Origin of the sequence: Helicobacter sp. 219-2, from assembly GCF_030053225.1 — a bacterium.
Lineage (GTDB): Bacteria > Campylobacterota > Campylobacteria > Campylobacterales > Helicobacteraceae > Helicobacter > Helicobacter pylori_C.
In genome coordinates this window covers 1,497,136-1,554,806 of sequence record NZ_JASGBS010000001.1, presented here as the reverse complement: position 1 = coordinate 1,554,806, position 57,671 = coordinate 1,497,136, and the positions used below count along the sequence as shown (strand labels likewise).

The window sequence follows — 57,671 nt, the reverse complement described above, 5'->3', positions numbered from 1 at the left end:
TTCTAAAAATCTCAAAGCCGAAATCAAAGAATACAAAAATTCTGTAATGTTCTATAAAGAAGGTTTAGGAGAAAAAGCTAAAATCTTACAAAATATCGCTAAACTCAAATCCCTTATCATCAACTATTTTATCGAGCAACACCAAGCAAAAAGACACCTTAAAGAATCGCTCAAGGCTTTTATAAGTGAATACGGCGATGGGATTTTTGATATTAGCACAGCTTTTGGCATGGAAATGCTAAAGATCGCAAGGCACAAGGACAATAACTATAAATTTAATCCTACACTAACAAAAAAGCAACCAAGCCCCATAGGCGTTGAAGCGAACAGACTACTCATTAAAATCAAAGAATGCTATGAAACGCTAGAAAATCTAAAAAATTCCAAAACCCTTGAATGGCGCTTTGAATTCCCTGAAGTGTTGGACGATGAGGGGGATTTTTTAGGCTTTGATTGCATCATTGGGAATCCGCCTTATATCCGCCAAGAACAAATCAAAGACATAAAGCCTTTATTACAAAAGCAATACCCAAATTTCTACAATAGCACCGCTGACATTTACACCTACTTTTTTGCTCTATCTTACCACCTTTTAAAAGACAAGGGGTTTAACGCTTTCATCACTTCCAATAAATACGCGCGAGCCAAATACGGCGCTAAATTAAGAGAATTGCTGCTCAAAAAAACCACCATTGTCAGCTACATGGAATTGAACGCCTTAAAAGTCTTTGAGAGTGCCACCGTGGATACCAGTATTATGAGTTTCATCAAACAAGAGCCTTCTAAAGAGAGTCGTTTTAAGTATTACGAACCCACCTCAGACGATAAAAACGATTTGGAAAGCGCTCGCTCTTTGGACCTGAGGCAAAACGCGCTTTCAACAGAAAGCTTTATTTTTGCCGACGCCACGCTTTTAGACTTAAGGGATAAAATGGAGAGCGTTGGCACCCCGCTCAAAGACTGGGACATTCAAATCAATTACGGGATAAAAACCGGCGCTAACGAAGCCTTTATCATTCCCACTGAAAAAAGAGAAGAGATTTTGAACGCTTGCAAGACGCAAGAAGAAAGAAAGCGCACAGAAGCGCTCATCAAGCCTATTTTAAGAGGGAAAGACATTAAAAGGTATTCTTGAGTGGGCGGATTTGTGGGTTATTAACACCCATAACGGCTACACTTCTAATCTCAAATTTAAAATCCCTCCCATTGATATAGAAAAATACCCCGCAACAAAAGCGCATTTAGACGCTCATTGGGATACTATTGCAACACGATCCGATCAAGGAGACACCCCCTATCACTTAAGGAATTGCGCGTATTTAGAGGATTTTGAAAAAGAGAAAATTGTGTATGGCGAGATCGTGCAAGAGCCACGATTTTATTTAGATAGTGGAGAATGCGAGTTAGGGTATTTTTATGCAGAAGCCACGAGCTTCATTCTCACAGGAGAGCATTTGTGCTATCTTTTAGGAATATTGCATTCTAAATTGATTACTTTTGCTTTCAAAACTTTCTATGCAGGCGGAGGACTAGGCGAGAGTGGCTATCGCTATAAAAAGGCTTTTATAGAACGGCTCCCCATTCCTAAAATCACGCCACAAAACCAAAAATTAGCCCACAAAATCACCGATTGCGCAAAAGCAATCCTAGAAGCAAAAGAAAAAGACCCTAAAGCCAACACCCAAGAATTAGAAAAAGAAATTGACGCCTTAGTCTATCAGCTCTACAACCTCACCGATGCAGAAATTAAAACCATTGAAGAGGGGCAAGAAATAAAAAGCTGATTTTCCACTTAAGGATAACCCCCTAATTTAGGGGGCAACTCTTTTTAAGAATTAGCGTTTAATCACTAGATCAAACTTTAAACCCAAAAAACTGATTTTTAGGTATAATTCTTTCCAAGAGTGTTTACTACGATGATTTTTCATAGTAAGCTCCTAAAAGTGGATTTTACCCCCTAATCTCTAGCAAAAAAAACTAGGGGGTAAGCGTTATTTTATCCTAATCTTACAAAAACGATTTTGATAAAAGTTACAAACCACTCATTTAAAACCGCATTGAAAAACTTTCTTCCAAATTTTTAGTTAAAAGCTTTTTTAAAGATTGAACTAGATACCCTTAATTCTTAAACAAAGACTCTAAAGCTTCTACCCCTACTTTTTGCGTTTCTTTTTCGCTTTCATTTTCTGCGTTTTCTTTGACGCTAGGAATGGTTTCAAACTCTATGTGATAGCCTGTAAGCATGGACGCTAAGCACACATTCACCCCGCCTTTACCGATAGCCTTAGATTTTTCAATGTCTAATAAACGCACTTTAGCCTTTTGCAAATGGTTATTGACAATAAAACGCTCTTGAATGGATTCTTTTTCTTCAGCGCTCAATTCTTCTATAGGGATTTTTTTGATTTCAACGCTTAAAATTTTGGCTGGAGCGAGCGCTAAAGTGATATAAATTTCAGGCACATTAGAATACTCTATGCAATCAATATTTTCTTTATTCAATTCGTTACTGATCGCATTAATGCGCACGCCCTTAACCCCCACAGCCGCTCCTATGGGATCAATCCTAGCGTTATGGGAAAAAAAGCTCACTTTCGCTCTGTTGCCTGGGATTCGCGCGCAATGGATGATTTCAATTTCTTTATCTTTAATTTCAGGGACTTCCAATTCCAACAAGGCTTCAAGCATTTTAGGGGTGGTGCGGCTCAGCTCCAATAGTAAGCCTTTTTTCGTGCGTTTGACTTGTGTTAAAACCGCTTTAATGCTATCGCCTACTTTAAAACTCTCGCCCTTGATGCGATGGCGCATGGAAAGAACGCCTTGAAATTGCTGCTCAATCTCAATAAAAGTGTTTTGATTGTGATCCACTAAAATCACTTGCCCCATTAAAACGCTGTTAAGACGCTTTTGAAACGCTTCAAAGTGGCTGTCTTCTAACGCTTTTTCTAACTGGTATTGCAAATCTTTAAAAAGGCGGTTGATCGCTCCTTGCTTCATGCTCTCCAAACTCAAGCTGTAAGACAATTCGTCTTTAATCTTAACGCTTGGATCCATTTCTTTAGCTTTAGACAAGCTGATGTATTTAGAAGGGTCGTTAACCAATCTTTCATCACCATCTTCTAAAACTTCTACCAACTGGATAAGCTGGAGCTGCTTGTTTTCTTCAATCACCAAGTAGCGTGCTAGGGGGTCTAATTCATTTTGCGCCATTTTTAACAAACAGCCTTGAATCACTTTTGAAATCATCTCTTTAGGCAAATTTTTTTCATACGCAATGCATTCTATGAGATCGCTGATTTTTTCCATTCTTAAGTTCCTTTAAATTTATTTTCTATCATTCTCTATTTGTGGGGGATATGGCGCGTTTAAAAGAAATTTTATTATAGCGAATTTTTAAGCTTTGTTAAGAATTTCTGCTAAGATTAGAGCGATTTTTTCAAAATCTTTTTCATTCAGGCTAAAGACTTCCAAGCACACAAATTCGCATGAAATTCTTGCGATAATGCCTTTTTGAAAGAGCTTTAAATAAAGTTTTTCACCATTTAAAGCACGGGTGTTTTTGGGCTGGATTTTCACGCAAAAGGATTCTAATTCTCTATCGGGCAAATTCCCTATTTTAGAAAAGCTAGAAGCTATGCTCACATTCAATTCTAAAGGCTTTAAAAGGGCGTAGAGTTTGAGGGCTTTTTGCAATAACGCGTCTTTAGTTTGGTTCAATAACGCACAAATTGTGATGTCTTCTTGATGATTTGCCCATGCTTTTAGGCTGTGAAAAAGCAAGGTGAGCGTGATTTTACCCACCCTTAAAGCTCTATAAAGGGGGTGGTTTTTTAACGCTTCAACCCATTCTTTCTGCCCCATAATAATGCCCGCTTGCACGCTGTTAAAGAGTTTATCTGCGCTAAAGCTTAAAAGCGATGGTTTGAGAGCTAAAATTTCTTCTAAAGCCGCTTTATTTAACAAATCCACATCCCCTAAATTGTAATAATCAATGAGTTCATGCTCTTTAGCTAAAGTTTGTAAATCTTTAAAGGGCGTGTCTTTTTTAAAATGGGGATTGTGGGTTTTAAATAGCATTTTGCTGTTTTCATTCAAGGCTAATCGGTAATCCCTTAAATAAGCGCGATTAATGTTCCCCACTAAATGCAGCCTAGCCCCACTGCTTAATAAAATGTCTTTAAGGTTAAAATTCCCCCCCACCAATTCGCCATAAGAAACAATGATTTCTTTTTCTTGCATTAAAGCGTTAGCAATGAGGAAAATCGCACTGGTGTTGTTATTCACAATCAAAATTTCTTCGGTGTTAAAACACGCTTTGAAAAGCTTTTTTAAAGGGGTTAAGCGGTTCTTTTTTTTAGCGGTGTTTAGATCGCATTCTAAATCAATGGGATGGGTTAAAACTTCTTTTAAATAAGGTTCAATTGTTTCATAAAATGGCGCGCTAAAAAACGATCGCCCATGGTTTTCATCAAAAACGCTCGCGCTCGCATTGATGATTTTTTGATAAGGGCTTTTCAAAAGATCCGGGGTTATTGGGAGCGTTTCTTTAGCCATAATAAGTGCGTTTGATTCCTTTTTTGAGAGTTGAAATAAAGCGTTATTTTAAATTAAACTCGCTAAATTTTTGATAAAACTACTTTTTTAAAATCCTTAAGAGCATCTTAATGAGTTTATTGAGAGAGCGGAATTTTTTCCATAGAGTTTGGCGGTTTCTATAGGGCTTTTTCATGCTTGTTTCCATGTTTTAAAATTCAAAAAGAAATCCTAGGATTTCTTTAATTTTAGAACTGATAGGATACCTCAAAACGTGCATTAAATCCAGGGGCAGGGAGCGCCATGCGCTTACCTTTGGGGATCATATCGCTCGCTGGAGCGTCCGCGCTCGCTTGAAACACAGAAGTTTGATCCACATATTGCTTGTTTAAGATGTTGTTAAACACGGCTGAAATCCTTAAACCCTGCCACCTTTTAGAAGGCGGAGTCCAATTGATAAAGACATTATGCACGCCATACCCGGGTTTATGGATTTTGATCAAGCCGTATTGCGGGTAATAGATAGAATAGCCCTCATAATACATGTTAGTTACAAAGCGTGAGAGCCAGGTTAAGGTAAGCCCCCATCTGCGAATATCATAATCGGCTTTTAAAATAAACACATTCCCAGTCGTTGCAGCTAGAGCGTAAGTGTCCGCTAATAAATGCCCCCTAGCCGTTGGCCAAGAGCGAGCCACTGAGAAAGTCCCTAAGAAATTCTTATACCTCACATTCCCTGAAACTTCATAACCATAGATGTTAATGGTTTCGGGTAAATTCCCTGACATGTTTTTTGCGGTCGCATTACCCCCTCCGTTTTTAGAAGTGTCTTGCCCGTAGCTGTTGATGAAGTTGTTGATGACTTGGTAGAACGCTGCCCCGCGCACATTGAAATACTTGCTGTTGTAATCCACATTGAATTCCACATTTTGACCGATCGCAGGGCGCAAATTCCTTTGATAAATCACCGTAGGATCGCGCATCAAAACGCCATCGCCAGGCAAAGCCCCCTTAGTTACATACGCATAACTCACTTTCAAGCCAATGCTTTCAATGGGGTTATAAAGCACGGTTGCAGAAGGCGAGAAACCAGAAGTTACATGCGTGTGGCCGTTTTTGTCCAGCAAGGTGTAAATATCATAACGAGTTCCCGCACCCACGATCACATTGCTTAAAATATTGTAGTTCGCTTGCATAAACCCTCCGATGATATTTCCGATCGCATGCGAATTTTGGGGCATGTTACGATAGAGCGGGTTAGGCGTGTTGAGATTTTGAGGGTATTGAGAGCTTTGATCGGTGTAGTAATGGCGGTAGGGCAAGCCCGGACCGTTAGGGTCATTAGGATCAATGTTGTTTTTATAATAGCCGTTTTTGCCTTTATCCAATCCAGAGAAAACGCTCAGGTTTTGATAAATCATGCCGTATTCAAACACATTCCCATAATCTTCACTAATGGGGTGGGTTACTTTAAAATTAACGCCTGAGTTGATTAAAAAAATCCTTCTGGCTAAAGTCCCCTCAGCATCCGCATTCCCTAAAGTCCAATCGTTTGCGCTAGGGTTTTGAGCGTTAGGGGGGGTCATGTCATAATCAGGATTTTTAGGGACAAGCCCATGATAAACATTCGCGCTTGTAGAAAGCATAGTAGCGTTAAGCTGCCCATACCCCGCTTGTGCCCCCCCACTAGAATCGCTATCCCCTTGCCAATTAATAGAGTTAGGCGTGCCATAGCCTATTTGATACCCTCCATTAGAAGGTCTGATAGCCCCTTGCGTGCATTGGCTGATATTATCTGGGTTGTTACACCACTCTTTCACTTCAGGGATATAATCCGGGTTGGCTGGCTCGTTAGAATTGTAAGCGAAAGGATTTACCACAGGGTTATAATTGCCTCCCCTTACCCCTAAAAAGGCGGTGGATTCAACGCGCGGCTGGTTAAAATTAGGGCCGCCTTCATGCTTGTATTTCAAGCTCAAATTGTGGTTGAAATTGATCGTATGGGCTAATTCTTTCCCAAAGTCAATCACAAAGGGGGCTGGCTGGCTTCCTGGGTCGTTGGCTTTAGAGAGCGCTGAAGTGGTGTTGGGGCGTAAAAGCCTTGTGGAATTGTCTCGTGTGAGGTTGTAGCTCACGCTAATGCTATCGGTTTCGTTGATATAGCCATTGATTTTAGCTAAAACGCTATTGACTTCACTCGGAGTCCCTATGCTCATATCGCTATTGCTTGGATCTTGTAAATCGTAGTTAGGGTGGAAGAGATTCCTAAAAGCGTTGTTCCCATCTCTGTAATAAAAAATATTTTGATGGTTGTAATAAGCGAGTATGTCCCAATTCTTCCCACGATAGGCTGCTGTAGCGTTCATGCGATACCCGAAGTTGGTATAAAAGCCCGCTTCCGCTTTAGCCCCATAAGTTTGATTCTTTCTTAAGAAGTCGTTAGCGTCAATCGTGGTGAAAGACAATTTACCCGCCACCGCGCCAGGGCCTGCTGAAGCGTTCGCCGCTCCCTTGATCACTTCCACTTCTTTAATCATGTTAGGATCAATCACGGTGTTAGCGTCATGGTGGAAAATGTTACCATTTTGGGCGACGCCATCTATTGTTACCCTTAAGAGACGGCTCTCAATCCCCCTAACATAGATCTTTTGCGCCATTAAGCCCCCACTGGCCACATTCACATCCGCTCTAGTCCTAAAAATATCACGGATTTGGTTACTTTGGCGTTGTTGGAGCTCTTTTCTGTCAATATACATTTTATTGTTGTATTCAAAAGTCCTTTCACCCTTAGTGGTTACCTTACCCAAAGTGTGGGTTTTTTCTTGAGCTTGCAAGCTACTAGCGACAATACAAGAGACAAACACGATACGAAATTTATTTCTAAGCATTTCTTTTAGCCTTTTTATTTACTTTTTTCTAAAAATTTAGTCAAGTTTTAAACCTAAAGTTATTATTACATTATTCTATTTAATAATACCTTAAATTTGTTTTAGGATTAAGAAAATACCAAGAAAAATATGATTAAAAAAGTTTTAGCATTTTACTGGGCGGCTGAATCGATCACTATGCGTGAAGAAGCGCTGCTCATTCCTCTTAAAAAAGTTTGAGAAGACACATTGATTTCAGCGTTTTGGCGGAAAATATCGCTTGGCTGGTTGCTTTGGCGTTCTTCTAAGTCATGGCGTTTGATAATAATAGTGTTCCCCCATTGGAAGGGTCTATAAGCGCGCTTTTTTTTAATGACAAAATGAGGTTCTAAATTTAAAAATTGCGCGTAACTTGGGAAATATAACGGCTCTAATAAAGGGTTTATAGGGTTTGCTTTTAAAACAATAAGGAGGAAAAAGAGGCTAAAGATCGTTTTCATAGCAAATTTTCACGCTCGCTCCCACTTGAGAATTTGGAGAAATTTCTAATTTGCTGATTTTTAAATAAAGCTCAGAAATTTCACTATAGCGCGTTTTTAAAGCATGGCTCAAATCTTTCAGGGCGTCTTCAATGAGTAAGTATTGGTTTTCTTGCATCATCTTTTGAATAAGCTCTTGGATTTTTATGTAGTCTAAATAAGCCTTATTGGGTAATTGCGTGTAGAAAAGATCCAAATTCACGCTTATTTTTTGGGGTTTTAAGCGTTCAAATTCTAAAATCCCCAAAATCGTTTCAAACACAAGGTTATGGATATGAACGCCTTGTTGGGTTTTCATAAGATTCTCTTTTCCTTGCCGGCTAATAAATTAAAAATATTGCCCGCATGCTTGATAAGGGTAAAAATAAAAATAAGCACCATAGGCGTTTGCGTGCCGACTTCTTTAAGGATATTGACGCTATCTGGGATATGCATATAAGGCACAAAAAAGATAAGAACAGTCGCTGTGCCTACCCCTAGAATGCTAGCGAGTGAAGAGATTTTAAGCACCTTACCCACAAAAAACCACACCACTAAACCGATCAGGCTTTCAATAGGAATGAGCAACACCACAGAGCCCATGATCGTAGAAACGCCCTTGCCTCCATTGAAATTCAAAAAAGGCGAATAGCAATGCCCTAAAATGCTAGCGATAGCGACCATCCATTGCAAACTATAATCCAACCCAAACCATTTGCTTAAAAACACTGCAAACATGCCTTTGAATAGATCCAAGATTAAGACTAATAGCGCCATTTGTTTAGCGTTACTCACGCCCTTACTTTGCAAAGCGCGCAAGACATTCGTTGCGCCAATGCCGCCTGATCCGATTTTAGTAATATCCATGCCGTAAAAGATTTTCATTAACGCATAGCCAAAAGGAATCCCCCCGATAAAATAACCCAAAAGGGTGAAAATCACATTGATATTGGTTAGGAAATTTAAAACGCTTTCCATAAATACCCTTTCAAATAAAATAGCGATCATTATAACATGTTGCTTTTTAAGTGAAAGCGTTAAGTTGTTAGGGTATAGTGGCTTAAAAATTTTAGGATATTGAGAATGCTTGAATCTTCTAGCCATTTTTTAAAATCGTTTCGCTTGAAGCGTTATATAGGGTTTTTATTGATTTCTTTAGCGCTGTTAATCACGCCCTTCATTCGCATTGATGGGGCGCATTTGTTTTTGATCTCCTTTGAGCATAAGCAACTGCATTTTTTAGGCAAGATCTTTAGCGCTGAAGAATTGCAAGTCATGCCTTTTATGGTGATTTTGCTTTTTATAGGGATTTTTTTTATCACCACTAGCCTTGGGCGTGTGTGGTGCGGATGGGCTTGCCCGCAAACCTTTTTAAGGGTGCTTTATAGAGATGTGATTGAAACCAAGATTTTCAAACTCCATAAAAAGATCAGCAACAAGCAAGAAAGCCCTAAAAACACCCCAAGCTATAAGGCGCGTAAAGTATTGAGCGTTTTATTGTTCGCTCCTGTTGTGGCGGGGCTAATGATGTTATTTTTCTTTTATTTCATCGCCCCTGAAGACTTTTTTGTGTATCTTAAAAACCCTAGCGATCACCCTATTGCTATGGGTTTTTGGCTTTTTAGCACGGCTGTGGTGCTGTTTGATATAGTGGTGGTTGCGGAGCGTTTTTGCATTTATTTATGCCCTTATGCTAGGGTGCAATCGGTGTTGTATGACAATGACACTTTAAACCCCATTTATGATGAAAAGCGCGGCGGAGCGCTTTATGATAATCAGGGCCATCTCTTCCCCTTGCCCCCCAAAAAACGCAACCCAGAAAACGAATGCGTGAATTGTTTGCATTGCGTGCAGGTTTGCCCCACACATATTGATATTAGGAAAGGCTTGCAATTAGAATGCATCAATTGCTTAGAATGCGTGGATGCATGCACCATTACCATGGCTAAATTCAACCGCCCTTCACTCATCCAATGGTCTTCAACCAACGCCATTAACACGCGCCAAAAAGTGCGCCTGGTGCGTTTAAAAACGATCGCTTACATGGGGGTTATCGCTGTTGTGATCGCTCTTTTAGCCATCACTTCGTTTAAAAAAGAACGCATGCTCTTAGACATTAACCGCAACAGCGATCTGTATGAATTGCGCTCTAGTGGGTATGTGGATAACGATTACGTGTTTTTATTCCACAACACGGACAATAAAGACCATGAGTTTTATTTCAAAATTTTAGGGCAAAAAGACTTCCAAATCAAAAAGCCTTTAAATCCTATCGCCATTAAAGCCGGACAAAAGATTAAAGCGGTAGTGATTTTAAGAAAACCCCTAAAAAGTAACGCCACAGAATACAAGAGCGCTAGAGACGCTTTAATCCCTATTACCATACAAGCTTATAGCGCAGACGATAAGAATATTACGATAGAAAGGGAATCGGTGTTTATCGCACCTAGTGAAGATTGAAGCCTAAAACTAGCGCTCAATCACTTCATAAGGCAAGCCTTGCCTAACCAATTCTTCCATAAAGGGATCGGTGTTTAATTCTTCTATGTTAAACACCCCAGCCCTAAAATGATCCGTGCTCCAAGTGTCATTGCAAATCATTTTAGCCGCGCACATCGCTGGCACGCCGGTGGTGTAGCTTATGGCTTGCGAACCCACTTCTTCATAGCATTTCTTGTGATCGCACACATTGTAAATGTAGAGCGTTTTGTCTTGGTTGTTTTTAATGCCGGTCATATAGCACCCAATGTTGGTTTTACCGGTGGTGTCTTTGGCTAGAGTTGCCGGATCCGGAAGCAAGGTTTTTAAAAATTGTATCGGCACGATTTTTACGCCTTGATGCTCTATTTCTTTAATGCCTAGCATGCCGACATTTTCTAAGCATTTCATGTGGGTTAAATAATTTTGAGAGAAAGTCATAAAAAACCTCGCTCTCCTCAAGCCTTTAATGTTTTTGACTAACGATTCCAGTTCTTCATGGTATAAAAGATACGAATCCATTTCGCCAATCTGCGGGTAAGCCCACACTTGCTTGATTTCTAAAGGCTTGGTTTCAATCCATTTGCCATTTTCATAATAACGCCCTTTAGAGCTGACTTCCCTCAAATTGATTTCAGGGTTAAAATTCGTCGCAAAAGGGCGTTTGTGATCCCCAGCGTTACAATCTAAAATATCTAAAGTGTGGATAGTGTCAAAATGGTGTTTTTGAGCGTGAGCGACATAAGCGTTAGTTACGCCCGGATCAAACCCAGCCCCTAAAACCCCTAAAATCCCCACTTCTTTATAGGCCCTATCAAACGCCCATTGCTCTTTGTATTCAAACTTCGCTAAATCCGGGTGTTCGTAATTGGCGGTGTCAATGTAATGCGTTTTGGTTTCTAAACATGCTTGCATGATCGTTAAATCTTGATAGGGTAAAGCCACATTAATAACGACTTTAGGCTTGTATTTTTGGATTAAAGCGACTAAGGCTTGCGTATCATTAGCATCCACTTGCTCAACGCCAATTTCCCCCAAACCCTTTTTGAGCATGCTCTCTTTAATCGTATAGCATTTGTCCAAGCTCCTGCTCGCTAAAATGATATTTTTAAACACATCTCTGTTTATGCCCATTTTGTGAGCCACCACACTGCCTACGCCACCAGCTCCAATTTGTAATACTGTATGCAAGGAACACCTACTTTCTAACTAATCTCGTTCTTTTAGGGGGGTATTATATTATAATAAGATAAATTTGATTAATAAGGATGCAAGCTTGCAAGAAATTAAGTTGGATATTTATGCCACTTTGGTGTGCATGGTTTTAGTGCTGCTTTTGGGGCGTTATGTGATTTCTAAAGTCAAGTTTTTGCGCGATTATGATATTCCAGAGCCTGTTGTGGGCGGGGTTTTAGTCGCTTTTGCTATCATGTTAGCGCGTCAGTTTTATAATTTTGGCTTGCAATTTGATTCTTCTTTAAAAGATCCTTTAATGCTGACTTTTTTTATCACCATTGGTTTGAGCGCGGATTTCAAATCTTTGCAAAAAGGCGGGAAAATGCTTGCGGTTTTTTTGCTGGCTGTGGCGGGGTTTGTGGTGTGTCAAAATGCAGTGGGGGTTTCTATCGCTAGCCTTTTAGGGGTCAATCCTTTAATGGGGCTTTTAGGGGGGTCTATCGCTTTAGTGGGAGGGCATGGCACTAGCGCGGCATGGGCTAATTTTTTCACCCAACCACCTTATAATTTTAGCTCCAGCTTAGAAGTGGGCATGGCGTGTGCGACTTTTGGCTTGGTGAGTGGGGGGATTATTGGGGGACCTGTCGCTAAATATTTGATCTCAAAATACAAACTAGAACCTAAAGACACTAAAGAAAAAGATACTTTAGAGGGCGTGGTGTCTAAAGGCTTTGAAACCCCTAAAGAGCAGCGCCTAATCACCGCATCCAGTTTTGTAGAAACTTTAGCTTTAATTGCGATCGCTTTATTGGTGGGGACTTTTTTATCGCATTTGATGCCTAAAAGCTTCACCTTGCCGACTTTTGTGTGGTGCTTGTTTGTAGGGGTTATTTTAAGAAACACTTTGTCGTTTTTTAAAATCCATAGCGTGTTTGACAGAGAGGTTTCAGTTATAGGGAATGTGAGTTTGAGCCTGTTTTTAGCCTACGCTTTAATGAGCGTGAATTTATTGGAATTGTTAAAACTCGCTGTGCCTCTAGCGGTTATTTTGAGCGTTCAAGTGGCGGTTATGATCCTTTATGTGGTGCTTGTAACCTTTAGGGTATGCGGGAAGGATTACGATGCGGCGGTGTTGTGCGCGGGGCATTGCGGTTTTGGGCTTGGAGCGACCCCAACGGCTATGGTGAATATGCAAACCATCACCAACCACTATGGGCCATCGCGTGTAGCGTTTATCGTCGTGCCTTTAGTGGGAGCGTTTTTTGTTGATATTATTAACGCTTTAGCGATTAAAGGCTTTTTGCTCTTGCCTTTTTTCCCGTCATGAAACTTTATGAGAGTTTATTAGAAATTTGCTTGAATAAGGCATGGGAGCATCAAACCCTAGCCCTAGAAAACCCGAGCGTGGCTTGCATGGTGCTAGATAAAAACCATGAAATCTTGAGTTTAGAAACCCACAAAAAAGCCAAAACCCCGCATGCAGAAGTTTTAGCCACCCAATCAGCGCTAAAGATTTTACGCCCCAGTTTGAAAAACGATTTAGAAAAATTAGAAGACCCTAAAATTTTAAGCGATTTTTTAAAAACGCACCACGATAACGCTTTTACAGACTGCGTTTTTTTAATCACCCTAGAGCCATGCAATTCTTATGGCAAAACCCCGGCGTGCAGCGGGTTGTTAGAAATTTTAAAGCCTAAAAGAGTGGTCATTGCCGCAGAAGAAAACGAAGCTAAAAAAGGGGGTTTAGCAAGGCTACAAAAGGCTCGTATTGAAACAATAATTTGCCACAATTTAGAAAACAAGGCTAAAGACTTGCTCCTGCCTTTTAGGATAATGGAACAAAAGGGGCGTTTTAATTTGTTCAAACTCGCTTTAAGAATGAATGGGGATTATCATCATGGCAAGATCACCGGGCAAAAAAGCGTTATTTTCACGCACAACCAGCGAGCAATATGCGACACTCTCATCATTTCTGGGAAAACCATAAGAACGGATAACCCCTTATTAGACGCTCGCTTTTGCGATAGTTTTTATCAAAATAAAAACCCCAATATCGCTATTTTATCCAAGCGTTCAATTGACCCCAATTCAAAGGTTTTTTCTGCACCTAATCGTTTAGTTAATGCTTTCTATGACCCTAAAGATTTACCCCTAGAGAAAGGGTTTAATTTCATTGAAGGGGGGTGGGAATTGTTTGAGAGCTTGAGGGATAAAATAGACGCGTTGCTTTTGCATTCGCATGCGTCTATGATTAGCGAAGCGTTTAATGCATTCGCTCTAAAAACCCCTTTTAAAGGGCGGTTGTTGCATGCGCAAATCTTAGAAAATGAAACCCTTTTATGGATAGAAAACTCTTAAGATTATACCAGCCCTTAAACGCTTATTCTTACAATAGCGATTCGCTTTTTTTATACGATTTTTCACGCCCTTTTATCAAAAATAGCGGCGCGATTTTAGACATAGGCTCAGGGTGTGGGGTTTTAGGCTTACTCTGCGCTAGAGATAACCCACTAGCGAGCGTTCATTTAGTGGAAAAGGACAGCAAAATGGCGTTTTGCTCCCAAAAAAATGCCCTTAAATTCCCCAACGCTCAAGTGTTTGAAAGCGATTTTTTAGATTTCAACCCCCCGATTTTGTATGATGCGATTGTGTGCAACCCTCCTTTTTACGCTTTAGGCTCTATCAAATCTAAAAATAAAGGGCATGCGAGGCATCAGAGTGAATTAGACTTCGCTTCTTTGGTGGCTAAAGTGAAAAAATGCCTAAAACCTAAAGGGTATTTTATTTTTTGCTATGAAGCCTTGTCGCTTTGCTTGGTCATAGAGAGTTTAAAAAGCGCTAAACTCACGCTAGAAACTTTAAGGTTTGTCCAAAGTTTTAAAGACAAAAACGCCCATTTGATGCTTGGATTGGCTAGGAATAATTCCAAAAGCACTCTAAAAGTTTTACCCCCTTTAATCACGCATCATTCCAAAAACCAAAGCGACAACACCAAAGAAGTTCTAAGCATCTATCAAATTTGTAACACTTATTCTATCAAAGCGCTTTTAAACTAGCGCCTCATCAATTAAGGATTAAGAAATGAAATGTTCGCATTGCCAGTTGGAGTTTAAAGAAAGTGAGCTTTTTAAAGAGGTGATCAATCATAAAGAATTGTATTTTTGCTGCACGGGGTGCGCTAGGGTGTATGCGTTATTGTTAGATTTGAATTTAGAGAGCTTTTATGACAAATTAAACGATTCCACTTTAGCCCCCGTAACGCCCCAAGATTCAATGAGCGCTTTAGAATTAGAACAAGCCCTTGAAGAAAACAATAAGGGCGATTTTATCCTTAATCTTTTGTTAGAAAAAACGCATTGTAACGCTTGCTTGTGGCTCAATCAAAAGGTTTTAGAGCGCTTAAAGGGGGTTAAAAAAGTGAGCGTGAATTTCACCACCCACCATTTACAAATCGTGTTTGACAAGTCTTTAAACCCTAAAGAGATCGTTCAAAAAATTGAGAGTTTGGGCTATGGGGCTAAAATTTATAACGCAAAAAATTACGCCCTAAAAGCCCAAAAAGAGCAACGCTCTTATTTGCTCACTTTAAGCGTGGGGTTTTTTGCCACCATGAATTTGATGTTTATTGCGATTGCCAAGTATGCGAGTTATGGCGGTGCGAGTTATGGCGGTGCGAGTTATGGTAGCGCAAGTTATGGCGCTGGCATGGATAAGCTCATGCAAAGGAATTTGGATCTCGTATCGCTTTTTTTAAGCTTGTTGGTGCTAGTGGTTGTGGGGCGTTTTTTCATTAAGGGGGCGTTTTATGGGCTGAAAAATGGCGTTTTGGGCATGGATTTGAGCGTGTCTTTTGGCGCGTTATCGGCGTTTGTTTATTCTATTTATGCCATGTTGGTGTCCCAAGAGACTTATTTTGAAGCGAGCAGCACGATTTTAACGCTTGTTTTTGGCTCTAAGTTTTTGGAATTAAAGGCCAGGCTGTTTGCGAATGAAAAATGTCTGGCCCTAGAATCGCATGAAATCCATAGCGTGATCGTTGTAGAAAATGGCAAGCAGATAGAAAAACACCCTAAAGATGTGGCGGTAGGCTCTGTTGTTTGGGTGCCAAGCGGGGCTAAAATCGCTTTAGATGGCGTGCTTTTAAATAGCGCGAGCGTGGATGCGTCTTTGATCAGTGGGGAGTTTAAGCCTTTGGAATTGGGGGTTAATGATCAAATTTTAGGGGGTTATGTGAATGTGGGCGTGCCTTTTAGCTATCAAGTGAGCGCAAATTTTCAAAACTCACGCCTTTCTAGTTTGTTAGAAACTTTAAAAAAGAGTTTTTTAGAAAAGCCCTTAATTGAGAGCAGCGCGAATAAAATTGCGGATATTTTTTCTAAAGCGGTGTTGTTTTTAGCCTTTGTGAGCTTTTTATTATGGCAATTTGGTTTGGGGGGTGATTTTGAAAAAGCCTTAATGGTGTGTATTAGCGTGTTAGTCATCAGCTGCCCTTGCGCATTCGCTTTAGCTACGCCCATTGCGTTAGTGATAGGGGTGTTTAAAAATCCTTTGATCGTGTTTAAAGAAGCGTTGTTTTTAGAAACCCTGGCTAAAGTGGAAAAAATCTTTATAGACAAAACCGGCACGCTCACGCAAAAAGAAGTCCTTTTAAAAGAAAAAATCATTTACGAAGAATTTGATGAAAGGCTTTTGAAGAGCCTTTTAAAAGTGAGAGAGCATTTAGCCCATAGCGCGATTCTTAAAACATTAGATGGCGATGAGGTTAATTTAGAACAGATAGAGTTTTTCGCTCATGGCTTAAAAGCGAATTATCAAAACGAAACTTTGCTAGTGGGGAGTTTGAAATTTTTAAACGCTATGGGGGTTGGTATAAAGACTAAAGAGAGCGCTAATATCATGGTAGGCTTTGCGAAAAATAAGACCTTATGCACATTATTCATTTTAGAAGAGCGTTTGAAAGCTAACGCTAAAGAAGTTATTCAGGCTTTACAAAATCAAGGCTTAGAATTAGAAATTTTAAGCGGGGATAATGAAAGCTCGGTTAAGGAGTGCGCGAAAAGATTAGGGATTTCTAAGTATCATGCCCATTTGACCCCTGAAGATAAGGCTCAAATCATCAGTTCTTATAAGGGCGTGTGCGCGATGGTAGGCGATGGCAATAATGACGCGCTAGCCTTGAAACAAGCGAGTGTTTCTTTAGGGTTTGAAAAAAGCGCTTTGAGTAAAAGCGCATGTGATATTTTGCTTTTAGAAGAGGATTTGAGTTTGTTAAAAAAAGCGTTTGATAACGCTCAAAAAGTCTATCAAGTGGTGTTGCAAAACATTGTTTTGAGCTTGATTTATAACGCTATTTTAATCCCGGTCGCTATGCTAGGATACATTAACCCTTTAATAGCGAGTTTGAGCATGAGTGGTAGTTCGCTCTTAGTGGTCTTAAATTCTTTGAGGTTGAAACGCTCTTAAACAAACCACATCGTTTTGGCTAAAATGGCAATTAAAAAACCAAAAGTTAGAGCGATAGGGTGGATATATTTACCAATAGGGTTTTTCTTACCCAAAAACTTACACGATAAAGAAAAAAGCACCAAAAGAAAAATGCTTAACGCTAAGATCACTTTAAACATGAGTATCTTTTGAAAAGGGGTTTCACACCAGCCTTTATCGCCCCCCATGTATTGGCTAAGCATCATGCCTCCTGTTAAGACAAGCCCTAAAACGCATAGGGGCATGATTTTAAGCGCTCTTTGAGTGATTCCTGTATTCGCTTTATTGGCAAACTCTTCGCCAAACATTTTCTTCACATTAGGGAAAATTACCCCATCAAAAAACAAGTAGCCAATAAAAATGATGGCGCACAATAAATGAACAACCAACACATAAGGATAAATCGCATCCATTTAAAATCCTTTATTCATGGGAAAATTAAAGAGTTTTTAATCTACTATAAAAGGGTTTTATTGTCAAGTATCCCACTATTATGGGAATTTTAGGGGTGGTTTTTGTTTGACTTTTAAGATTGCAATTAGCTATAATAAAATAATTAAAAAAGTAACACTTAAGCGGAGTACCCTAGAGAGTGGTGTTCAATTTTATGACAAAGAAGAAAAATAGAATGCAAGATTGCAAAATGGTTGGTAAAAATTTTAATCGTAAGGAATCTGTTTTGATAGCTCAATCTTTAGATATTTCTAAAAAAGGCTCGGTAATTTTAGGCGCTCTTTTGAGTTCGTTATGGCTGACAAACCCCTTAAATGCCCATGAAAAGAATGGCGCGTTTGTGGGGATTAGCTTGGAAGTGGGTAGGGCTGATCAAAAGACAAACGCTTATAAAAACGGCGAGTTGTTTCAAGTGCCTTTTGGAGATGTTTCGGCTAATGATAATGGCAAAGTTCCTGACGGGCAGACCGGTGGCTGTCAGCCAGCTTCAGGGACGCCAGGAACGCCAGGCTATACTAAAGCTAACTGTGTGGTCAATTGGACTTCTCGCACCATGCTTAGCACCAATAAAAACATTCCTGGCCGTAACCAGCCGATGTATGGGCTAGGCATGATGACAGGCTATAAGCATTTTATCGGTAAAAAAAGGTGGTTTGGGTTGCGCTATTATGGCTTTTTTGATTATGGGCATACCAATTTCTCTAACTCCAGGGCCGCTAACGCTATATCGCCTTTCTATTTGAGCGATCAAAAAGCAGACATGTATACTTATGGTTTTGGCACAGACATGCTTTTTAACATTATAGATAAGCCTAAAGCCACAGCCGGGTTTTTTGTGGGCGTGAATTTTGCGGGTAACACTTGGACTAATAATCGTGTGGGGTATTTTAAGGACGGGTATGTTTATGGCGTCAATACCGACGCTGACGCTTACATGACTAACGCTGATGGCACGATCACATGCGGGGACACGACGCCGGCGAGTTGTAATGTGGGGATTAACCCTAATAGCGTCTATACCACAGGAAAATTAAACGCTAAAGTGAATAACACGATTTTCCAATTTTTAGTGAATGTGGGCATTAGGACTAATATTTTTGAACACCATGGCATTGAGTTTGGCATCAAAATCCCCACGCTCCCTAATCACTTTTTCAAAGGCTCTACCACTATTAAAGAGCAAAGTCAAGGTCCGCTAAAAGACGGCAAACCGACCACTATCACCGGAGCAGAGACCAATTTCAGCTTAACCCAAACCTTACGCCGTCAGTATTCTATGTATTTGCGTTATGTTTATACTTTTTAAGTTTGGTAGGGTTTTTAGATAAGGCTTAGGTATGAAAGCTTGATGCTTTAAGCTTTCAAATTGTCATTGATCTGTAGCCATTCTGCACTATTTTCTACTTTTTTGATAAAATCATTAATAGCATAACAGCATATATCAATCTTGTGTTTGAATTGGGCAAATTCCGCATATTCTTTGGCATCATCATGGATATTTGGAGCTACAAAAACACTAAATTTTTTTCTAATATCAGTGCTATTTTTAATCAATTCTTTTAAATGTCTGGCAATAGGTATCATTTCCAAGGTGCTTTGACTTCTATCTCTAATCAAGCTCACTTCTATATAACTTTGGACTTTTGTGTCCATAGCTACAACATCAGGTTTATTACCACTTGCTGTGTATACGGGCAAGCCTTCATCATCGCTTTTATAATTGGGTATCACGCTTAAATTTTCAAAATGTTGTTTCAAGAAAATAGCACTTAAAAATTCCAAGCGTAAAGGTTTATCAATGAGTCTTAAAAAACTATCTTTTGATTCTTGCTTGTTACAAGTAATGAGTAATTCTTGCTTGATAAAATCTTTAGTATAAGTGGTTGCTAGTTCATTCAATTTGCTTGATTTAACGCTCTCATCAGCACTGATTGGAGTAACACTAACAAGAAAGCTATCTACGATCGCCATGTAGTTAAAAAAGGCGAGTTTGTTAGCTTGAGTGTCGTTTAAATAATCCCCTTTAAAAGCCTTATGAGTTTGTAAAATGTAATCTATTTTATTATTTTCATTAGTATTAATATCAATAAACCTACCATTACCACGCAATGAAATAAGTCCTGTAATACGCATTTTTCTAATGTGTTCATCAACGGCTTCGTTGATTTGGCTCATTTTAAATCGTATTTTATTGGTGCTTTCTAAAAGTTTTAGGCATTTTTCATAGATAAATTCATCTGAGTAACTGAATTCTGTCTTATTGATAGTAACAATTTCTTGTCTTAAATGAATAATGTAGTCATAAAGCCCATTGGCGTTATCATCTTTCCAACAAAGTAAAATAGGGATTTCTTTGACAGATAGGGGAGTTAGATTGGCATTTTTGAGTCGTTTTAAAAGCGAGAGTAATAGTTTGAAGGGGTTGTTATGGTTTAAGTTCTTTTTATAAGGGTTTCCTACTTCATATTTAGACAGAGCGTTTAAAAATATAGCCCCAACTACGCTTTCATCAACGCTTTCTTTAAAGGTATCGTTTTCTTTATCACAATAAGCAAGAATAAGCATCTTAGCGCTATTGCTGATGAGTATTTTCTCATATTTTGTATAGTAGTAAAAACCAAACTCACACATAAGTTTATACCAAGTGTCAAACCGACTTTCCCATCCATGCTCAAAGCCCATTTCTTTATGTTGTTGTGGGGATATTTCTATAATGCGTTCTAATTCTTCATCGCTAAAGATATATTCATTGGAGTCAAATTTTTCTTTCAATTCTTTATTTTGATTTAGAGAAGTAGGTCTATAAAGTCTATGAGCCAAAACGGACTTGATAATTTGCATGATTGTTGAAGATTTAAGAATTTGATTTTCAAACTTTCCTAAAACAGCTAAAAATTGTCCTATTCTTTTAGGGTTTCGCATAGTGGTTGAAAAGCTTAAAATTTTTCGTGCCGGTTTTTTAGTCATAATTAATCACCTATAATTAGTTACAAAGATTTCTTGACTATCTTCTTTAATAGTATTGTCATTATAACTGATATAATTACTTTTGATATTAAAAATATAATATTTTTTAGCCCATTCTTTTAAAATAAAATTAGTTTCTCCCTTGTGATAAACAAGATTGGTTATACCAAATAAAACCCCCTTTTTGTCTAGGCTATCTAAAACACCATATAAGGCTATCTCATTATCGCTATCCCATAACTTGTTGTATTCACTATTTGAGATTAAATAAGGAGGGTCAAAATAAACATAATCATCTTTTAAATAAGTGGTGTGGTTAAGGAAATCAATATAATCATCATTATGAAAAATAATGGTGTTTTGCTGCATAAAATCTATGTAGTTTTTTAGGGCATTATAAACATTTTCATTAAAATCTACATTACCTACAGGTAAATTAAAAAGCCCTTTAGAATTAAATCTAATTCATGTGATTAAACCCATAAATTAAAAGTAAATACAAATAGAGCATGTTGTTTTGATTGGAGTTAAAATCAGCCCTTAGTTTTTCATAAGCTATTTTATTGTATTTGGCGTAGTAAGTTTTTATATATTGTTTTTTTAATTCATCAGGGGCCGTAATCCCCTTAAAAGAGAAAGACAAGCCATAATGAATGATGATTTTAGACAATTCATCAAAAAGCTCACAAGTATTGAACTTGCTTAAAGTTTTATGTAAATTGATAATGTTAGTATCTATGTCGTTAGCTCTAAGTATCTTTTAGCCTTAGTGTTTAAAAATACGCTACCCCCACCCACAAAAGGCTCAATAAATTGATTAATGTTATTTGGGAATAGCTTATTGAGTTGTGGCATAAGTTTATATTTATCCCCTACATAGAAAAAGGGAGAACGAATACCTTTTTTCAAGGTTTCACTTCCACTATAAATAAAAATTCTTTATGCTCTTTAAAATCAGTTTTTCCTGAATTAAAAAAGCTATGAGCCTTTTCTTTAACACTTAACTTTCCTTTTTGACTCAAAATTTCCACTAAGTCTTTAAAATCTATTTTATTTTGCGAAGAGCTAGACTTAGAATTATAGGTATTATTATAAGTTAAAGCAATCCTTTTGCAATCTAGTTTTTCAATTAAATCGCTCAATTCTTTCTTGGCATTAGAGCGGCAATATTCGCTCATGTTCTCGCATAATGGCTTTAAAGCTGTTCCATAGAGTTTGGGTTTTTTCCACTGCACTAGGTTTTCATAGAGATGATAAAACCGGCTGTATTGCCTTGAATTGTATGGAGGGTCAATAAAGACTAAGTCTATTTTTAAGGTTTTAGCCAATTCGTTAGCGTTTTTTCTCTCTATCATGATGTTTTTATCATGCTTTATAGGGCTAATAAGCTCAAAAATAAATCTATCTTGCAAAATCTCTTTTTTCCTATAAGCTTCATAATGCCCCACCGTGTTAGCTATCTTATCCATTGAATAAATCAAGCTTGTTAATAAAATATCTTTATTTAATTTATCTAAATTCAAGCTTTCTATATGTTCTCTAATGCTACCGATTTTGACACAATCTTTATAGCTGAAAAATTTGTCGCTAAAATGTTGGCTAAAATAATTTTCTTCTAACTTTAAAGCTTGAGCATAATATTCTTTCAGCTCTTCAAGCACCTTAAAATCAGCGTCTTGCCCCATAAAAAAAGCATGATAAATGATTTCATTAGAAAATAAAATATCATTTATAATAATGTTTTTAATGTTAGGAATAGTGGTAAATTGACCAGCTACTACCCCACTTCCGGCAAAAATATCGCACACGCTTTTGATATTATTTAATCTTAAATTCTCAAATACCCATTCTATAAGCTTGGTTTTTGAGCCGATATACCGGCGGTTTTTTAGATTAAATTTTTCCACTAGCCACCTTTAAATTAAGAGAATAAAACCACTTATTAACATATAAGATTTAAAAATCACAATCTCTTATTAAGCTTTTTAAAATACCAAAGACTAAGAGCTAAGAATAAAAAAAAGGGCGATAGCACGCCTATTTCAGGAACGAGTATCCCTGAAATGCTGAACTTCCCTAAAGCAAAGAATAGCCCCCAAACAACGAGCGTGATAATGATAAACTTTAGCCCTAAAAGAGCTAGGTTTTCATAGCGGGCGAGACTGGGCGAAAAATAAGCGATTAAAACGCTTAAAAACGGCACAAAAAAGGGCAAAATCGCAAACACATACAAAAACGAGCGCACTTTTTTCGTGTCTGCGTTTTGGCGCACTAAAGCATGCAAAGATAAAAGAGCGTCTGTGATAGAAACCGCGGGCTTGTTTTGATAAATGGTGTCTAAAACTTTAGGGCGGAAATTTTTGAGCGTTTTAAAGGTTTTTAAATGCGTGGTGTTTAAAGCGTTGTTGCCCAGTTCAAAACTTAAGGGCATCTCATAGATAATAGTGTCATGCAAGATCCAATACTTGTCTTCAAAAAAAGCTTCTTTAGCTTCAGCGTAAGATCCTAAAGTCTTATCTTTTAGGCGAAAAACCTTGATATTTTGGGCTTTTTGCAATAAGGGATTAATCTTATCAAAATACACATAATCATCGTTATACTTCACTAACAAATGCTCTGAGACGCTCAAAGAATTGTCTTTATAAATCAAATTTTGCGTTTTTTCCTCCATATACACAAAAGGAGTTGCATTCAACCCCACATAAACGGCCGTGAAAAACAAGCTAATCAAAAAAATAGGGCTTAAAATCTGGCATTTGGAAAAGCCAATGGAGAGCAGGGCGGTGTATTGGTTGGATTTAATGAATGCGATATAAAATAAAACCATCGCCAAAAGCAAGGAAATGGGCAAGGTGTAATTGAGAGCAAATAGGATGTCATAGGTGAAAAATAAAATAATCATGTTCGCAGAATCGGGCATTTTATCGGCGTATTTTAGGCTGTCAATGCCTACAAAAAACAATTCTAAAGCTAAAAGCACGATTAAAAAGTATTTGAAATAATACCACCCCACAAATCTAAACAAACGCACTTTAAGCCCTTATTCAAACCACGATAAAAACTTGAAATTTTTGATAGAGCGCATTTAACTTTCTATTGTTAAAGGTTTTTTAAGCGTGAAACGATTTTGCGTAGCGTTAAAATCATGGCTTTCTATAAAAAATTTTAAGGCGTTTTTGGCATGTTCAAACACAGCGTTTTTTAAAGGCTCTTCGTTTTTGTGGAATTTTGAAAGCACATGCTCAATCACGCCAATCCCTTTAGAAATCCCCACTCTCAAGCGATAATAAGAATTAGAACACAATAAATCAACGGATTTTAGGCCGTTATGCCCTCCATTCCCCCCTCCATTTTTAAACCTCACAACACCCAAAGGTAAATCCAAGTCGTCATGGACAATTAAAAGCTCTTTGGTTTTGTAAAAATTTTTAGCGCTTAAAACGCTCTCGCCGCTCAAATTCATGTAAGTTTGGGGCTTTAGGAAGATAAAATCCTTATAAACGCATAAACAAGCGTTGTGTTTGGAAGAAAAAGTGAAAGAAAGATCCAATTCGCTAATGAGCGAATCTAAAATATCAAAACCAGCGTTGTGTCTGGTATGAGCGTAACGCAAAGTAGGGTTGCCTAAACCTACTAAAAGCGTCATAACCTAAAATCACTTCGCCTTAATCACACCGATCACAGCGATAGAATCATGATCTAAAATCTTAACATTCTCGTGTTTTTCTAAATCGCGCACCAAAATAGACTCATTCACATCTAAAGGGGCTACATCCACTAAATAGTGATCGGGCAAATGCTCTGGAGCGCATTCCACGCTGATACGCTTTTTAGAGAGCATTAAAATCCCTTTATTTTTCAAGCCCACTGGAGTGCCTTGGTGTTTAACAGGGACTTTAAACTTAGACTTCACGCCCTTAGTAACAGCGAGTAAATCCACATGGATAAGCTCGTTAGTAACAGGGTTTTTTTGGTATTCTTGAACCACGACTTCAAAAGTCTTATCCCCTAATTTCACCGGAAAAATCAAATGCTTTTTTTCCTTAAGGTATTTAATGAAAGGGTTTAATTTGAACGCGCCATTCACATTTTCAACGCCCTTCCCATAAATATTTGCGATTAGATAGCCATCTTTTTTTAAAGCTTTAGCGTTAGCTTTAGTAATACTCTCTCTAATAACGCCTTCTAACATGTCAATCCTTTAAAATAAAATAAGGGCTTATTCTATCCAAAAAACCCTTAAAAATCAAAAACTGCTTAAAAGCTTTTCAAAGGATTGCTTGAACGCTATCAAGCCTTCTTTAAGGAGTTTTTGAGCGGTGTTTTCTAAATCAATATTGTGCGCTTTTAGTTCTTTTTTAAACGCTTCAATTTCTGTAATCTTTAAAGGGGTTTGATACTCGGTGTTTGGGTCAAGCAAATAAGCGTTTAAAGCCTCTAGGGGGGCTGTATTGATAGAGTTTTTAAAACACAGCGCTTTAATGTAATAATCTTTAGCTAAAGAATGAGATTTAATGCCTGTGGAGGCAAAAAGGGCGCTTGTTAGCTTATTAGCATGCTGATTGATTTGGTAATAGCACTCGGTAGCGTTGATGATTCCGCTTTTAGCTTGCAAATTTTTTGGCACTAAAGGGTCTATTTCTTTGTCAAATCGCGAGACAAACACGCTAATGACCGCTCTTTTTTGCGCTTCTTTGGCTAAGATTTGAGCGGTTTTGCTAGCGATTTTAGGCGAAAAGACTAAAGTTACATTAACAGGAATAGAGGCTTGAGTTAAAGCGCTAATCACTTCAAGTCCGCTTTCACTCGCTGGGACTTTAATCATCACATTAGGGCGGTTTAATGTTTTGAATAAGCGCTTGGCTTCATCAATGCTTTTAGGGGCATCATCTTCTAAAAAAGGGTCAATTTCTAGGCTAATGTAGCCATTATTGGGATCTTTTTCATATAAAGGCATCAACGCGCTAGAGGCTTGTAAAATATCCTTTAGCGCCAGAGTTTCATAAATTTCTTTAGCTTTTTTGCCTTTGAGTTTAGCGATTTCATCTTTATAAAATGCGCTTTTTGTGATCGCTTCACAAAACAAACTAGGGTTACTCGTCGCCCCGCAAATAGCCCCCTTATTAATGAGCTTTAAAAAGCCGTTTTCTAAAAAATCCCTTTCTATAAAATCGCACCACAAACTGAATTCTTGCATGTTTTATCCTTGTTTTAAATGTTGGTAATAGTTTTTAACGACTTCCTGGTCGCTAAAAAAAATCGTTTTGTCTTTAAAGATTTGAGTGTTTTCATCGCCCTTGCCTAAAATCAATAACACCTCATCGTTTTTTAAATTTTCTAAAGCGTTTAAAATGGCTTTTTTTCGGTCTTTTTCTATAACCACTTTAGAAGAATCGCTGATACCTTTTAAAATATCTTTAATAATGTCTTCTTCGTTTTCGCTTCTGGGGTTGTCTGAAGTTAAGATAATTTTATGAGCGTAATAGCTCGCTACCTCTCCCATTTTAGGGCGCTTGGTCTTGTCCCTATCGCCTCCTGCTCCAAAAAGAGCGGTGATTTTTTGGTTTTTAAAGCTTTCAAAGACTTGTTGCATGCCGTCTATGGTGTGGGCAAAATCCACAATCACTAAAGGTTTAGAATGCAAAATTTCCAAACGCCCCTTAACCCCATAAAAGTTTTCTAATAACGGCGTAATCGCTTCTAGCGATAATTGGGTGAGTAATTTGACCCCTAAAACGCCCGCTAAGATATTATAAAGGTTGTAACGCCCTAAAAGGGGGGAATGCATAAGGGCGATTTCTTTGAGATTAGGATTTCTTAAATCTTGTTGGTAGCATAAAGACGCGCTAATGGAGGGGGTGAGCGAAAAGGCTTGAACGTTTAAATGCGCTTTTTTATCCAGCGCGTAAGTGTGCGCGTTAATGGGGTTAAAAAGGGCGTTTGTTTCATCTCTGTTGATCACTTTCAAGCCCTCATCTTTAAAAAAGCTGTTTTTGGCGTTTTTGTAATTTTCTATGCTTTTGTGGAAATCTAAATGATCGCTTGTGATATTAGTGAGGATTTTAAGGGCAAAATCAAGCCCGGCAATGCGCTTTTGGACAATCGCATGGGAGCTCACTTCCATAATAAAGTATTCGCATTTTAAACGCATCGCTTCTTCTAAATCGCTATAAAGCTCTAAAAGAGTGGGCGTGGTCAAACCCTTTTCTTTAATGCGTTTGTCGTTGATAAAAAACCCTCTTGTGCCTAAAAGAGCGGTCTTTTTATTCAAATCTAAGAGTAAGGAATACATCAAACTCGCTGTGGTCGTTTTGCCATTAGTGCCAGTAATCCCTACAATTTTCATTTTAAAATCAAAATAGTTTTTAAGCTCGTTAAAATCTAAAATAGCCAGGTTTTTTTCTGCAATGAAAGGAGAGTATTTTTCATTTAAAGGCGTTTTGACAAAAAGGATTTCTTTAGGGTTTTCTAAAACTTCATGCGTGTTATCGCTTAAAAAAGAATAGGTGTGGTTTTGGTAAGTCAGGGTTTTTTTAAGCTTCATTCTTTAAGCCTTATTGGATTTGAGAGCGTCTTCTAAAAGAGAGCGCAAAAATTTATCGTAAATAAAAGAATCCTCATGCATGTTTTCAATGTAATTTATCGCTAATTCATAATAGCCATAATGGTTCAATTCCTTCAAAAATTCATAAAAATCCTCTTTATTGTCAAAAATCACCCTAGAGCTAAACATCAAATCTTCAAACGCTTCCTTAAAGCCGCGCTCCAGGCTCAAGCGTTTGAAATCCGCATACAAAATGCCATTCAATTCTTCGCTTTTTTGAGAAATTTGCGCATCAATCTTTTCAGCCATTTGGTTTAGCCCCTCATCAAAAGAAGCGATCAAATTGATGATTTGCTCTTCAGCTTGGTGTTTTAAACTTCGTTTTTGCATAGCGATCAGGCTTTGATACAATTCATAAAAGCTATGGGCTTCTTTAGGGAAATCTTTAGCTATATCGCTTAATAACGCCCCTATTTTGGCTTTTTGGTTGTCTTTATCCAAAAACAACACTTCAGAAAAAAGGCGTAACGCTTCAGCGTAATGGGCTTGTTTGAACGCTAAAAATCCCTCTTTAATCAATGCGCGCTTTTTAAATTCATAATCAAACTTTTGCATGCCTATAATCCTTAAAGCTCGTGAAACTCCTTAGCGTTTTCTAAGCACACCACTTCTAAATTGGGGTGAATATCCATTTTGAGCTGCCTTTCAATGACATTTTTTAAAGTGATCTTACTGCTAGAGCAAGTTTTACACGCTCCCTCTAAAGCCACATAAATTTTCATGCTTTTCACTCCTAACACTTCAATATTACCGCCATCTTTGAGCAAGTAGGGGCGGATTTTTTCTATCACAATACGCACCGGTTTTTGTAAATCTTCATCGCTAAATTCTATCATTTTTAAAAACCTTATTTTTAAAATTTTACTTTAAGATACCATATAATGAGCCATTTTTATCAAACAATGCTTTTTAAGAGTGGCTCAAGGGCTAATTGGATAGAATAAAACCACTACTAGAACAAGGTTTTTATGACGATATGGAAATTAAAAACATCAAGGAGTTTGAAAAAGCTTCTAAAAAACTCCAAAAAGACACTTTAAAGATCGCTCTGGCTCTTTTGTTTCTCATTGGCGCTGCTTTGCTCGCTCTTGTTTTTGGGCAGGCTAATTCTAAGGGATTGTTGCTCATCTTTGCGGCTGTGATTGGGGGGTATATGGCGATGAATATTGGTGCGAATGATGTGTCTAATAATGTCGGCCCTGCCGTAGGCTCTAAAGCCATTAGCATGGGCGGGGCGATTTTGATTGCCGGGATTTGTGAAATGCTTGGAGCGATCATTGCTGGGGGGGAAGTGGTTTCTACGATTAAGGGCCGTATCGTTTCGCCTGAATCCATTAATGATGCGCATGTTTTCATCAATGTCATGCTGGCTAGCCTTTTGAGTGGGGCGTTGTGGTTGCATGTAGCGACTTTAATTGGCGCTCCTGTTTCCACTTCACACTCTGTGGTGGGGGGGATTATGGGGGCTGGAATGGCAGCAGCTGGAATGTCTGCTGTCAATTGGCATTTTTTATCAGGTATTGTGGCCAGTTGGGTGGTTTCGCCTTTAATGGGGGCTTTGATAGCCATGTTTTTTTTAATGCTCATTAAAAAGACTATCGCTTATAAAGAAGATAAAAAGAGCGCGGCTTTAAAGGTCGTGCCTTATTTGGTGGCGTTGATGAGCTTAACATTTAGCTGGTATTTGATCGTTAAGGTTTTAAAACGCCTCTATGCATTGAATTTTGAAATCCAGCTGGCTTGCGGCTGTATCCTTGCGCTTTTAATCTTTATCCTTTTTAAAAGGTTTGTGCTAAAGAAAGCCCCGCAATTAGAAAACAGCCATGAAAGCATTAATGAACTTTTCAATATCCCTTTGATTTTTGCCGCTGCGCTTTTAAGCTTTGCGCATGGGGCTAATGATGTGGCTAACGCGATTGGCCCCTTAGCGGCCATCAGTCAAACTTTAGAAGATGCAAATAGCCCTATGGGGAATACTTTAAGCTCTGTGCCGTTGTGGATTATGGTAGTAGGGGCAGCTGGGATTGCTTTAGGCTTGAGTTTGTATGGGCCAAAGCTCATTAAAACGGTGGGGTCTGAAATCACAGAATTAGACAAAATGCAAGCTTTTTGCATCGCGCTTTCTGCAGTCATTACCGTGCTTTTAGCCTCTCAATTAGGCTTGCCCGTAAGCTCTACGCATATCGTGGTGGGCGCGGTGTTTGGGGTGGGCTTTTTAAGGGAACGCTTAAGAGAGCAATCAAGAAGGCGTTTTGCTAGGATCAGAGACAACATTGTAGCGGCGCACTTTGGGGAAGATTTAGAAGAAATTGAAGGCTTTTTAGAGCGCTTTGATAAAGCCAATTTGAAAGAAAAATCGCTCATGCTAGAGAGCTTGAAAAAAAGCAAGAACACCGCCATCGCTTTGGAATTGAAAAAGAAAGAAAAAAAGTCGCTTAAAAAAGTGTATAAAGAAGAAGTGATCAAACGCTCCATTTTAAAAAAGATTGTTACCGCTTGGCTTGTAACCGTGCCGGTTTCTGCGCTTTTAGGGGCGCTTCTTTTTGCGGCTCTTGGTTTTATAGAAAAGTATTTCTAGGGTTTTTAAAGGCTTGATTTTTAAAGTTAGGCTTAATCTTTTATGTTAAAATTCTAAGATTTTATATTTATTTTATATTTATCGTTAGGTTTAAAGTCATGGGGAGGAATCAAGGAGCTTATTTGGATCCGTCTGAATCAATTCTGATGTTGATGGTTGCTTTTTTATTGGTGCTGTTGAACGCCTTTTTTGTGCTTTCAGAGTTTGCCCTTGTGAAAGTGCGTAAAACCCGCTTAGAAGAGCTGGTTAAAATCGGTAATTCCAACGCCAAACTCGCTTTAAAGATGAGTCAAAGACTAGACACTTATTTGAGCGCAACGCAGTTAGGCATCACCCTTTCTTCATTAGCTTTAGGCTGGGTGGGTGAGCCCGCTATCGCAAAATTGTTAGCCGCGCTGTTTGAGTCTATGGATTTGAGAGAAAATCCTATTTTTATCCATTCAATGAGCGTGGTTATAGCGTTTTTAAGCATCACTTTTTTGCATGTCGTGTTGGGCGAGATCGTGCCTAAATCTTTAGCGATCGCTAAATCTGAAAAAGCCGCTCTTTTTGCCGCACGCCCTTTGCATGTGTTTTGGGTCGTGTTTTACCCGGTGGTGCGCTTATTTGATGTGATCGCTCATTTCTTTTTAAAAAAAGTGGGCATCAATCCTAAAGAGCATGACGGCACGCATTCTGAAGAAGAGTTAAAAATCATTGTGGGCGAGAGTTTAAGAGAGGGCATTATTGATTCAGTGGAGGGCGAAATCATTAAAAATGCGGTGGATTTTTCTGACACGAGCGCTAAAGAAATCATGACCCCACGAAAAGACATGGTGTGTTTGGACGAAGAAAACAGCTATGAAGAAAATATAGACATTGTTTTAAAAAGCCGCTTCACGCGCTACCCTTATTGTAAGGGGTCTAAGGATAACATTATCGGTATGGTGCATATCAGAGACTTGCTCTCTCGCTCTATTTTCACCCCTGAAATGCATGATTTCAAGCAAATCGTTAGGAAAATGATCATCGTCCCCGAAAGTGCTTCCATTTCTCAAATCCTTATTAAAATGAAAAAAGAGCAAATCCATACCGCTTTGGTGATTGATGAATACGGCGGCACGGCCGGGTTGCTCACTATGGAAGACATTATTGAAGAGATCATGGGCGAGATTAGCGATGAATACGACTTGAAACAAGAGGGCGTGAACAAGCTTGAAGAGGGCGTGTTTGAACTAGAGGGCATGCTGGATTTAGAGAGCGTAGAAGAAGTGCTTCACATTGAATTTGACAAAGAATGCGAGCAGGTAACGCTTGGGGGCTATGTTTTTAGCTTGTTAGAACGCATGCCTATGGAGGGGGATATAATCATTTCGCATGGGTATTTGTTTGAGGTCTTAAGCGTGGATGGGGCTAGGATAAAACGCTTAAAAGCGAGTAAAAAAGATCAAGGAGAAAACAAAGCATGAAAAAAACAACCCTCTTTGTATTGAGCTTGTTATTCAATGGCTCTTTAAACGCTGTTGATGGAGTTTCTAAAACCGATCTTTCTTCTTTGAACATGGCTGAAGACAGCGCGCCTTTGAATCATCCTAACGCTCAAAAACTCTCTTTAAAAAACGCATGGACTAGGGTATTGTCTAACCATGAAGGCTTGCATGCGCAAGAATACGCCATTAAGCGAGCGAGTAAAATGAAATTAGCGGCCAAGCTTTCTTTCTTGCCTCAAATTGATTTGAGCGCTTTTTATGTGTATCTCTCTAACCCTATTAAAATGGATTTTGCCAGCCAAAAACAACCGGGCGTGCAAAAAGCCACCAACCAGATCCATCAAGGCTTGCAAAACATTCAGCAAAATATCCCCCCTCAAGTATTAACCCCTCAAATCCAAGCGGGCATGCAAGGGGTGATGCAAGGTTTTGGGGCTTTGAGCAGCACTTTAGAATCCCCCTTATTGTTTTCTAAGCAAAATGTGGTGATTGGGGCTTTGAGCATTATTTATCCTCTTTATATGGGCGGGGCAAGATTCACGATGGTGCGCATTGCGGATTTGATGCAAAAAGACGCTAACGAAGTGTATCGTTTGAAAAAGCTTTCCACTTTTCAAGAGCTTGTGAGCGTGTATTATGGCATGGTGTTAAACGCAGAAGTGGCTGAAACTTTAGAAGAAGTGGAAAAAGGCCATTATAAGCATTTCCAAAACGCTTTGAAAATGCAAAAAGTAGGGCAAATCGCTAGGGTAGAAACCTTAGGCGCTCAAGTGGCTTATGATAAGGCCCATATCGCTAGCGTTAAGGCTAAAGATGTGTTAGAAGTTTCGCAGCTCTCGTTCAATTCTATTTTGTCTAGCAAAGACGATCTAGCGCCTTCAAGCAAATTAGAGATCCACACGGAGAAAAATCTGCCCGATTTGAGCTTTTTTGTTGCTTCCACGATCAATTCTTACCCGGCTTTAAAGACTTTAGAAAATCAGGTTCAAATTTCTAAAGAAAACACAAAACTTCAGATCGCTAAATTCTTGCCCCAAGTGAGTTTTTTTGGCTCTTACCTTATGAAACAAAACAATTCGGTGTTTGAAGACATGATCCCTAGTTGGTTTGTGGGCGTGGCCGGGCGCATGCCCATACTCTCCCCCACAGGGCGTATCCAAAAATACCAAGCGAGCAAATTGGCGGAGTTGCAAGCTAGTAGCGAACAAATCCAAGCTAAAAAGAACATGGAATTGTTAGTGAATAAGACTTATAAAGAAACGCTTTCTTATTTGAAAGAATACAAAAGCTTGCTTTCTAGCGTGGAATTAGCCAAGGAAAATTTAAAACTCCAAGAGCAGGCTTTTTTACAAGGCTTAAGCACGAACGCCCAAGTCATTGATGCGAGGAACACGCTTTCTTCTATCATCGTGGAACAAAAAAGCGTGGCTTATAAATACATTGTTTCATTAGCGAATTTAATGGCGTTAAGCGATCATATTGATTTATTTTATGAATTTGTTTATTAAAGGAAAAAATCATGTCAAATAGCATGTTGGATAAAAATAAAGCGATTCTTACAGGGGGTGGGGCTTTATTATTAGGGCTAATCGTGCTTTTTTATTTAGCCTATCGCCCTAAGGCTGAAGTGCTGCAAGGGTTTTTGGAAGCCAGAGAATACAGCGTGAGCTCCAAAGTCCCTGGCCGCATTGAAAAGGTGTTTGTCAAAAAAGGCGATCATATTAAAAAAGGCGATTTGGTTTTTAGCATTTCTAGCCCTGAATTAGAAGCCAAGCTCGCTCAAGCTGAAGCCGGGCATAAAGCCGCTAAAGCGCTTAGTGATGAAGTCAAAAGAGGCTCAAGAGATGAAACGATCAATTCTGCAAGAGACATTTGGCAAGCGGCAAAATCTCAAGCGACTTTAGCCAAAGAGACTTATAGGCGCGTTCAAGATTTGTATGATAATGGCGTGGCGAGTTTGCAAAAGCGCGATGAAGCCTATGCGGCTTATGAAAGCACTAAATACAACGAGAGCGCGGCTTACCAAAAGTATAAAATGGCTTTAGGGGGGGCGAGCTCTGAGAGTAAGATTGCCGCTAAGGCTAAAGAGAGTGAGGCTTTAGGGCAAGTGAATGAGGTGGAATCCTATTTAAAAGATGTCAAAGCTACAGCCCCAATTGATGGGGAAGTGAGTAATGTGCTTTTAAGCGGTGGCGAGCTTAGCCCTAAGGGTTTTCCTGTGGTTTTAATGATAGATTTAAAGGATAGTTGGTTAAAAATCAGCGTGCCTGAAAAGTATTTGAACGAGTTTAAGGTGGGCAAGGAATTTGAAGGCTATATCCCGGCGTTGAAAAAAAGTGCGAAATTCAGGGTCAAATATTTGAGCGTGATGGGGGATTTTGCGACTTGGAAAGCGACGAATAATTCCAACACTTACGACATGAAAAGCTATGAAGTGGAGGCCATACCCTTAGAAGAGTTGGAAAATTTTAGGGTAGGGATGAGCGTGTTAGTTACCATTAAACCTTAGAAAGGATTGTTTTGTTCAGATTGATAAGCGCATGGGTTTTACAAGACAAGTTCTTGTTTATCGTGTGTTTTATATTGCCTTTTTGTTTAGGGGTTTTAGGCACGCAAATCTTTAAACAAGAAATCCCAAGACAGCTCCCTATCGTGGTGGTGGATTGGGATAAGACCACTACAAGCCATCAGGTAGCGTTTGAATTAGGCGCAACGAGCGCGCTTGAAATCAAATACCAAGTGGCTAGCCTTTTAGAAGCCAAACGCTTTTTAAACTCTGCTGAAGTGTATGGGGCGTTAGTTTTGCCTAAAGATTTAGAGAAAAAAATCAAAATGGGGCGAAAGGTGGATTTACCCTTTTATTATAATGCGGAATATGTTTTAGTGGGGAAAACGCTCAAAAACGCTTTTTTACAAACCGCTTTGACTTTAGACGCTAAAACTTTAGCCACCAAAGCTTTAGTGCGAGATTCCAATTTGATTTCTGCTAAAGCCCAAGCGGTGCCTATTGTTTTGCAATTGCATGCGCTATACAATGAAGAAAACAATTACACGCAATACCTTTTAAGCGTGATGCTGCCTTGCATGTGGCTTATTTTGATTGCGATTGGCATGCTCAATTTCATTCAAAAAACCTCTAACATGCGCGAGCTTTTAATCAGTATTTTAGCGAATGTGTGTGTGTTTAGCTTTTGGGGGATGGGCATGGCGTTTTATTTTAACCTCATTGGCATGGAGGGGCATTATGCGCATTTATCATTGGTCTTTTTGGTGGTAGTTTTAATGGCGCTCATCATGAGCGGGTTTGTGGTGTTGGTTTATGGCGTTTCAAAAAGCGTTGTTGAAACCGCTGGTGCGATTGGGGTCTATACCGCTCCAAGCTTTGCGTTTGCTGGGGTTACTTACCCGCAAAACAACATGGAAATTTTTGGGGATTTTTGGAGCCATTGCTTGCCTATTAGCCATTTTATGAAGTTCTTTTTACAAGAGGCCTATTATAAGACGGATTTTACAGAATCTTTAAATTCTCTGATGCCGCTTGTGTTCTTTTTAATCTTTTTAGTCTTAGGGCTTTTGATTTTTTATTTTTCTTTTAAAAAAGGCAAGGCTAGCGCATGAATTTTTTTAAAATCCTTTTAATGGAATTAAGGGCGATTGTTTCTCATAAGGGCGTTTTGTTAATCCTTATAGGTGCTCCTTTAATCTATGGTTTATTATACCCTTTGCCTTATTTAAAAGACATCGTAACGCAGCAAAAAATCGCCCTTGTAGATGAAGACAATTCCTTTCTTTCCAGGCAATTAGCCTTCATGGCGCAAAGCTCCAACGAGTTAGAAATCGCTTTTTTTAGCCCCTCTATGTTGGAAGCTAAAAAGCTTTTAAAAGAAGAAAAAGTTTATGGGATCTTGCATATCCCTTCGCATTTTGAAGCCAATATCCATAAGCAAGTGCCTGTAACGATAGATTTTTATGCGAATTCCAATTACTTTTTGATTTATGGCGCATTAGCGAATGCGGTGGTGGAGAGCATCAACGCTTTAAATGATGAAATAAGGTTCAAGTGCAACGCCCAAATAGAAGAAGCCGAATTAGGGACAGATGGGATTAAGATTAGGCCTATCGCTTTGTATAACCCTAGTGAGGGGTATTTGAATTACGCGCTCTCTAGCGTGTTTATTTTCATTCTACACCAGGTGATGCTCATTGCAAGCAGCATGTTTGTCAGCTCCAGGCGTTTGGAATTAGCCTTTTTAGACAAAAAGCAAATCGCTTTAAGGCAATTTGCAAGGCTTTTGATCTTTATGGGAGCGTTTAGTGTTTTTGTTTTGTTGTATTTTGGGGTGTTATTTTCTTTTTATGGGATCGAACGGCATGCGAGCGCTTTAATGGTGTTTTTGAATAGCTCCATCTTCATGCTTGCAACCTTGAGTTTGGGGTCGTTTTTGGGCGCATGGATCAAAAATGAAGCCCACACCACTCAAATCGTTTTAATTTCTTCTTTGCCCTTGATTTTTATGATGGGTTTTGTGTGGCCTTTTGAATCCTTGCCCTCTTATTTACAGGCTTTCGTCCAAATAGTGCCTGCTTATCATGCGATTAGTTTGTTAGGGCGATTGAATCAAATGCATGCGGAATTTATAGATGTTTCCATCCATTTTTATGCGCTTATTGCGATTTTTATTGCGAGTTTTATAGGGAGTGTATTCAAACTCAGCTCTTTAAAGAAAGCTTGTGAAAACGCTTAAAAACCTCATCGCTTCCAAGCACCAGACTAAAGCGTCTCGCTTTTTGGGGTATCTTATGCCTTTTGATGATTTTGAAAAAACCCTTTTACAATTGAAAAAAGAGCATTTTAAAGCCGCACATTTTGTAACGGCGTTTCGCTATTGTTTAGAGGGCAAAATCACGGAGGGTTTTAGCGATGATGGCGAGCCTAAAGGGAGTTCAGGCATGCCTATGCTTAGCGTTTTGAGGCGAGAGGATTTGATCAATATAGGATTAGTGAGCGTGCGTTATTTTGGAGGCACGCTTTTAGGGGTGGGGGGCTTGATGAAAGCTTATGCCACTAGCGCGTTATTGTGCGTAGAAAACGCTAAAAGAGAAAACGCTTTTAAGGATTTTGTGGAGTTAGAAACTTTAAGCGCTCATTATTCTTACAAAGAATTAGACGCTCTTCAGCGTGAAATTAAGAAATTTAGCTTACAATTAAGCAAAAAGAATTTTTCAAACCAAAGCGTGGAAGTGGAAATCAGCGGCGCGAGAGAAAATTTGCAAGCGTTTTTACAACAAAATAAGATGAATTAGGGAGAGTGGTATGGAATTTTTGAGCGGGTATTTTTTATGGGTTAAGGCTTTCCATGTGATAGCGGTCATTTCGTGGATGGCGGCGTTATTTTATTTGCCGCGCCTTTTTGTCTATCATGCCGAAAACGCGCATAAAAAGGAGTTTGTAGGCGTGGTTCAAATCCAAGAAAAAAAGCTTTATTCTTTTATCGCTTCACCGGCTATGGGTTTCACGCTTATTACAGGGATTTTAATGCTGTTGATAGAGCCCACGCTCTTTAAAAGCGGGGGTTGGTTGCATGCTAAATTGGCTTTAGTGGTTTTGCTTTTAGCCTATCATTTTTATTGCAAAAAATGCATGCACGAGCTAGAAAAAGACCCTACAAGAAGAAACGCAAGGTTTTATCGTGTGTTTAATGAGGCACCAACGATTTTAATGATCCTCATTGTGATTTTAGTGGTTGTCAAGCCTTTTTAAAGACAAGCCACGAAGAAAGAAAAGTCATGAAGAAAGAAAAGTCATGAAAAAAGAAAAGCACCTCAAGCAAGAAAAAATCATCAACATGTTTGATGGTATAGCCAGCTCTTACGATCAAGCCAACCGCTTGATGAGTTTTGGCTTAGATGTTAAATGGCGAGAAAGGGCTTGCGAGCATGCGTTTTTGTTTTTGGAAAACAAGAAAGCGTTAAGGCTTGTGGATGTGGCATGCGGGACGGGGGACATGCTTATTGCTTGGCAAAAAAGCGCTTTAAATTGCACTATAGAGTTTAAGGAATGTTTGGGGATTGATCCCTCTAACAACATGCTTGAATTAGCCATTAAAAAATTTGAGAAGCTTGAAAACAAAGCTTCTTTCATTCAGGCTCAAGCCAAAGATTTAAAAGGCGTTGAAAATAACAGCGTGGATATTCTCTCTATTGCGTATGGCTTGCGTAATATCGTGGAAAGACAAGAGGCCTTAAAAGAGTTTTTTAGGGTGTTAAAACCTAGGGGCGTTTTAGTGATTTTAGAATTTTTAAAAAAGGACAACCCCACATGGTTGGATAAAATATCAGGGTTTTACACGAATAAGGTTTTGCCTTTAGTGGGAGGGGCTATCAGTAAGAATTATGGCGCTTATTCTTATTTACCGCAATCCATTGAGGGGTTTTTGAGTTTGGAGGGTTTGAAGCATGAATTAAAAAACGCAGGGTTTGAGATTTTAAGAACTGAAGATTCTATCGCTCAAATTTCAACGACCATGCTTGTTAGAAAAAGCTAAAGGAATGCCATGCAAGATGAATTATTTGAAACCGAAAAAGCCCCCCAAAAAAATACTAAAAACACTAAAAACGCTAAAAACGCCCCTAAAAAAAGCTTTGAAGAGCATGTCCATTCCCTAGAGCAAGCCATAGATCGCTTGAATGATTCGAATTTGTCCTTAAAAGACGGGATGGATTTGTATAAAACGGCCATGCAAGAGTTGTTTTTGGCTCAAAAGCTTTTAGAAAACGCTTATTTAGAGTATGAAAAACTCCAAACGCCCGACAAAAAGGCTTAAAGGATGCGGGTGTTTGCTTTACAGCTAGAGTCTTTTAAAGAAACTCTCATGCAATCCTTGTTCAACTCCATACCCAAGCGAAGCGTGATCGTGTTGCCTGAATACGTGATCAACCCCTTTTTCCACCATAACATGGGATTGGATTTGAATGAAATCAGCGCGCAGTCTGCGCGAGCGGTTGAATTTTTATCGCAAAAATGCGAAGAACTAGACTTAATCGTCTCAGCCCCAGTGCTTTTAGAAGAACATTCTAAAATCTATAAAAAAATCGCCCTTATTTCTAAAGAAAGCGTGAAATATTACACGCAACAACGCTTAATTCCCTATCCTCACTGGGATGAAGAGAGCTTTTTTGACAATGAAAAAAGCACTTTTAAAGAATTGCTCGTCTTTGAAAGAGACGGCTTAAGGATCGCCCCTTTGTTTGGCTTTGAAGCGCATTTTGATGAAATATGGGTTCAGGCTAAAAATCAGGGCGTGGATGTGGTGCTTTTAAGCAGCGTGGCCACCTTTGAATCCAATGAAAGGTGGCGGCTTTTGTGCCAGATGCGCGCTTTTTGCGCTTCTTGCGTGGTGGTTAGGGCTAATAGAATCGGAGCGTACCGCCAAATCATTGTAGAAGAAAATCAAAAAAACGAATTTTTGTGGAAATTTTATGGGGATAGTTTTGTGGCTTTGCCTAATGGCACTATTGAAGATTCTTTAGAGGGCAAAATGGGGGCTTTGAGCGCTCAAATGGATAAAAACGATATAGATGAATGGGCTAAATTGTGGCATTTTAGAACGATTAAAGAGGGTTGAATGATTGATAAAAAACTTTTATTGCAAGATTTTGAGATGGTGGCTCTTTCTTTAAAAAAGCGTAATAATGCGATGGATGATGAATTGGAGTGCTTGCGCGAAGTTATCACGCATTATAAAAAGCAACTCATTGAATTAGAAAGCTTGCAAGCCTTTCAAAACAGGGTTTCTAAAGAATTTGGTATCAAAATGGCTCAAAAAGTGGATACAAGCGATCTCAAAAAAGAGCTAGAAAACAATAAAATCAAACTGAATGAGCTTTCCAAAAGCGTGGGCGAATTGGAACAACAAATAGATTTAAAGCTTTCAATAATCCCTAATCTGGTGGATGAAAAAACCCCTTTAGGCGCAAGCGAAGAAGATAATATAGAAATTAAAAAAATCTTAACCCCTAGAAATTTCACTTTCAAACCCAAAGAGCATTTTGAACTCGCTCAACAAAATGGTTGGATTGATTTTGAAAGCGGCGTGAAACTCGCCAAAAGCCGTTTTTCTGTCATTAGGGGTTTTGGGGCTAAAATTTATCGCGCGCTCATTCATTTAATGTTGGATTTTAATGAAAAAAATGGCTTTGAAATCATCTACACGCCGGCGTTAGTGAATGAAAAAATGCTTTTTGGGACCGGGCAATTGCCCAAATTCAAAGAAGATGTTTTCAAAATAGAAAATGAAAATTTGTATCTGATCCCCACCGCTGAAGTAACGCTCACTAATCTATACAACGACACGATTGTTAGCGTTGAAAAACTCCCTATTAAAATGACCGCGCACACGCCTTGTTTTAGGAGCGAAGCAGGGAGTGCGGGCAAGGACACAAGAGGGATGATAAGACAGCACCAGTTTGATAAAGTAGAGCTAGTGGCTATCACGCACCCTAAAGAAAGCGATGTTATGCAAGAGCATATGCTAGAGAGCGCGAGCGAAATTTTAAAGGCTTTGGAATTGCCGCACCGGTTTGTGCAATTGTGCAGCGCGGATTTAGGCTTTAGCGCGAGCAACACGATAGATATTGAAGTGTGGCTGCCCGGGCAAAATTGCTACCGAGAAATCAGCTCGGTGTCTAACACGAGGGATTTTCAAGCTAGGCGAGCCAAAATCCGCTTCAAAGAAAATCAAAAAAACCAATTAGTGCACACCTTAAACGGCTCTTCTTTAGCAGTAGGCAGGACGATGGTCGCTTTAATGGAAAACCACCAGCAAGCGGATGGGAGCATCCACATTCCTAAGGCGTTAGAAAAATACCTTTAAGGCTAGTTTGTGCTGAATGAAGAGCAAAATTCTAAAGGATTAGAAGAAAAAGGGGGCGAAAACAGAAACGAAAAAGAAGCCCCTTTAAAGGGCATTCATTCTAAAATCCCCTCTTTTAAGCAGGCTTTAGAGCAAACACTCAATAAGATCAAAAGCTCTAAAGAGTTTTTTAAACAATTCTTACACCATAAAAAAAAGCTTTATACCGCGCTTGGGGCATTGCTTTTGCTCATTGCGCTCATTGTGGCTTTGAGTTTGTTGCTGGGGCATAAAAAAGAAAGCCAGTCCGCTTCTTTACAAACTAATAGCGCTACCACTAATAGCGAAACGCCTAACGAAACCAACAACGCCAACAACACAGAAGCCGAGGGGCAAATAGAGAATTTAGACTTACCCGATTTAATCGGCAAAGACTCCCTCAAACGAAGCGATGAAAATCAAGTGGATGCGATGATGAAAAAAGCGAGCCTTTTGTATGAGCAAGGGCAAAAAGATGAAGCCTTACACTTGTTTGACAAAGCCGCTTCTTTTTCGCAAGGGATTGCGAGCCATAATTTAGGAGTGATTAAGTTTAAGGAAAAGGACTTTAATGGGGCGTTGGATTTGTTTGATTCTAGCATCGCTTCTAAAGAAAATGCGAGCGTGAGCGCGATTGATGCGTTGGTGAGCGCTTATCATTTGCAAGATGCGGATTTGTATTATCATTATCTAAAAATTGCGAGAGACACTTTGTATAAAGACTATAAAAAGTCTTTTTATTCCTACGCTTACGCGCTCAAATCCTATTACGCCGGGGAGTATTTTGAAGCCCTTTCGCCCTTAATGCACCCTAATTCCAACGCTTTTTTAAAACCTAACGCGCGCCTAGCGTCTAAATTGTTTTTGATGTTTAAAGATGAAACGAACGCTTATAAACAATTACAAAAAAGCGCAAATGCTCAAGATGGGCTTGCTTTAGGGCTTTTGCAGGCGCGTTTGGGCCATTACAAGCAGGCTTTGGAGCATTTGCAGCATTATTTGCACAACTACCCTAAAGATTTAAACGCTTTAATGGCTTTGGAATTAGTGAGCTTGAAAAAAGGCGACACCCTTAAAGCGAGTGAAGCCTTAAAATTAGCCAGCCACACCAAAGAAGACACGCTATTAGCTAACTCTTTTTACCCCATCAAGCCCACTATAAACCCTGTTTTTTTGGATAAAGAAAGGGCCAAAGAGCGTTTTTGGAACACGCAATATTTTGAAGGCAAGAGGGATTTTATCTACCGCTTGCTCTTTTATTACGCTCCTTTTAAGGTTTTAGACTCTAAAGAAACCTTAGGCGTGATTGAAGAGGGGCTGTTTCTTTTAGACTCTGATGCACAAAAGGATTTAGAGGGGGCAAGCCTTGCTTTTAAAAGGGGGCGTTTGATGGCGATAGCGGATAAAAACGCGCTCAAAGGGTTGAAAGCGTTAGAAAACAAGCGCTTGAAAAAAGCCCTTTCTTTTTTTGATTTGTCTTTAAAAAACAGCCCCAATAACGCGCTCTTGCATTATAATACGGGCTTGATTTATGCGCAATTAGAAAATTACCACAAAGCCTATTTCCATTTTTTAAGGGCTTTTCATTTGAATTCTGCGGATTATTTGAGCGCGATTTTTGCGATTTTAGCCTCACATTTCACCCACGAAGACACCACGGAGTTTTTAAGAGAAATCACAGAGAATTTTTATAGTCAGGATTTTTCTAGCCCCACGCAAAAAGCTTTACTCTCTTCGCTCATCGCTTATTTGAATTACCGCACCAATTGGGATATGGACTGGCTTAAAAACGCCCCTAAAAAGATCCCTTTTTATTATGTGCTAGAAGCGGTGTTCGCTAAAGAGAGCAAGGATAAAAAATTGATGGTGCAATCTTTTGGGAATTTGAAAAAAATGCTCCCTAAAGATCTCATCTCTAATATCTTTTATGAAATCGTCTCGTATTATGATGCGAGCATCCGGCATACTTTAAGCATTTACACCCTTTTAGATTCGCATAAAATCAGTTGGGATCAAACCATGCAAGGGCCTATTTTGGGGCGTCATTTCTACACTTACATGGGATTTATGGTCAATGATTTAGATCATCAAGAAAAATTATTAGAGCAAAAAATCGCCAGTTTAGAAGAGAGAGAAGCCCCTAACGATTGGTTAGAAAATTTAGCGCTAGTGAGTTTGTTTCAAGGCCAGTATGAAAAAGCGAGCGCGTTGTATCAAAACTTAATTAGCGATCTTAAGGACAATGAAACACGCTTAAAAATCCTAGCGGGTTTAACCTATATCGCGCAAAATAATTACAATAACGCCGCTTTATGGCTAGAGCTTGGGAAACTAGACGATCCTAATAATGAAAATATCCGTTACGCTTTAGGGTTGTTGTATCAAAGAAAAGGGGATCTCAAATCAGCGCTAAACCATTTTTTAGCCATTAAAACCTCTGATTTTTCTTCGCCTTATTTTGATTTTGAAATTGACACCGACCTTGTAAAAGAGCGTTTGAACCAAGAAAAAAAGGGCGAGTTTTTAGAATAATGGATTTTGAAAAAAGCATTTTAGACAATTTGAACGAAGCGCAAAAAATCGCTGCAAGCCACATTCAAGGGCCTTTGCTGATTTTAGCGGGAGCTGGGAGCGGTAAGACTAAGACTTTAACGAGCCGTTTAGCGTATTTGATTGGCGCTTGTGGCGTGCCTAGCGAGAACACTTTAACGCTCACTTTCACCAATAAAGCGAGCAAAGAAATGCAAGAAAGGGCTTTGAAATTGTTGAAAAACCAAACCCTTATCCCCCCCTTGCTTTGCACTTTCCATCGTTTTGGTTTGCTGTTTTTAAGGCAACACATGAGCCTTTTAAAAAGAGCATGCGATTTTTCGGTGTTAGATAGCGATGAAGTAAAAACGCTGTGCAAACAGCTCAAAATTTCAAGCTTTAGAGCCAGTATTTTTCAAATCAAAAACGGCATGATTGATTTGAGCATGCAAGATAGCGAATGTTATAAAGCGTATGAGCTTTATCAAAACGCGCTTAAAAAAGACAATTTAGTGGATTTTGACGATTTGCTTTTTTTAAGCCTTAAGATTTTACAAGATAATGAAACCATCGCCAAAGAAACTAGCGAGCGCTATTATTACATTATGGTAGATGAGTATCAAGACACGAACGCCTTGCAATTAGAACTTTTAAAAAAATTGAGTTTCACGCACCATAATTTGTGCGTGGTGGGCGATGACGATCAGAGCATTTATGGTTTTAGGGGGGCTGATATTTCTAACATTTTAAATTTTTCCAAGCATTTTAAAGGGGCTAAGGTGGTAAAATTAGAAACCAACTACCGCTCCAGCGCTGAAATTTTAGCGTGCGCTAACTCCCTGATTAGCCATAACCAACACCGCCACAAAAAAACGCTTCAAAGTTTTAAAGGATCGCATAAAAGCGTGGTTTGTAAAGAATACTTGACGCAAAAAGAAGAGAGCTTAGATGTGGCTTATCAAATCAAAGCCCTTTTAAAGAAGGGCGAAAATTTAGAAAATATCGCTATTTTGTATCGCTTAAACGGGCTTAGCCGCAGCATTGAAGAGAGCTTGAACGCTTTGAATATCCCCTATAGGCTTATTGGAGCGGTAAGTTTCTATGAAAGAGCAGAGGTTAAAGACGCTTTGGCGTTCATGCATTTAGCGGCTAAAAAAGACGATCGCTTTTTTATTAAGCGCGTTTTAAACAAGCCATCAAGAGGCCTTGGCAAGATCACTCAAGAATGGATTTTTTCTCTTTTAGATGGTGAGGGTTTGAATTTAGAAGAAGCCCTAAAACTTGGGGTGTTTAAAGGCAAATTAAACCCTAAAAACGAACACGCTTTGAAACAATTTATCGCTATGATAGGGCGTTTGAGAGAGGCTTTTGAAATTTCAGTAGAGGAGTTTTGCGCTCGGTTTTTAGAAGAAACCAACCTCTTAAAAAGCTATGAAAAAGAAGACAATTACGAAGAAAGAGAGGGCTTTGTTAAAGAGCTTTTAAGCTTAGTGAAAGAGCATTTTAAAACTAACCCCACGCATTCTTTATTGGATTTTTTGAATGAAAGCGTTCTAGATACCCATAATACAGAAAACGTGCAAAAAGTGAGTTGCATGAGCGTGCATATGAGTAAGGGATTGGAGTTTAAGCATGTGTTTGTGATCGGGTTAGAAGAAGGGTTTTTCCCGCATAGGGGGTTCAATCAAGAAAGCGATTTAGAAGAAGAAAGGCGCTTGGCTTACGTAGCGATCACTAGGGCTAAAGAAGGATTGCAGCTCTCTTATGTTCAAGAGCGTTCGTATTTTGGGAGGAAAATTTCTTGCTCGCCCTCTGTGTTTTTAGAAGAGGCCAAGTTGCTCAAGCAAGACAACCCCCCTAAACAGGATCACAAAAAAGACACGCCCATTAAAGTGGGGGATTTGATCAGGCATAAACTTTTTGGCACCGGTAGGGTTTTAGGCGTAGAAAAAGGCTTGAGCGGTTTGTGCTTGAAAATCAATTGCGGAGGGAATGTCTATGATAAAATCTCAGCAAAATTTGTAGAAAAAGTGGATAACGGGTTTTGAAAATTTTAATCCTTTTTTTGATCGGTTTAAACGCGCTATTTGCTCTAGATTCAAACGCACTTAAAACAGGGATTAAAGAAGCTTACCTTAAAGAATACAAAGACTTAAAATTAGAAATTGAAACCATTAACTTAGAAATCCCAGAGCGCTTTTCTAACGCTCCAATTTTAAGCTATGAATTAAACACTTCCAACAAGCTTAAAAAAGATGGGGTCGTGTTTTTAAGGTTGGAAAATGAGCCTAATTTACGCCTACCGGTGCGTTATAGCGTGATAGGCAGCATGCAGGCTTTTAAAAGCATAGGGGCGATTAAAAAAGATGAAAGCATCACCGCTAACAACACAAAAAAAGAGCGCATTTTGTTTGGCGCGCTTTCTAATCCCTTATTAGAGGGCGCGATTAATAAAGTGAGTGCGAAAAATTTTATCCCCCCTAACACGCTTTTAAGCGCGGATAAAACCCAAGCCTTAATCATCGTGCGTAAAAACGACATTATCACCGGGGTGTATGAAGAGGGGCAAATCAGCATAGAAATAAGCCTAAAAGCCCTAGAAAATGGCACGCTCAATCAAATCATTCAAGCGAAAAATTTAGAAAGCAATAAAATACTGAAAGCAAAAGTGTTGAGCAGCTCTAAAGCGCAAATCTTATAAAGGACATTCATGAAATTGGTTTTAGGCATCAGTGGGGCGAGCGGGATACCCCTAGCCTTGCGGTTTTTAGAAAAATTACCCAAAGAAATTGAAGTTTTTGTCGTGGCGTCTAAAAACGCGCATGTCGTGGCGTTAGAAGAATCTAACATCAACCTTAAAAACACCATGAAAGATTTACGGCCTAGTGGTACTTTTTTTAACGAGCAAGACATCCATGCGAGCATCGCTTCAGGGAGTTATGGTATCCATAAAATGGCGATCATTCCAGCGAGCATGGACATGGTGGCTAAAATCGCGCATGGCTTTGGGGGGGATTTGATTTCTAGGAGCGCATCTGTGATGCTTAAAGAAAAGCGCCCCTTACTCATTGCCCCCAGAGAAATGCCTTTAAGCGCTATCATGCTAGAAAATTTGCTCAAACTCGCCCACTCTAATGCAATCATTGCACCGCCGATGATGACTTATTACACCCAGAGCAAGACCTTAGAAGCGATGCAAGATTTTTTAGTGGGGAAGTGGTTTGACAGCTTAGGGATAGAAAATGATTTATACCCACGATGGGGAATGAACTGATGCGAAAAATCGGCATTTACCCGGGCACTTTTGATCCGGTCACTAACGGGCATATAGACATCATCCACCGATCCAGTGAATTGTTTGAAAAGCTCATTGTCGCTGTGGCGCATTCAAGCGCTAAAAACCCCATGTTTAGTTTAAAAGAGCGCTTAGAAATGATACAGCTTGCCACTAAAAGTTTTAAAAATGTAGAATGCGTGGCGTTTGAAGGGCTATTAGCCAATCTGGCTAAAGAATATCATTGTAAGGTGTTAGTTAGGGGCTTAAGGGTGGTGAGCGATTTTGAATACGAATTGCAAATGGGCTATGCGAACAAATCCTTAAACCACGAATTAGAAACCTTGTATTTCATGCCCACTTTGCAAAACGCTTTCATAAGCTCTTCTATCGTGCGATCCATTATCGCGCATAAGGGCGATGCGAGCCATTTAGTGCCTAAAGAAATCCACCCTTTTATTTCAAAGGTTTAAAATGTATGTGGCGTTAGAAGGCGTTGATGGCGCGGGCAAAAGCACTCAAGTAGGATTATTAAAAGACCGGTTTAAAAACGCCCTTTTTACCAAAGAGCCAGGGGGGACGAGAATGGGCGAGAGTTTAAGGCATATCGCTTTAAATGAAAACATCAGTGAATTGGCTAGAGCGTTTTTATTCTTAAGCGATAGGGCTGAGCATATAGAAAGCGTGATAAAACCGGCATTGAAAGAAAAAAAGCTCATCATTAGCGACAGGAGTTTGATTTCTGGCATGGCTTATAGCCAATTTTCAAGCCTGGAATTAAACCTGCTTGCCACTCAAAGCGTCTTGCCTGAAAAAATCATTCTGTTAGTGATAGACAAAGAGGGTTTAAAACAGCGCTTAAGCCTTAAAAGTTTAGACAAAATAGAAAACCAAGGCACAGAAAAATTACTCACAATCCAGCAAAAGCTCAAAACTCACGCTTACGCGTTAAAAGAAAAATTCGGGTGCGAAGTTTTGGAATTAGACGCTCAAAAAAGCGTTGGGGATCTGCACCGCCAGATTGCAGCCTTTATTGAATGCGTTGTTTGACTTGTTTGAAGCTTTCTTTTAAGCCCCTTTGCCCAAACTGCTTGAACGATTTGCCCTTAAGCTTAAAAGTAAGGGTTTTAGAGGGCGTGAGCGTGTATAGTTTTTACGCTTATAGCGAAATAGAAGAGCTCATTAAAAGCAAATACGCGCTGATTGGCTCTCGCATTTTGCCCTTGCTTTCCCAAAAAGCCGGTGCAGAGTTTGTGAAAATCCTACAAGAAAAAGGCTTGAATACCCCCCTTTATGGCATCGCCATTGATGATAAAATCAAATCCTTTTACTCGCATTCAGCCACGCTTTTAAAAGGCTTTTGTCAAGGCAATTTAAAACCCACTTACGGGCGTTTAAGGGCTACTAATGCTGTTTCGTATGCCGGAAAAAGCCTAGAATTTCGCGCCAATAACCCACGGAATTTCACCTTCAAAGGCGATAAAGATTTAGATTATTTCTTGCTAGATGATATTATCACCACCGGCACCACCCTAAAAGAAGCCCTAAAATACCTCAAAACCCTAAACATCAAAGCGCACTTTGCAATCGCGCTTTGCAGCGCAGATGAATGAGTTATAATTTTAATTTTTAAAAGGATAAAACCATGCAAACTTTTCGGTTAGAAGATGATGTTGATGACTATGTTAAAAAAGAATTGACAAAATTAGGGCTTATGAAAAATAAGGATTTTAATGTTAAAAGTCAAATGAGTCCTAGCCTTAAAAACGCCCTTTTGAATGCGAGTAAAACTAAAGATAAAACTTCTTATGGCGAGCCAGATTTCAGTTTAGAAAAATACACGCACCCTAAAAATAAAGAGAGCGTTATCCCTATAATCATAGAAAACAAACTCTACGCTAAAAATTTAAAAAAGCTCAAAAACGACGCGTTGCAAAACGATGATCATTCCATTTCAAAGTTCGCCGTGAATGGGGCTTTACACTACGCTCAAAATATCCTAAGAAACAAAGAAAAATATAAAGAATGTATCGCCATAGGCATAGCCGGCGATGATGAAGAAAGCCTTTTGATAGAAGTGTATTATGTCTTTGCAAGCGGGATCAATTCGCACAAACTCACTAACGCTAAAAACCTGCATTTTTTAGAAAATCAAGAATCGTTTAACGCTTTTTATAAAGATTGCACGCTCACTGAAGAAGAAAAGCATTTTATCTTAATCAAAACCAAAGCCGATCTAAACGAAACCGCTAAAAAACTCAACCGCCTTATGCATAACCACAACATCACAGCGCCTCAGCGCGTGCTATACGTGAGCGGCATGCTTTTATCCATGCAAGAAATTAAAGGCAAAAAAGAGGGCTTAAAACCAAGCGATTTAAAAGGCGAATTGACCGATACTAGCCGTGATGGTGTTTTAGTGTTTAACCAAATTAGCGAATTTTTGAAAACCAAAAACTTGAGCGAAGAAAAACGAGATCTAATGCTTGCCAGTTTTAAAGAAATCAGTAAAGACCCGCAGCGCGATAAAAAACGAGCCTTGATAAAGCCATAAGCACGCTTTTAAAAAAAGATTCAAGTATCACTAAGCAAATTTTTACCTTTCTTTATGAATTTGTCCATAAGCCCATTAATGAAAGCGACAATACCGGTCATTTAGACATCATGGGCGAACTTTATAGCGAATTTTTAAAATACGCTTTAGGGGATGGTAAGGAATTGGGCATTGTTTTAACCCCGCCTTATGTAACTAAAATGATGAGCGAACTTTTAGGGGTTAATGCGAAATCTTTTGTGATGGATTTAGCCACAGGGAGCGCTGGCTTTTTAATTTCTTCTATGGTGCTAATGATTGAAGACATTGAAAAAACCTATGGCAAAAACACCACTAAAGCGAACGAAAAAATAAAAAACGCAAAAACCACGCAACTTTTAGGCGTGGAGCTTAACGCTGAAATGTTTTCGCTAGCCACCACTAACATGATTTTAAGAGGCGATGGTTCAAGCTTGATCATCAAAGGCAACACTTTTGAAACCAATAAAAAGATTTATGAAGATTTTAAACCCAATATTCTTTTATTAAACCCTCCTTTTAGCTATGAAGAAAACGGCATGCCTTTTATTAGGTTTGGATTAGAGTATATGCAAAAAGGCGCTTTAGGAGCGATCATTATCCAAGATAGTGCAGGGAGTGGGCAAGCTTTAAAATCCAATATTGAAATTTTAAAAAAACATTCGCTTTTAGCGAGCATTAAAATGCCCACCGATTTATTCATGCCTCAAGCCGGGGTGCAAACAAGCGTTTATATTTTTAAAGCTCATGAGCCACACGATTATGAAAAGCCTGTTAAATTCATAGACTTTAGAAACGACGGCTTCAAACGCACCAAAAGAGGCTTGAATGAAACCTCTAACCCCACCAAACGCTACGAAGAAATCATTAAAATTTACAAAGCCGGCTTAAACGCTAAAGTTTCTAAAGAGCTGTGGGGCGATTTAAAAACCATCTATATTGAAGATTTTATCGCTAAGCCGTGCGAAAACAAGCATGCTAAAGACTTTAATTTTGAAGCCCATCAAAAGAATGAGACTAAACCCGAATTAGAGGATTTTAAAAGAACGATAGCCGATTACCTTTCTTATGAAGTGGGCTTGATTTTAAAAAACCAAACGCCCCCAAAGTGATTGGCCCCCTTAGTAGCCAACTCAACGCTATTAAGTGGGGCGAGTTCAAATTAGGGGATTTGTTTGAAGTGCTTTCAAGTAAGAAAATTTATCATGCCAACACGATAAAAATCCATGATGCGCAAATAGAAAACAGCTACCCTTATGTCGTGCGCGCTGCAACCAACAATGGTATAAAAGGCTTTATTATAGATGACCCTACATTTGCTAATGAAAAAAATACCCTTTCGTTCGCGCAAGACACTTTCACCGTGTTCTATCAAAAACAACCTTATTTTACAGGCAATAAGGTTAAAATTTTAAAACCAAAATTTGCTTTCAAAAGTCCTAAAATTTTATATTTTATAAGTGCGATTTTACAATTTATTTTAAAACCCTTAACTTGGGGGCTAGGCTCTACAACAGAAAGCATTGCGGAGTTTAAATTTTCTCTACCCCTAAAACCCACCGCTAACACTCAAACCCTTAAGGATATTGATTTTCATTTCATGGAAAAATTCATAGCCGAACTTGAGCAGTGTCGGCTCGCCGAACTTGAGGCTTATTTAAAAGCTACAGGGCTATCAAACACCACCCTTTCTAGTGATGAAGAAAACGCCCTTAACCTTTTTGATGGCAAAAATTCTGGGGGGGGGGGGGTAATACCCCATGCGGCTTAACATGGCAAAGCTTCAAATTAGGGGATTTGTTTGAAATTTACACAGGGCGAGATATAATTATAGGGCAAACACAACAAGGTGATATTCCTTTAGTTAGTCATCAGCACGAAAACAATGGGATAACAAAAACAATAAAAGAAATATACAATAGAACCATATTTAACTATAAACAAACCATTGCTCTAGCAGATAGGGGCGTATTTTTAGCGACAACACAGAATAAAGATTTCCACATAGGAACACGAGTAAAAGCATTAGTATTCAAAAATGGCGAACAAGATAAAAAAACTAGATTATTTTTTACAACTTGTATTAATAAAAATCAGATTATGTTTTTAGATTATTCTTCAAACGCAACAAATAAACTTCCAAATTTAACGATTTCACTCCCCACCACAAAAAATGGCAAAATTGATTTTCATTTCATGCGCACCTTTATAAACGCTCTAATGAAGCAAACCATTCAAGGCGTGGTTCAATACAGCAGCGCTAAAATACAGGCTACAAAAGAAGCCATCAGCCAAGAAGCGCCAACCCAAAAAGACTCGTTGTTTTGAAACAGATGAGGTCAAGCTTGTGTTACAATAAACTTAAAATTTGCTTGATTGAAGAGGGTTGATGCATGGAAGAGCCAGTCATTAAAGAGGGGACTTTAGCGTTAATTGATACTTTTGCGTATTTGTTTAGAAGCTATTACATGAGTGCTAAAAATAAGCCTTTAACCAATGATAAGGGCTTTCCTACAGGGCTTTTAACGGGGCTTGTGGGCATGGTTAAAAAATTTTATAAAGATAAAAAAAACATGCCTTTTATCGTGTTTGCTCTAGAAAGCCAGACTAAAACTAAAAGGGCTGAAAAATTAGGCGAATACAAACAAAATCGTAAAGACGCCCCTAAAGAGATGCTTTTACAAATCCCTATCGCATTAGAATGGTTGCAAAAAATGGGTTTTACTTGCGTGGAAGTGAGCGGGTTTGAAGCTGATGATGTTATCGCAAGCCTGGCCACGATAAGCCCTTATAAAACCCGCATTTATTCTAAAGATAAGGATTTTAACCAGCTTTTGAGCGATAAAATCGCGCTTTTTGATGGCAAAACGGAATTTTTGGCGAAAGATTGCGTGGAAAAATACGGGATTTTGCCGAGTCAATTCACGGATTATCAGGGCATTGTGGGGGATAGCAGCGATAATTACAAGGGGGTTAAAGGCATTGGGAGCAAGAACGCTAAGGAATTGTTGCAGCGGTTAGGGAGTTTGGAAAAAATCTATGAAAATTTAGACTTGGCGAAAAATTTACTCAGCCCCAAAATGTATCAAGCCCTTATACAAGACAAAGAGAGCGCGTTTTTAAGCAAAGAATTAGCCACTTTAGAAAGAGGATGCATTAAAGAATTTGATTTTTCAAGTTGCGCTTTTCCTAGCGAAAACCCCTTATTGAAAATCAAAGATGAATTGAAAGAGTATGGTTTTATTTCTACTTTAAGGGATTTAGAAAATTCCCCTACGCCTTTAATTTTAGACAACGCGCCCTTATTAGACAACACGCCCGCATTAGACAACACGCCCTTATTAGATAACACCCCTAAAAAATCACGCTTGATCGTTTTAGAAAACACCGCGCCTTTGAGCGCGTTTTTAGAAAAATTAAAAAAAACTAATGCAAGGATTTTTATGCGTTTGGCGCTAGATAAAGAAAAAAAAGTTCTAGCCCTAGCGTTTTTATTGGAAGATCAAGGCTATTTTTTACCTTTAGAAGAGGCGTTATTTTCGCCCTTTTCTTTAGAGTTTTTGCAAAACGCTTTTTTTAAAATGTTACAGCATGCGCAAATCATTGGGCATGATTTAAAACCCTTACTGAGCTTTTTGAAAGCCAAATACCAAGTGTCTTTAGAAGACATTCGCATCCAAGACACTCAAATTTTAGCGTTTTTGAAAAATCCGGAAAAAGTGGGGTTTGATGAAGTTTTAAAGGAATATTTAAAAGAAGAATGGATCCCGCATGAAAAAATCAAAGATTTTAAGACAAAAAGTAAGGCGGAAAAATTAGAGCAATTGGATATGGAATTAAACGCTTTAAAGCGTTTGTGCGAATATTTTGAAAAAGGGGGGTTAGAAGAGGGTTTGCTTGCTTTGGCTAGAGAAGTTGAAACGCCGTTTATGAAAGTTTTAATGGGTATGGAATTTCAAGGCTTTAAGATTGATGCGCCTTATTTCAAGCACTTAGAGCAGGAGTTTAAGAATGAATTGCATGTTTTAGAGCGCCAAATTTTGGATCTAATTGGCGTGGATTTTAATCTCAACTCCCCCAAACAACTCAGCGAGATTTTGTATGAAAAATTAGAGCTTCCTCAAAATAAAAGCCATTCTACTGATGAAAAAAGCTTGTTAAAAATCCTAGACAAGCACCCAAGCATCGCTTTGATTTTAGAATACAGAGAACTGAATAAGCTTTTTAACACTTATACCACCCCCTTATTGCGCCTAAAAGACAAAGACGATAAGATCCATACCACTTTCATCCAAACCGGCACAGCTACCGGGCGTTTAAGCTCGCATTCGCCTAATTTGCAAAATATCCCGGTGCGATCGCCTAAAGGCTTACTCATTCGTAAGGGCTTTATCGCTAGCTCTAAAGAATATTGTTTGCTAGGGGTGGATTATTCGCAGATTGAATTGCGCTTGTTAGCCCATTTTAGCCAGGATAAGGATTTAATGGATGCGTTTTTAAAGGGGCGAGACATCCATTTAGAAACCTCTAAGGCGTTGTTTGGAGAAGATTTGGCCAAAGAAAAACGATCCATCGCTAAAAGCATTAATTTTGGGCTGGTGTATGGCATGGGGAGTAAGAAATTGAGCGAAACTTTAAACATTCCTTTAAGTGAGGCTAAAAGCTACATAGAAGCGTATTTCAAACGATTCCCTAGCATCAAAGATTATTTAAACCGCATGAAAGAAGAGATTTTAAAAACTTCTAAAGCCTTTACTTTGCTTGGGCGTTATCGGGTGTTTGATTTTACCGGCGCGAATGATTATATTAAGGGCAATTATTTGCGAGAGGGCGTGAATGCGATTTTTCAAGGGAGTGCGAGCGATTTGTTGAAATTAGGCATGCTCAAAGTGAGCGAGCGTTTCAAAAATAACCCTTCGGTGCGGCTGCTTTTGCAAGTGCATGACGAATTGATTTTTGAGATTGAAGAAAAAAACGCTCTAGAGTTGCAGCAAGAAATCCAACGCATTCTCAATGATGAAGTTTATCCTTTGAGGGTGCCGTTAGAAACGAGTGCGTTTATGGCTAAGCGTTGGAATGAATTAAAAGGGTAGTTTTTTAATTGAGTTTAAGAAAAAATATATTATTATTTCTTTATAAGTAATACTTAGCCATTTTAAGCTAATATAATATAAAGTGATTATCAAAAAATAAAGGGAAAAGACTGAATGTTGAAAAGAATTATATTCTTAGGGGCTTTGGGTGTTGGAGCGAGCGCTGAAGAGAGCGCGGCTTTTGTGGGAGTCAATTACCAGGTGAGCATGATACAAAATCAGACTAAAATGGTGAATGACAACGGCTTGCAAAAGCCTTTGATAAAGTTCCCGCCTTATGCAGGAGCGGGTTTTGAAGTGGGCTACAAGCAATTTTTTGGTAAGAAAAAATGGTTTGGCATGCGTTATTATGGGTTTTTTGACTATACGCACGATCGCTTTGGCGTGATGAAAAAGGGTATTCCGGTGGGCGAGAGCGGGTTTATTTACAATAGTTTTAGTTTTGGAGGGACGACCTTAACAGAAAGGGATTCCTATCAGGGGCAATACTATGTCAATTTATTCACTTATGGTGTAGGGTTGGATACGCTGTGGAATTTTGTGAATAAAGAAAACATGGTTTTTGGTTTTGTGGTGGGGATCCAATTGGCTGGGGATAGTTGGGCAACGAGCATCAGTAAAGAGATCGCTAATTATGCAAAACACCACAGCAATTCTAGTTATAGCCCGGCTAATTTCCAGTTTTTATGGAAGTTTGGGGTCCGCACCCATATCGCTAAACACAATAGCCTAGAATTAGGGATTAAAGTGCCTACGATCACGCACCAGCTTTTCTCTCTTACCAACGAAAAGGGATACACCTTACAGGCTGATGTGCGCAGGGTCTATGCGTTTCAAATCAGTTACTTGAGGGATTTTTAACCCCTTTTTAGATACAATCACGCCTGAAACTATCCATTTAAAGGTGTGAAATGGCAAATTTAGAAAATTTAGACTGGAAAAATTTAGGCTTTAGCTACATTAAAACGGATTTTCGCTTCATCGCCACTTATAAAAACGGCTCGTGGTCGCAAGGTGAATTGGTGAGCGAAAATGTGTTACAGCTCAGCGAAGGCTCGCCGGTCTTGCACTACGGGCAGACTTGTTTTGAAGGCTTGAAGGCTTACCGCTCTCAAAAGGGGAAAGCTCTACTTTTTCGCCCTTTAGAAAACGCCAAACGCTTGCAAACTTCATGCGAAAGATTGCTCATGCCCAAAGTGAGCGAAGAGCTGTTTTTAAGGGCATGCGCTGAAGTAGTGAAAGCGAATCAAAAATGGCTCGCTCCTTATAAAAGCGGGGCGAGTTTGTATTTGCGCCCTTTTGTCATAGGCGTAGGGGATAATTTGGGGGTGAAGCCGGCCAGTGAATACCTTTTTATCGTGTTTTGCGCGCCTGTGGGGGCGTATTTTAAGGGGGGTATAGAAAAAGGAGGGGCTAGGTTTATCACTACGGCGTTTGATAGGGCCGCGCCTAAAGGCACCGGTGGGGTGAAAGTGGGGGGGAATTACGCTGCAAGCCTGTTAGCCCACAAAATAGCCACAGAGCAAGGCTATGATGATTGCATTTATTTAGACCCTGCCACGCACACTAAAATTGAAGAAGTGGGGGCGGCGAATTTTTTTGGCATCACGCATGATAACGCCTTTATCACCCCGCATTCGCCAAGCATTCTGCCAAGCATTACAAAAAAAAGCTTGATGGTTTTAGCTAAAGAATGTTTGAACCTCAAAGTAGAAGAGAGGGAAATCCTAATGGATGAGTTGGGTGCGTTTAGAGAAGCTGGAGCGTGTGGGACAGCTGCGATCATTACGCCCATTAAAGAAATCGCGCACAATAACAAGTCTTATTTTTTTGAAGCACCGGGCCATACCACTAAGCAACTCTATGATTTGCTTTTATCCATCCAACAAGGCGAACAAGAAGCCCCCAAAGATTGGATTTTTGAAGTTTGCTAAAAGGTTAAAATTTATAGCTGTATGCCGCATAAAATAAGGGCGAAGTCTCAAAGCGTCTGGAGCTAGAAAGCAGTCTGGCGGTGGGTAAGATTTTAAACCCTAATTCAATGCGGTGCCTTAAAAAAAGCGTGAGCATGACCCCCCCATTAATCGCTAAGCCCCCTGAAACCACAGAATGTTTAAAAAACTTGAAATTTTGCTTGTCTGTATAAACGACTAAAGCCCCCCTAGCTCCCCCAAACGCCCCCAAATAATGCTTATAACTCCCTAAAGGAAATTCCATAATAACATCCAAACCCACCGCAAGCATGGTAAAAAAAGAGTTTGTAGGATCTTTATGGCTTTGGTAATTCACTGTTCCTGACCCAAGATCCCATGCAAAAACCCCCCTAATCCCGATATATTTTTTAAAAAAACTTTGCACGCCGGTTTTTAAATTGAGCGTTGCAATCCAATCTTTCATTTCCTGGCCTTGATAGTCCTTAATGGCCTCTACAGCGCCAAACCCTCCTAAAAAATACCACCCGCTTTTTTTACGAGTGAGCTTTTGGCGGTTAATGATGCTTCTATAGAGTTTTTCATGGGCTTCTTGGTAATTTTTTTTAGGGGTTTTATCGTGCAAAATAGGCATTGCATCAAGGGGAAAGACAGCAAAACCCCCCATTAAGAAAACACAAAAAAAAATGATTTTTTTAAACATTTTAAAAATAATCAATCCTTTATCAAATGGAATATCGTTTAACTTTTTGTTTTATCATTGTGTTAAAATAGTCGTTTTAACAAACGAAATTTTGTTAATAGATTTTACCTAATCTAAGAGAGAATATATTTTAATGAAGACAGAGAAACAAAAATTTTTAGAAATGCGTAAAGATGGGGCAAACTCTGTGCTGATTTTAAGAGGGGATTGGGATTTTAAAACGAGCGTGTTTCGTTTAGATGAGTTGAAAAAAAAATTATTAGATCATCAAGGGTCTTTAAAAGTGGATTTTTCAGGGTGCCAAAAAATAGATTTTGTTTTTGGCATGTTTTTATTTGATTTGGTTAGGGAGCGTTCTTTAAACATTGAATTGTGCAATGTGAGCGAGAATAACGCATGCGCTTTGAAAGTGGTTAAAGACTGGCTTGAAAAAGAAGAGAATTTAGAGTCTAAAAAAGCGGGCAAACACTACGAGCTTTTGATCACTAAATTGGGTAAGAGCATCGTAGAAACTTACAACACCTTTTTAAACGCGTTTAATTTTTGCGGCATGATTTTATTTTATTTCATTAAAAGCGTTTTCAACCCCAAACGCTTTTGCATCACTCCTTTGCTCTATCATATCAATGAATCCGGGTTTAAGGTTTTGCCCGTGAGCATTTTAACGGTGTTTATCGTGGGGTTTGCCGTTGCTTTGCAAGGGGCTTTGCAATTGCAAGACATGGGCGCGCCTTTAATGTCGGTGGAAATGACGGCTAAACTCGCTTTAAGAGAGATTGGCCCTTTTATTTTAACCCTTGTGGTTGCTGGGAGGAGCGCAAGCAGTTTTACTGCGCAAATTGGGGTGATGAAGATCACTGAAGAATTGGACGCGATGAAAACCATGGGCTTTAACCCTTTTGAATTTTTAGTGTTGCCTAGGGTGTTAGCCTTAGTGATTGTTTTGCCTTTATTGGTGTTTATTGCCGATGCGTTCGCCATTCTTGGGGGCATGTTTGCGATTAAATACCAATTGGATTTAGGCTTTCCGAGTTATATAGACAGATTTCATGACACAGTGGGTTGGAATCATTTTTTGGTAGGGATTGTCAAAGCCCCTTTTTGGGGGTTTGCGATTGCGATGGTAGGGTGCATGCGCGGGTTTGAAGTCAAGGGGGATACTGAGAGCATTGGGCGCTTGACCACTATTAGTGTCGTGAATGCGTTGTTTTGGATCATTTTCTTAGACGCTGTTTTTTCCATTATCTTTTCTAAGTTGAATATATGATGAACGCTATTAACCATCAAGTCTTAATTGAAGTGAAGGAACTCCATAGCGCTTTTGGGAGCACCATTATTCATAGGGGCGTGAGTTTTAGCGTGCATAAGGGCGAAGTGATGGCGATTTTAGGGGGTTCAGGGAGCGGTAAAAGCACGCTTTTAAGGTGCATGATCTTACTCAATCGCCCTACAAAGGGGGAAGTGTTGCTTTTTGGGGAAGATATATGGAAACTTAAAGAAGCAGAGCAGCAAAAGATTTTTAACCGCTGCGGCATTTGCTTCCAGTTTGGG

At 39.1% G+C, this 57,671-nt stretch carries 48 protein-coding genes and 5 pseudogenes (2 of these 53 only partly in view); 34 read left to right on the top strand and 19 right to left on the bottom strand.

Going from position 1 to position 57,671, the window contains the following annotated elements; all coding sequences use genetic code 11:
* Nucleotides 1–1,152: pseudogene (locus tag P6280_RS07500) on the top strand (type IIG restriction enzyme/methyltransferase) (its annotated part extends 2,000 nt beyond the left edge of the window); the annotation flags it as partial.
* 161 nt (nucleotides 1,153–1,313) lie between these two features.
* A pseudogene (locus P6280_RS07730) lies at nucleotides 1,314–1,784 on the top strand (class I SAM-dependent DNA methyltransferase); the annotation flags it as partial.
* Between the two features lie 334 nt (nucleotides 1,785–2,118).
* Here the strand turns inward: P6280_RS07730 and nusA are convergent.
* From nusA to plsY, 6 genes are all read right to left on the bottom strand, one after another.
* Nucleotides 2,119–3,306, bottom strand: coding sequence for a transcription termination factor NusA (gene nusA / locus P6280_RS07495; protein ID WP_283237429.1), 1,188 nt, complete (start codon nucleotides 3,304–3,306; stop codon nucleotides 2,119–2,121).
* An 87-nt stretch (nucleotides 3,307–3,393) separates the two neighbouring features.
* Nucleotides 3,394–4,554, bottom strand: coding sequence for an aminotransferase class V-fold PLP-dependent enzyme (locus P6280_RS07490; RefSeq protein WP_283237428.1), 1,161 nt, complete (start codon nucleotides 4,552–4,554; stop codon nucleotides 3,394–3,396).
* A 227-nt stretch (nucleotides 4,555–4,781) separates the two neighbouring features.
* Nucleotides 4,782–7,421, bottom strand: a complete 2,640-nt coding sequence (locus tag P6280_RS07485; protein ID WP_283237427.1) for a TonB-dependent receptor — start codon at nucleotides 7,419–7,421, stop codon at nucleotides 4,782–4,784.
* 152 nt (nucleotides 7,422–7,573) lie between these two features.
* A complete protein-coding gene (locus P6280_RS07480; RefSeq protein WP_180642876.1) occupies nucleotides 7,574–7,900 on the bottom strand; it encodes a Plug domain-containing protein in 327 nt (108 codons plus the stop codon).
* Nucleotides 7,884–8,237, bottom strand: coding sequence for a dihydroneopterin aldolase (locus P6280_RS07475; protein WP_000857004.1), 354 nt, complete (start codon nucleotides 8,235–8,237; stop codon nucleotides 7,884–7,886). Before P6280_RS07475 ends, P6280_RS07480 begins: the two co-directional genes overlap by 17 nt.
* Nucleotides 8,234–8,896, bottom strand: coding sequence for a glycerol-3-phosphate 1-O-acyltransferase PlsY (gene plsY / locus P6280_RS07470; RefSeq protein WP_031251135.1), 663 nt, complete (start codon nucleotides 8,894–8,896; stop codon nucleotides 8,234–8,236). The genes P6280_RS07475 and plsY overlap by 4 nt, the downstream gene beginning before the upstream one ends.
* A gap of 105 nt (nucleotides 8,897–9,001) precedes the next feature.
* Between plsY and ccoG the strand changes: the two genes are divergently transcribed.
* A complete protein-coding gene (gene ccoG / locus P6280_RS07465) occupies nucleotides 9,002–10,378 on the top strand; it encodes a cytochrome c oxidase accessory protein CcoG (RefSeq protein ID WP_283237426.1) in 1,377 nt (458 codons plus the stop codon).
* 9 nt (nucleotides 10,379–10,387) lie between these two features.
* On the opposite strand, the gene P6280_RS07460 is transcribed toward ccoG, so the two are convergent.
* Nucleotides 10,388–11,587, bottom strand: a complete 1,200-nt coding sequence (locus P6280_RS07460; protein WP_283237425.1) for a saccharopine dehydrogenase family protein — start codon at nucleotides 11,585–11,587, stop codon at nucleotides 10,388–10,390.
* A gap of 85 nt (nucleotides 11,588–11,672) precedes the next feature.
* Between P6280_RS07460 and gltS the strand changes: the two genes are divergently transcribed.
* Genes gltS through P6280_RS07440 form a run of 4 tightly spaced genes read left to right on the top strand, consistent with a single transcriptional unit; the run spans nucleotide 11,673 to nucleotide 17,035 of the window.
* On the top strand, nucleotides 11,673–12,899 hold the full coding sequence (gene gltS, locus P6280_RS07455) for a sodium/glutamate symporter (protein WP_283237424.1): 1,227 nt from the start codon (nucleotides 11,673–11,675) through the stop codon (nucleotides 12,897–12,899).
* Nucleotides 12,896–13,930: a dihydrofolate reductase family protein gene (locus P6280_RS07450; protein WP_283237423.1), complete on the top strand. Its 1,035-nt coding sequence runs from the start codon at nucleotides 12,896–12,898 to the stop codon at nucleotides 13,928–13,930. Before gltS ends, P6280_RS07450 begins: the two co-directional genes overlap by 4 nt.
* Nucleotides 13,912–14,628 (top strand): tRNA1(Val) (adenine(37)-N6)-methyltransferase, encoded by a 717-nt coding sequence (locus P6280_RS07445; protein ID WP_283237422.1) that lies wholly within the window; start codon nucleotides 13,912–13,914, stop codon nucleotides 14,626–14,628. The genes P6280_RS07450 and P6280_RS07445 overlap by 19 nt, the downstream gene beginning before the upstream one ends.
* A 25-nt stretch (nucleotides 14,629–14,653) precedes the next feature.
* Nucleotides 14,654–17,035, top strand: a complete 2,382-nt coding sequence (locus P6280_RS07440) for a heavy metal translocating P-type ATPase (RefSeq protein ID WP_283237421.1) — start codon at nucleotides 14,654–14,656, stop codon at nucleotides 17,033–17,035.
* On the opposite strand, the gene P6280_RS07435 is transcribed toward P6280_RS07440, so the two are convergent.
* Entirely contained in the window at nucleotides 17,032–17,469 is a 438-nt protein-coding gene (locus P6280_RS07435; protein WP_001917116.1) for a CopD family copper resistance protein, read from the bottom strand. The two genes, P6280_RS07440 and P6280_RS07435, sit on opposite strands and share 4 nt — an antisense overlap.
* Nucleotides 17,470–17,648: 179 nt before the next feature.
* On the opposite strand from P6280_RS07435, the gene P6280_RS07430 reads away from it, so the two are divergent.
* Nucleotides 17,649–18,815: an outer membrane protein gene (locus P6280_RS07430; RefSeq protein WP_283237420.1), complete on the top strand. Its 1,167-nt coding sequence runs from the start codon at nucleotides 17,649–17,651 to the stop codon at nucleotides 18,813–18,815.
* 47 nt (nucleotides 18,816–18,862) lie between these two features.
* On the opposite strand, the gene P6280_RS07425 is transcribed toward P6280_RS07430, so the two are convergent.
* The 10 genes and pseudogenes from P6280_RS07425 to P6280_RS07380 form a co-directional block, all read right to left on the bottom strand.
* Nucleotides 18,863–20,476 carry an AlwI family type II restriction endonuclease gene (locus P6280_RS07425; RefSeq protein ID WP_283237419.1) on the bottom strand — a complete coding sequence of 538 codons (1,614 nt, stop codon included), beginning with the start codon at nucleotides 20,474–20,476 and terminating at the stop codon, nucleotides 18,863–18,865.
* A 6-nt stretch (nucleotides 20,477–20,482) separates the two neighbouring features.
* Nucleotides 20,483–21,331, bottom strand: a pseudogene (locus P6280_RS07420) (Dam family site-specific DNA-(adenine-N6)-methyltransferase).
* A 50-nt stretch (nucleotides 21,332–21,381) separates the two neighbouring features.
* Entirely contained in the window at nucleotides 21,382–22,383 is a 1,002-nt protein-coding gene (locus tag P6280_RS07415; protein WP_283237418.1) for a DNA adenine methylase, read from the bottom strand.
* A gap of 56 nt (nucleotides 22,384–22,439) precedes the next feature.
* Complete coding sequence (locus tag P6280_RS07410) at nucleotides 22,440–23,507, bottom strand: LptF/LptG family permease (protein ID WP_283237417.1); 1,068 nt, start codon at nucleotides 23,505–23,507, stop codon at nucleotides 22,440–22,442.
* A gap of 54 nt (nucleotides 23,508–23,561) precedes the next feature.
* Entirely contained in the window at nucleotides 23,562–24,122 is a 561-nt protein-coding gene (gene pth, locus P6280_RS07405) for an aminoacyl-tRNA hydrolase (RefSeq protein ID WP_283237416.1), read from the bottom strand.
* Between the two features lie 9 nt (nucleotides 24,123–24,131).
* Entirely contained in the window at nucleotides 24,132–24,668 is a 537-nt protein-coding gene (locus P6280_RS07400; RefSeq protein ID WP_033764927.1) for a 50S ribosomal protein L25/general stress protein Ctc, read from the bottom strand.
* Nucleotides 24,669–24,722: 54 nt separating this feature from the next.
* Nucleotides 24,723–25,673, bottom strand: coding sequence for a transaldolase (gene tal / locus P6280_RS07395; RefSeq protein WP_283237415.1), 951 nt, complete (start codon nucleotides 25,671–25,673; stop codon nucleotides 24,723–24,725).
* Nucleotides 25,674–25,676: 3 nt separating this feature from the next.
* Nucleotides 25,677–27,020 (bottom strand): UDP-N-acetylmuramoyl-L-alanyl-D-glutamate--2,6-diaminopimelate ligase, encoded by a 1,344-nt coding sequence (locus tag P6280_RS07390; RefSeq protein WP_283237414.1) that lies wholly within the window; start codon nucleotides 27,018–27,020, stop codon nucleotides 25,677–25,679.
* A gap of 3 nt (nucleotides 27,021–27,023) precedes the next feature.
* Complete coding sequence (locus P6280_RS07385; protein WP_001168614.1) at nucleotides 27,024–27,635, bottom strand: hypothetical protein; 612 nt, start codon at nucleotides 27,633–27,635, stop codon at nucleotides 27,024–27,026.
* A gap of 11 nt (nucleotides 27,636–27,646) precedes the next feature.
* On the bottom strand, nucleotides 27,647–27,916 hold the full coding sequence (locus P6280_RS07380) for a NifU family protein (protein WP_000569298.1): 270 nt from the start codon (nucleotides 27,914–27,916) through the stop codon (nucleotides 27,647–27,649).
* 140 nt (nucleotides 27,917–28,056) lie between these two features.
* Here P6280_RS07380 and P6280_RS07375 point away from each other — a divergent pair, with 140 nt between their 5' ends.
* From P6280_RS07375 to ilvE, 24 genes and pseudogenes are all read left to right on the top strand, one after another.
* Complete coding sequence (locus P6280_RS07375) at nucleotides 28,057–29,658, top strand: inorganic phosphate transporter (protein ID WP_283237413.1); 1,602 nt, start codon at nucleotides 28,057–28,059, stop codon at nucleotides 29,656–29,658.
* Between the two features lie 98 nt (nucleotides 29,659–29,756).
* Nucleotides 29,757–31,106 carry a hemolysin family protein gene (locus P6280_RS07370; RefSeq protein ID WP_000533315.1) on the top strand — a complete coding sequence of 450 codons (1,350 nt, stop codon included), beginning with the start codon at nucleotides 29,757–29,759 and terminating at the stop codon, nucleotides 31,104–31,106.
* Nucleotides 31,103–32,635, top strand: coding sequence for a TolC family protein (locus P6280_RS07365; RefSeq protein ID WP_283237412.1), 1,533 nt, complete (start codon nucleotides 31,103–31,105; stop codon nucleotides 32,633–32,635). Before P6280_RS07370 ends, P6280_RS07365 begins: the two co-directional genes overlap by 4 nt.
* 11 nt (nucleotides 32,636–32,646) lie before the next feature.
* On the top strand, nucleotides 32,647–33,636 hold the full coding sequence (locus P6280_RS07360; protein WP_283237411.1) for an HlyD family secretion protein: 990 nt from the start codon (nucleotides 32,647–32,649) through the stop codon (nucleotides 33,634–33,636).
* An 11-nt stretch (nucleotides 33,637–33,647) separates the two neighbouring features.
* Nucleotides 33,648–34,745 (top strand): ABC transporter permease, encoded by a 1,098-nt coding sequence (locus tag P6280_RS07355; protein WP_283237410.1) that lies wholly within the window; start codon nucleotides 33,648–33,650, stop codon nucleotides 34,743–34,745.
* Nucleotides 34,742–35,872, top strand: coding sequence for an ABC transporter permease (locus tag P6280_RS07350; RefSeq protein ID WP_283237409.1), 1,131 nt, complete (start codon nucleotides 34,742–34,744; stop codon nucleotides 35,870–35,872). The genes P6280_RS07355 and P6280_RS07350 overlap by 4 nt, the downstream gene beginning before the upstream one ends.
* Complete coding sequence (locus P6280_RS07345) at nucleotides 35,859–36,431, top strand: YigZ family protein (RefSeq protein ID WP_000854156.1); 573 nt, start codon at nucleotides 35,859–35,861, stop codon at nucleotides 36,429–36,431. The genes P6280_RS07350 and P6280_RS07345 overlap by 14 nt, the downstream gene beginning before the upstream one ends.
* Nucleotides 36,432–36,441: 10 nt before the next feature.
* Entirely contained in the window at nucleotides 36,442–36,888 is a 447-nt protein-coding gene (hemJ, locus tag P6280_RS07340; protein WP_096532937.1) for a protoporphyrinogen oxidase HemJ, read from the top strand.
* A 43-nt stretch (nucleotides 36,889–36,931) separates the two neighbouring features.
* Nucleotides 36,932–37,672, top strand: a complete 741-nt coding sequence (gene ubiE, locus P6280_RS07335; RefSeq protein ID WP_180635644.1) for a bifunctional demethylmenaquinone methyltransferase/2-methoxy-6-polyprenyl-1,4-benzoquinol methylase UbiE — start codon at nucleotides 36,932–36,934, stop codon at nucleotides 37,670–37,672.
* 9 nt (nucleotides 37,673–37,681) lie between these two features.
* Nucleotides 37,682–37,951 (top strand): exodeoxyribonuclease VII small subunit, encoded by a 270-nt coding sequence (locus tag P6280_RS07330; RefSeq protein ID WP_140519020.1) that lies wholly within the window; start codon nucleotides 37,682–37,684, stop codon nucleotides 37,949–37,951.
* Nucleotides 37,952–37,954: 3 nt separating this feature from the next.
* A complete protein-coding gene (locus tag P6280_RS07325; protein WP_283237408.1) occupies nucleotides 37,955–38,752 on the top strand; it encodes a carbon-nitrogen hydrolase family protein in 798 nt (265 codons plus the stop codon).
* Nucleotides 38,753–40,000: a serine--tRNA ligase gene (serS, locus tag P6280_RS07320; protein ID WP_283237407.1), complete on the top strand. Its 1,248-nt coding sequence runs from the start codon at nucleotides 38,753–38,755 to the stop codon at nucleotides 39,998–40,000.
* A 9-nt stretch (nucleotides 40,001–40,009) separates the two neighbouring features.
* Complete coding sequence (locus tag P6280_RS07315; RefSeq protein WP_283237406.1) at nucleotides 40,010–42,550, top strand: tetratricopeptide repeat protein; 2,541 nt, start codon at nucleotides 40,010–40,012, stop codon at nucleotides 42,548–42,550.
* Nucleotides 42,550–44,595: a DNA helicase UvrD gene (gene uvrD / locus P6280_RS07310; protein WP_283237405.1), complete on the top strand. Its 2,046-nt coding sequence runs from the start codon at nucleotides 42,550–42,552 to the stop codon at nucleotides 44,593–44,595. The genes P6280_RS07315 and uvrD overlap by 1 nt, the downstream gene beginning before the upstream one ends.
* Nucleotides 44,592–45,248 carry a flagellar basal body P-ring formation chaperone FlgA gene (gene flgA, locus P6280_RS07305; RefSeq protein WP_283237404.1) on the top strand — a complete coding sequence of 219 codons (657 nt, stop codon included), beginning with the start codon at nucleotides 44,592–44,594 and terminating at the stop codon, nucleotides 45,246–45,248. The genes uvrD and flgA overlap by 4 nt, the downstream gene beginning before the upstream one ends.
* 9 nt (nucleotides 45,249–45,257) lie before the next feature.
* Nucleotides 45,258–45,821, top strand: a complete 564-nt coding sequence (locus tag P6280_RS07300) for a UbiX family flavin prenyltransferase (protein WP_217600576.1) — start codon at nucleotides 45,258–45,260, stop codon at nucleotides 45,819–45,821.
* The gene (coaD, locus tag P6280_RS07295; RefSeq protein ID WP_283237403.1) at nucleotides 45,821–46,294 is read left to right on the top strand and encodes a pantetheine-phosphate adenylyltransferase; all 474 of its coding nucleotides are present in this window, start codon (nucleotides 45,821–45,823) and stop codon (nucleotides 46,292–46,294) included. Before P6280_RS07300 ends, coaD begins: the two co-directional genes overlap by 1 nt.
* Nucleotide 46,295: 1 nt before the next feature.
* Nucleotides 46,296–46,871, top strand: coding sequence for a dTMP kinase (tmk, locus tag P6280_RS07290; protein WP_212847982.1), 576 nt, complete (start codon nucleotides 46,296–46,298; stop codon nucleotides 46,869–46,871).
* Entirely contained in the window at nucleotides 46,859–47,434 is a 576-nt protein-coding gene (locus tag P6280_RS07285) for a ComF family protein (RefSeq protein WP_283237402.1), read from the top strand. Before tmk ends, P6280_RS07285 begins: the two co-directional genes overlap by 13 nt.
* Before the next feature lie 32 nt (nucleotides 47,435–47,466).
* Nucleotides 47,467–49,505, top strand: a pseudogene (locus P6280_RS07280) (HsdM family class I SAM-dependent methyltransferase).
* A pseudogene (locus P6280_RS07275) lies at nucleotides 49,502–50,721 on the top strand (restriction endonuclease subunit S). The pseudogenes P6280_RS07280 and P6280_RS07275 overlap by 4 nt, the downstream one beginning before the upstream one ends.
* A gap of 65 nt (nucleotides 50,722–50,786) precedes the next feature.
* Nucleotides 50,787–53,486, top strand: coding sequence for a DNA polymerase I (gene polA / locus P6280_RS07270; RefSeq protein ID WP_283237401.1), 2,700 nt, complete (start codon nucleotides 50,787–50,789; stop codon nucleotides 53,484–53,486).
* Between the two features lie 114 nt (nucleotides 53,487–53,600).
* On the top strand, nucleotides 53,601–54,347 hold the full coding sequence (locus P6280_RS07265) for an outer membrane protein (protein WP_283237400.1): 747 nt from the start codon (nucleotides 53,601–53,603) through the stop codon (nucleotides 54,345–54,347).
* A gap of 50 nt (nucleotides 54,348–54,397) precedes the next feature.
* Complete coding sequence (ilvE, locus tag P6280_RS07260; protein ID WP_283237399.1) at nucleotides 54,398–55,420, top strand: branched-chain-amino-acid transaminase; 1,023 nt, start codon at nucleotides 54,398–54,400, stop codon at nucleotides 55,418–55,420.
* 4 nt (nucleotides 55,421–55,424) lie between these two features.
* On the opposite strand, the gene P6280_RS07255 is transcribed toward ilvE, so the two are convergent.
* A complete protein-coding gene (locus P6280_RS07255) occupies nucleotides 55,425–56,120 on the bottom strand; it encodes an outer membrane protein (protein WP_000473384.1) in 696 nt (231 codons plus the stop codon).
* A gap of 133 nt (nucleotides 56,121–56,253) precedes the next feature.
* Between P6280_RS07255 and P6280_RS07250 the strand changes: the two genes are divergently transcribed.
* Both P6280_RS07250 and P6280_RS07245 read left to right on the top strand, forming a co-directional pair.
* Nucleotides 56,254–57,387, top strand: a complete 1,134-nt coding sequence (locus P6280_RS07250) for an ABC transporter permease (RefSeq protein ID WP_283237398.1) — start codon at nucleotides 56,254–56,256, stop codon at nucleotides 57,385–57,387.
* On the top strand, nucleotides 57,387–57,671 hold the start of the coding sequence (locus tag P6280_RS07245) for an ABC transporter ATP-binding protein (protein ID WP_283237473.1). It continues 501 nt past the right edge of the window; the window shows 285 of its 786 coding nt (coding positions 1–285); the start codon lies at nucleotides 57,387–57,389; its stop codon lies off the right edge, out of view. The genes P6280_RS07250 and P6280_RS07245 overlap by 1 nt, the downstream gene beginning before the upstream one ends.

Coding starts and splice junctions, on each gene's coding strand:
- nusA (WP_283237429.1), bottom strand. CDS start 3,306: ATGGAAAAAATCAGCGATCTCATAGAATGCATTGCGTATGAAAAAAAT.
- P6280_RS07490 (WP_283237428.1), bottom strand. CDS start 4,554: ATGGCTAAAGAAACGCTCCCAATAACCCCGGATCTTTTGAAAAGCCCT.
- P6280_RS07485 (WP_283237427.1), bottom strand. CDS start 7,421: ATGCTTAGAAATAAATTTCGTATCGTGTTTGTCTCTTGTATTGTCGCT.
- P6280_RS07480 (WP_180642876.1), bottom strand. CDS start 7,900: ATGAAAACGATCTTTAGCCTCTTTTTCCTCCTTATTGTTTTAAAAGCA.
- P6280_RS07475 (WP_000857004.1), bottom strand. CDS start 8,237: ATGAAAACCCAACAAGGCGTTCATATCCATAACCTTGTGTTTGAAACG.
- plsY (WP_031251135.1), bottom strand. CDS start 8,896: ATGGAAAGCGTTTTAAATTTCCTAACCAATATCAATGTGATTTTCACC.
- ccoG (WP_283237426.1), top strand. CDS start 9,002: ATGCTTGAATCTTCTAGCCATTTTTTAAAATCGTTTCGCTTGAAGCGT.
- P6280_RS07450 (WP_283237423.1), top strand. CDS start 12,896: ATGAAACTTTATGAGAGTTTATTAGAAATTTGCTTGAATAAGGCATGG.
- P6280_RS07445 (WP_283237422.1), top strand. CDS start 13,912: ATGGATAGAAAACTCTTAAGATTATACCAGCCCTTAAACGCTTATTCT.
- P6280_RS07440 (WP_283237421.1), top strand. CDS start 14,654: ATGAAATGTTCGCATTGCCAGTTGGAGTTTAAAGAAAGTGAGCTTTTT.
- P6280_RS07435 (WP_001917116.1), bottom strand. CDS start 17,469: ATGGATGCGATTTATCCTTATGTGTTGGTTGTTCATTTATTGTGCGCC.
- P6280_RS07425 (WP_283237419.1), bottom strand. CDS start 20,476: ATGACTAAAAAACCGGCACGAAAAATTTTAAGCTTTTCAACCACTATG.
- pth (WP_283237416.1), bottom strand. CDS start 24,122: ATGACGCTTTTAGTAGGTTTAGGCAACCCTACTTTGCGTTACGCTCAT.
- P6280_RS07400 (WP_033764927.1), bottom strand. CDS start 24,668: ATGTTAGAAGGCGTTATTAGAGAGAGTATTACTAAAGCTAACGCTAAA.
- tal (WP_283237415.1), bottom strand. CDS start 25,673: ATGCAAGAATTCAGTTTGTGGTGCGATTTTATAGAAAGGGATTTTTTA.
- P6280_RS07390 (WP_283237414.1), bottom strand. CDS start 27,020: ATGAAGCTTAAAAAAACCCTGACTTACCAAAACCACACCTATTCTTTT.
- P6280_RS07385 (WP_001168614.1), bottom strand. CDS start 27,635: ATGCAAAAGTTTGATTATGAATTTAAAAAGCGCGCATTGATTAAAGAG.
- P6280_RS07380 (WP_000569298.1), bottom strand. CDS start 27,916: ATGATAGAATTTAGCGATGAAGATTTACAAAAACCGGTGCGTATTGTG.
- P6280_RS07375 (WP_283237413.1), top strand. CDS start 28,057: ATGGAAATTAAAAACATCAAGGAGTTTGAAAAAGCTTCTAAAAAACTC.
- P6280_RS07370 (WP_000533315.1), top strand. CDS start 29,757: ATGGGGAGGAATCAAGGAGCTTATTTGGATCCGTCTGAATCAATTCTG.
- P6280_RS07365 (WP_283237412.1), top strand. CDS start 31,103: ATGAAAAAAACAACCCTCTTTGTATTGAGCTTGTTATTCAATGGCTCT.
- P6280_RS07360 (WP_283237411.1), top strand. CDS start 32,647: ATGTCAAATAGCATGTTGGATAAAAATAAAGCGATTCTTACAGGGGGT.
- P6280_RS07350 (WP_283237409.1), top strand. CDS start 34,742: ATGAATTTTTTTAAAATCCTTTTAATGGAATTAAGGGCGATTGTTTCT.
- hemJ (WP_096532937.1), top strand. CDS start 36,442: ATGGAATTTTTGAGCGGGTATTTTTTATGGGTTAAGGCTTTCCATGTG.
- ubiE (WP_180635644.1), top strand. CDS start 36,932: ATGAAAAAAGAAAAGCACCTCAAGCAAGAAAAAATCATCAACATGTTT.
- P6280_RS07330 (WP_140519020.1), top strand. CDS start 37,682: ATGCAAGATGAATTATTTGAAACCGAAAAAGCCCCCCAAAAAAATACT.
- P6280_RS07325 (WP_283237408.1), top strand. CDS start 37,955: ATGCGGGTGTTTGCTTTACAGCTAGAGTCTTTTAAAGAAACTCTCATG.
- serS (WP_283237407.1), top strand. CDS start 38,753: ATGATTGATAAAAAACTTTTATTGCAAGATTTTGAGATGGTGGCTCTT.
- uvrD (WP_283237405.1), top strand. CDS start 42,550: ATGGATTTTGAAAAAAGCATTTTAGACAATTTGAACGAAGCGCAAAAA.
- P6280_RS07300 (WP_217600576.1), top strand. CDS start 45,258: ATGAAATTGGTTTTAGGCATCAGTGGGGCGAGCGGGATACCCCTAGCC.
- coaD (WP_283237403.1), top strand. CDS start 45,821: ATGCGAAAAATCGGCATTTACCCGGGCACTTTTGATCCGGTCACTAAC.
- tmk (WP_212847982.1), top strand. CDS start 46,296: ATGTATGTGGCGTTAGAAGGCGTTGATGGCGCGGGCAAAAGCACTCAA.
- P6280_RS07285 (WP_283237402.1), top strand. CDS start 46,859: ATGCGTTGTTTGACTTGTTTGAAGCTTTCTTTTAAGCCCCTTTGCCCA.
- polA (WP_283237401.1), top strand. CDS start 50,787: ATGGAAGAGCCAGTCATTAAAGAGGGGACTTTAGCGTTAATTGATACT.
- P6280_RS07265 (WP_283237400.1), top strand. CDS start 53,601: ATGTTGAAAAGAATTATATTCTTAGGGGCTTTGGGTGTTGGAGCGAGC.
- ilvE (WP_283237399.1), top strand. CDS start 54,398: ATGGCAAATTTAGAAAATTTAGACTGGAAAAATTTAGGCTTTAGCTAC.
- P6280_RS07255 (WP_000473384.1), bottom strand. CDS start 56,120: ATGTTTAAAAAAATCATTTTTTTTTGTGTTTTCTTAATGGGGGGTTTT.
- P6280_RS07250 (WP_283237398.1), top strand. CDS start 56,254: ATGAAGACAGAGAAACAAAAATTTTTAGAAATGCGTAAAGATGGGGCA.